General features: G+C 65.5%; 39 protein-coding genes and 2 tRNA genes (1 of these 41 cut by a window edge). 30 read left to right on the top strand and 11 right to left on the bottom strand.

The genetic code is table 11. The annotated features are described in order from the left end of the window. Together ubiA and JJT62_RS16230 are read right to left on the bottom strand one after the other, a co-directional pair. Window positions 1-581 carry the 5' portion of a 4-hydroxybenzoate octaprenyltransferase gene (ubiA, locus tag JJT62_RS16235; protein ID WP_202073829.1) on the bottom strand. Its footprint begins 373 nt before the window's first position, so only the first 581 of its 954 coding nucleotides appear in the window; its start codon is at window positions 579-581; its stop codon lies off the left edge, out of view. Continuing rightward, window positions 578-1,027 carry a hypothetical protein gene (locus tag JJT62_RS16230; RefSeq protein WP_202073828.1) on the bottom strand — a complete coding sequence of 150 codons (450 nt, stop codon included), beginning with the start codon at window positions 1,025-1,027 and terminating at the stop codon, window positions 578-580. Before JJT62_RS16230 ends, ubiA begins: the two co-directional genes overlap by 4 nt. 147 nt (window positions 1,028-1,174) lie before the next feature. On the opposite strand from JJT62_RS16230, the gene JJT62_RS16225 reads away from it, so the two are divergent. Continuing rightward, complete coding sequence (locus tag JJT62_RS16225) at window positions 1,175-1,927, top strand: 16S rRNA (uracil(1498)-N(3))-methyltransferase (RefSeq protein ID WP_202073827.1); 753 nt, start codon at window positions 1,175-1,177, stop codon at window positions 1,925-1,927. 240 nt (window positions 1,928-2,167) lie between these two features. Then, window positions 2,168-2,482 (top strand): hypothetical protein, encoded by a 315-nt coding sequence (locus JJT62_RS16220; protein WP_202073826.1) that lies wholly within the window; start codon window positions 2,168-2,170, stop codon window positions 2,480-2,482. 40 nt (window positions 2,483-2,522) lie between these two features. Here the strand turns inward: JJT62_RS16220 and JJT62_RS16215 are convergent, their stop codons facing one another. Continuing rightward, window positions 2,523-3,911, bottom strand: a complete 1,389-nt coding sequence (locus tag JJT62_RS16215) for a glutamate--cysteine ligase (protein ID WP_202073825.1) — start codon at window positions 3,909-3,911, stop codon at window positions 2,523-2,525. Window positions 3,912-4,198: 287 nt separating this feature from the next. On the opposite strand from JJT62_RS16215, the gene JJT62_RS16210 reads away from it, so the two are divergent. From JJT62_RS16210 to JJT62_RS16175, 8 genes are all read left to right on the top strand, one after another. Continuing rightward, window positions 4,199-4,366, top strand: a complete 168-nt coding sequence (locus JJT62_RS16210) for a Flp family type IVb pilin (RefSeq protein ID WP_202073824.1) — start codon at window positions 4,199-4,201, stop codon at window positions 4,364-4,366. A gap of 367 nt (window positions 4,367-4,733) precedes the next feature. After that, window positions 4,734-5,702: a 4-hydroxy-3-methylbut-2-enyl diphosphate reductase gene (gene ispH / locus JJT62_RS16205; protein ID WP_202073823.1), complete on the top strand. Its 969-nt coding sequence runs from the start codon at window positions 4,734-4,736 to the stop codon at window positions 5,700-5,702. 25 nt (window positions 5,703-5,727) lie between these two features. Beyond that, a complete protein-coding gene (gene thrB / locus JJT62_RS16200; RefSeq protein ID WP_202073822.1) occupies window positions 5,728-6,675 on the top strand; it encodes a homoserine kinase in 948 nt (315 codons plus the stop codon). Further along, entirely contained in the window at window positions 6,672-7,130 is a 459-nt protein-coding gene (gene rnhA / locus JJT62_RS16195) for a ribonuclease HI (RefSeq protein ID WP_202073821.1), read from the top strand. The genes thrB and rnhA overlap by 4 nt, the downstream gene beginning before the upstream one ends. Window positions 7,131-7,374: 244 nt before the next feature. Beyond that, complete coding sequence (locus JJT62_RS16190) at window positions 7,375-8,148, top strand: pentapeptide repeat-containing protein (RefSeq protein ID WP_202073820.1); 774 nt, start codon at window positions 7,375-7,377, stop codon at window positions 8,146-8,148. Continuing rightward, the gene (locus JJT62_RS16185; RefSeq protein ID WP_202073819.1) at window positions 8,145-9,059 is read left to right on the top strand and encodes an ROK family protein; all 915 of its coding nucleotides are present in this window, start codon (window positions 8,145-8,147) and stop codon (window positions 9,057-9,059) included. Before JJT62_RS16190 ends, JJT62_RS16185 begins: the two co-directional genes overlap by 4 nt. 117 nt (window positions 9,060-9,176) lie before the next feature. Further along, entirely contained in the window at window positions 9,177-9,968 is a 792-nt protein-coding gene (locus tag JJT62_RS16180; RefSeq protein WP_202073818.1) for an NAD kinase, read from the top strand. Window positions 9,969-10,037: 69 nt separating this feature from the next. Then, a tRNA-Met gene (locus JJT62_RS16175) sits at window positions 10,038-10,114 on the top strand. A gap of 275 nt (window positions 10,115-10,389) precedes the next feature. On the opposite strand, the gene JJT62_RS16170 is transcribed toward JJT62_RS16175, so the two are convergent. Both JJT62_RS16170 and JJT62_RS16165 read right to left on the bottom strand, forming a co-directional pair. Further along, entirely contained in the window at window positions 10,390-11,634 is a 1,245-nt protein-coding gene (locus JJT62_RS16170) for an SWIM zinc finger family protein (protein WP_202073817.1), read from the bottom strand. Between the two features lie 4 nt (window positions 11,635-11,638). Then, window positions 11,639-14,314, bottom strand: a complete 2,676-nt coding sequence (locus tag JJT62_RS16165; RefSeq protein WP_202073816.1) for a DEAD/DEAH box helicase — start codon at window positions 14,312-14,314, stop codon at window positions 11,639-11,641. Between the two features lie 279 nt (window positions 14,315-14,593). Between JJT62_RS16165 and JJT62_RS16160 the strand changes: the two genes are divergently transcribed. The 5 genes from JJT62_RS16160 (at window position 14,594) to JJT62_RS16140 (ending at window position 24,334) form a co-directional block, all read left to right on the top strand. Beyond that, a complete protein-coding gene (locus tag JJT62_RS16160) occupies window positions 14,594-20,203 on the top strand; it encodes a DUF3320 domain-containing protein (protein WP_202073815.1) in 5,610 nt (1,869 codons plus the stop codon). Between the two features lie 432 nt (window positions 20,204-20,635). Next, the gene (glyA, locus tag JJT62_RS16155) at window positions 20,636-21,913 is read left to right on the top strand and encodes a serine hydroxymethyltransferase (RefSeq protein ID WP_202073814.1); all 1,278 of its coding nucleotides are present in this window, start codon (window positions 20,636-20,638) and stop codon (window positions 21,911-21,913) included. Window positions 21,914-22,125: 212 nt separating this feature from the next. Further along, window positions 22,126-22,608 carry a transcriptional regulator NrdR gene (gene nrdR, locus JJT62_RS16150; RefSeq protein WP_202073813.1) on the top strand — a complete coding sequence of 161 codons (483 nt, stop codon included), beginning with the start codon at window positions 22,126-22,128 and terminating at the stop codon, window positions 22,606-22,608. Further along, the gene (gene ribD / locus JJT62_RS16145) at window positions 22,605-23,729 is read left to right on the top strand and encodes a bifunctional diaminohydroxyphosphoribosylaminopyrimidine deaminase/5-amino-6-(5-phosphoribosylamino)uracil reductase RibD (RefSeq protein WP_202073812.1); all 1,125 of its coding nucleotides are present in this window, start codon (window positions 22,605-22,607) and stop codon (window positions 23,727-23,729) included. The genes nrdR and ribD overlap by 4 nt, the downstream gene beginning before the upstream one ends. Beyond that, entirely contained in the window at window positions 23,729-24,334 is a 606-nt protein-coding gene (locus tag JJT62_RS16140; RefSeq protein ID WP_202073811.1) for a riboflavin synthase, read from the top strand. Before ribD ends, JJT62_RS16140 begins: the two co-directional genes overlap by 1 nt. 239 nt (window positions 24,335-24,573) lie before the next feature. Here the strand turns inward: JJT62_RS16140 and rnr are convergent, their stop codons facing one another. Beyond that, window positions 24,574-26,856 carry a ribonuclease R gene (gene rnr / locus JJT62_RS16135; RefSeq protein ID WP_202073810.1) on the bottom strand — a complete coding sequence of 761 codons (2,283 nt, stop codon included), beginning with the start codon at window positions 26,854-26,856 and terminating at the stop codon, window positions 24,574-24,576. A 338-nt stretch (window positions 26,857-27,194) separates the two neighbouring features. On the opposite strand from rnr, the gene JJT62_RS16130 reads away from it, so the two are divergent. Next, on the top strand, window positions 27,195-28,457 hold the full coding sequence (locus JJT62_RS16130) for a GAF domain-containing sensor histidine kinase (RefSeq protein ID WP_202073809.1): 1,263 nt from the start codon (window positions 27,195-27,197) through the stop codon (window positions 28,455-28,457). A gap of 65 nt (window positions 28,458-28,522) precedes the next feature. After that, window positions 28,523-28,729: a hypothetical protein gene (locus JJT62_RS16125; protein ID WP_202073808.1), complete on the top strand. Its 207-nt coding sequence runs from the start codon at window positions 28,523-28,525 to the stop codon at window positions 28,727-28,729. Window positions 28,730-28,864: 135 nt separating this feature from the next. On the opposite strand, the gene topA is transcribed toward JJT62_RS16125, so the two are convergent. After that, window positions 28,865-31,738, bottom strand: a complete 2,874-nt coding sequence (topA, locus tag JJT62_RS16120) for a type I DNA topoisomerase (RefSeq protein WP_202073807.1) — start codon at window positions 31,736-31,738, stop codon at window positions 28,865-28,867. Window positions 31,739-32,061: 323 nt separating this feature from the next. Here topA and JJT62_RS16115 point away from each other — a divergent pair, with 323 nt between their 5' ends. From JJT62_RS16115 to JJT62_RS16105, 3 genes are all read left to right on the top strand, one after another. Then, a complete protein-coding gene (locus tag JJT62_RS16115; RefSeq protein ID WP_370568571.1) occupies window positions 32,062-32,547 on the top strand; it encodes a cupin domain-containing protein in 486 nt (161 codons plus the stop codon). A 16-nt stretch (window positions 32,548-32,563) separates the two neighbouring features. Next, window positions 32,564-33,277: an MgtC/SapB family protein gene (locus JJT62_RS16110; protein WP_202073805.1), complete on the top strand. Its 714-nt coding sequence runs from the start codon at window positions 32,564-32,566 to the stop codon at window positions 33,275-33,277. Between the two features lie 88 nt (window positions 33,278-33,365). Continuing rightward, window positions 33,366-33,439: transfer RNA gene (locus tag JJT62_RS16105), tRNA-Cys, on the top strand. Window positions 33,440-34,557: 1,118 nt separating this feature from the next. On the opposite strand, the gene JJT62_RS16100 is transcribed toward JJT62_RS16105, so the two are convergent. Then, on the bottom strand, window positions 34,558-35,880 hold the full coding sequence (locus JJT62_RS16100) for a methyl-accepting chemotaxis protein (protein ID WP_202073804.1): 1,323 nt from the start codon (window positions 35,878-35,880) through the stop codon (window positions 34,558-34,560). A gap of 130 nt (window positions 35,881-36,010) precedes the next feature. On the opposite strand from JJT62_RS16100, the gene gshB reads away from it, so the two are divergent. From gshB to JJT62_RS16070, 6 genes are all read left to right on the top strand, one after another. Then, window positions 36,011-36,964 carry a glutathione synthase gene (gene gshB / locus JJT62_RS16095; RefSeq protein ID WP_202073803.1) on the top strand — a complete coding sequence of 318 codons (954 nt, stop codon included), beginning with the start codon at window positions 36,011-36,013 and terminating at the stop codon, window positions 36,962-36,964. 5 nt (window positions 36,965-36,969) lie between these two features. Then, window positions 36,970-39,777, top strand: coding sequence for a [protein-PII] uridylyltransferase (locus JJT62_RS16090; RefSeq protein WP_202073802.1), 2,808 nt, complete (start codon window positions 36,970-36,972; stop codon window positions 39,775-39,777). Between the two features lie 218 nt (window positions 39,778-39,995). Then, complete coding sequence (gene grpE, locus JJT62_RS16085; RefSeq protein ID WP_202073801.1) at window positions 39,996-40,604, top strand: nucleotide exchange factor GrpE; 609 nt, start codon at window positions 39,996-39,998, stop codon at window positions 40,602-40,604. 8 nt (window positions 40,605-40,612) lie between these two features. Continuing rightward, window positions 40,613-41,626 carry a magnesium/cobalt transporter CorA gene (gene corA / locus JJT62_RS16080; RefSeq protein WP_202073800.1) on the top strand — a complete coding sequence of 338 codons (1,014 nt, stop codon included), beginning with the start codon at window positions 40,613-40,615 and terminating at the stop codon, window positions 41,624-41,626. Window positions 41,627-41,892: 266 nt separating this feature from the next. Further along, window positions 41,893-43,401, top strand: coding sequence for a Do family serine endopeptidase (locus JJT62_RS16075; protein ID WP_202073799.1), 1,509 nt, complete (start codon window positions 41,893-41,895; stop codon window positions 43,399-43,401). 213 nt (window positions 43,402-43,614) lie between these two features. Beyond that, window positions 43,615-44,298, top strand: a complete 684-nt coding sequence (locus JJT62_RS16070; RefSeq protein ID WP_202073798.1) for a response regulator transcription factor — start codon at window positions 43,615-43,617, stop codon at window positions 44,296-44,298. 66 nt (window positions 44,299-44,364) lie between these two features. Here the strand turns inward: JJT62_RS16070 and JJT62_RS16065 are convergent, their stop codons facing one another. Then, window positions 44,365-44,838: a hypothetical protein gene (locus JJT62_RS16065; RefSeq protein ID WP_202073797.1), complete on the bottom strand. Its 474-nt coding sequence runs from the start codon at window positions 44,836-44,838 to the stop codon at window positions 44,365-44,367. 158 nt (window positions 44,839-44,996) lie between these two features. Between JJT62_RS16065 and JJT62_RS16060 the strand changes: the two genes are divergently transcribed. After that, the gene (locus JJT62_RS16060; RefSeq protein ID WP_210340700.1) at window positions 44,997-46,403 is read left to right on the top strand and encodes a HAMP domain-containing sensor histidine kinase; all 1,407 of its coding nucleotides are present in this window, start codon (window positions 44,997-44,999) and stop codon (window positions 46,401-46,403) included. Here the strand turns inward: JJT62_RS16060 and JJT62_RS16055 are convergent. Together JJT62_RS16055 and pepN are read right to left on the bottom strand one after the other, a co-directional pair. Then, window positions 46,307-48,736, bottom strand: a complete 2,430-nt coding sequence (locus JJT62_RS16055) for a PAS domain-containing sensor histidine kinase (RefSeq protein ID WP_202073796.1) — start codon at window positions 48,734-48,736, stop codon at window positions 46,307-46,309. The genes JJT62_RS16060 and JJT62_RS16055 overlap by 97 nt on opposite strands. A 123-nt stretch (window positions 48,737-48,859) precedes the next feature. Beyond that, on the bottom strand, window positions 48,860-51,508 hold the full coding sequence (pepN, locus tag JJT62_RS16050) for an aminopeptidase N (protein WP_202073795.1): 2,649 nt from the start codon (window positions 51,506-51,508) through the stop codon (window positions 48,860-48,862). A gap of 249 nt (window positions 51,509-51,757) precedes the next feature. Here pepN and JJT62_RS16045 point away from each other — a divergent pair, with 249 nt between their 5' ends. From JJT62_RS16045 to JJT62_RS16035, 3 genes are read left to right on the top strand one after another with little or no spacing between them, the layout of a single operon-like run. Beyond that, window positions 51,758-52,879, top strand: coding sequence for an efflux RND transporter periplasmic adaptor subunit (locus tag JJT62_RS16045; protein ID WP_202073794.1), 1,122 nt, complete (start codon window positions 51,758-51,760; stop codon window positions 52,877-52,879). A gap of 4 nt (window positions 52,880-52,883) precedes the next feature. Beyond that, window positions 52,884-56,000, top strand: coding sequence for an efflux RND transporter permease subunit (locus tag JJT62_RS16040; protein WP_202073793.1), 3,117 nt, complete (start codon window positions 52,884-52,886; stop codon window positions 55,998-56,000). After that, on the top strand, window positions 55,997-57,298 hold the full coding sequence (locus JJT62_RS16035; RefSeq protein ID WP_202073792.1) for a TolC family protein: 1,302 nt from the start codon (window positions 55,997-55,999) through the stop codon (window positions 57,296-57,298). Before JJT62_RS16040 ends, JJT62_RS16035 begins: the two co-directional genes overlap by 4 nt. The last annotated feature ends 373 nt before the right edge of the window (window positions 57,299-57,671 follow it).

Here is a 57,671-nt window from a genome sequence, read left to right as displayed (position 1 = left end):
AGCGCCGGCAGGCCGATAGCGGCCGTCTGCGCCGTCCAGCCGAGCATGGCTCCATAGGCAAAGGCGAAGCCGAGGATCGCCTGGGGCCAGGAGGTGAAGCGCTTGGCGAAGGGATAGACCGCCACGATCAGCACCGACAGAAACCCGAGCGCGATGGTGTAGCCATTGAAGGAAAGCAGCACGGCAAGGCCGATGAGACATTGCGCGACGATGAACCACAGCGCCGCGCGCGGCGAGACGCGCCCGCTGGCGAGGGGGCGATTGCGCGTGCGCTCGACCTGGGCGTCGATCTTGCGGTCGACATAGTCGTTATAGGTCGAGCCGGCGCCGCGCATGACCACGGCGCCGATAAAGAACAGCGTCAGATGCCAGAGATTGGGCGCGCGATGCAGCGCCGCCGAGGCGAGCGCGCTGCCTTCCCAGCAGGGGAGCAGCAGCAGCCACCAGCCGATGGGCCGGTCGAGCCGCGCGAGCTGGACAAAGGGCCGCAGCCATTCCGGCGCGAAGCGCCAGAGCGGGTGGTTGGTCTGTGCGTCGGGGAGGGCGGCTCCCGCGCCGCCGTCTTGCTGCGCGAGGCTCACAGCGGACCAGAAGGCAGCTTGGGCGGCGCGCCCATGCCGCCGTTAGCCGCTTGCTCGCGCTGCTGTTGCATCATCTGCTTCATTTTCGCGGCTGCGGAGCAGGCCTGGGAGGCGAAATTCTTCGTTTTCGCGCCGGCCTGCTTGAATCCCTCGACGACATTATCCGGAATGTTGCACCATTCCTTGTTCTTGGTCATGTAGCCGAGCATCTCGCTCTCGACGGCGGCGAGCTTTTTGGCGGCCGGGCAGGCGGCGTTAGGGTCCATCTTGCCCTTGCCGGCCTTGCCGAGATTGTTGAGCACCTGGATTTGCGCCATGCGGCGCTCCGTCAGCTTCTGGAAATCCTCCTGGCAGGACTGCGCATCGGCGGCGCCCGCGCTGGCGAGCAGCGCCAGGACGGATAGGCTCGCGACCGAGCGCAAGAAAGAGGAGGCGCTGATCTTCATTTGTTTGGATCCGCTTTCAATAGCTTCATTCTGTTAACAGCAGGCTTGCCGTTCGCGCAAGTTTTGGTCAACCTGTCCGCGAACAAAGCGGCGCCTTCATGGCGGCGGCATTGCGGCGGACACCGCGCGCCTAGTCGGGACACCATCTTGTCACATTACGATTTTTCAGCGCAACGGCTCTTCGTGGAGGCGGATCTGGCGCCGGGCGCGGACGTCGTTCCGCCGCCGGAGGCGCTCAATTACCTCTTGAACGTGCTGCGGCTTCGCGAGGGCGACGCCATTCTTCTGTTCAACGGGCGGGACGGCGAGTTCCTCGCGCATCTTTCTGCGGTGACGCGGCGCGCTGCGACATTGCGGGTGGAGAAGCTTTTACGGCCGCAGACGCCGCTCGCCGATCTCGACTATTGCTTTGCGCCCCTGAAGCAGGCGCGCCTCGATTACATGGCGCAGAAGGCCACGGAAATGGGCGCGGGGCGTCTTGTTCCCGTCATCACCAATCGCACGCAGGTTCGCCGCGTCAATTCGGCGCGGCTGCGGGCGAATGCGGTAGAGGCCGCGGAGCAATGCGGCGTGCTTGCCGTCCCGGAAGCTTCGGAGGCGGTCGATCTCGCTGATTTTTTGGTCAGCTTTCCGGAGAAAAGACTGCTCGTGTTCTGTGACGAGGACGCGCCGATCGCCAATCCCGTCACAGCGCTTTCGGGGCGGTCGGGGGAGGGCGTCAGCGTCCTCATCGGTCCTGAAGGCGGGTTCGACGAACAGGAGCGCGCCGCCATCGCGCGCCTCTCGAATGTCGCGCGACTCTCTCTTGGGCCGAGGGTGCTGCGCGCCGACACGGCGGCGGTTGCGGCGCTGGCGATCGTTCAGGCCGCAATCGGCGATTGGGATGGTAAAGCTCTGTAACGAATCATTAATCGATCGCGTGCCGTATACGAAAAATAAATTTCGTCGTGTTGTTTTTCCACAACAGTGAAAGCACGCAGAAGGCCGGGACACGATCCCGCCACGATGTTTGGGTCTAGTGCCGGAATCGCGGAAACGAGCCGCGCGCAACTGCGCGTAGATTCTTTTCTGCTCGAGATTTCTGGGCTCGCGATTGAGACGACGCTTTGTCGTCCAATCTGAAGAGAGGCTGATCGCCTGATGATGTTCGCCAATGTCCGCCCCCTTGCGCCGCTCGGCCTTATCGTGGGTCTCGCAATTGGCGCGTCGCTCGACGCGGTTCCGGCCAATGCCGAGTCGTCGAATAATTGTGCGCGCTATGGCGCGAACTATGTCGCGGTCTCGGGTTCGAGCGGGTGCGTGAAGATCGGCGGGCATGTGCGCGTCGACATTCCACGCGCCCCCGCCGCCGCAGCCGCCCCGATGGGTTATGCGGCTTTGGGCGACGGCGTGCAGCGCGCGTCTCATCTTCAGCCAATGGCGCCGTTCGGTCTCAACGACCTCTTCCCGCGCTGACGGGAAGATCATCCCGCGCTTGGCCGCGGGATTTTTTAGCTCACAGTGGGATAACGCAGTCCCTGAAGGCGCCGTCGACGGAGCCGCCCCAAGCGCCATGAAAGGCCTCGAGGCGCAGTTGCGCCAAGGTGCGGCCTTCCGACACGATCTTCTGGAGCGGCGCCAGATAGATCGTTTCGTCAGCGCCTTCCGCATTCACGCGCGCGCGTCGCTTGAGGCCCGCCTCCGCTAGGGCGAGCACGTCGCGTCCGATCTCCCGCAAGCTGCGGCCGTCGATCGTCGCGTCGAGCGCGAGACTGGGAACATCCTCGCGTAGTTGCTGCCGGGCCGCGGCGCTCCATTCCTTGGTGAGCTGGCGCGCCTGGTCGAGCGCGGCGCTGTCGTAGAAAAGTCCGGCGAAGAGCGCGGGCAGGGCGGTCATATGGGCGCGCGGGCCGCCGTCGGCGCCGCGCATTTCGAGATAGGTCTTGATCCGGACCTCGGGGAAGATCGTCGAAAGATGATTCGCCCAATCGGACATGACGGCGCGTTCGCCGGGCAGTTGCGGCAGACGGCCATCGAGCAGGTCGCGGAAGCTCGCGCCCGCGACATCGTGATAGACGTCGCCCCGCTTGACGAAATACATCGGCACGTCCAGCGCGTAATCGACGTAGCGCTCGAAGCCGAACCCCTCCTCGAAGGCGAAAGGCAGCATGCCGGTTCGATCCGCGTCGGTGTCGAGCCAGATATTCGAGCGCTCGGATAGCCGCCCGGTCGGCTTGCCGTCCAGGAACGGCGAATTGGCGAAAAGCGCGGTGACGAGCGGTTGCAGCGCGAGCCCCACCCTCACTTTCTCGACCATGTCCTTTTCGCTGACGAAGTCGAGATTGGCCTGGATCGTCGCGGTGCGAAACATCATGTCGAGGCCGCGCGCGCCGACCTTCGGCATATAGGCGGCCATGATCTTGTAGCGCTGCTTGGGCATGACCGGCGTCTCGGCGCGCGACCATTTCGGGCTGGCGCCGAGATCGAGAAATTGGACGCCCAAGGAATGCGCGACGCCGGCCAGCGCCGAAAGATGCGCGCCGAGCTCGGCGTCCGTCGCGTGGATGTCGAGCAGGGGAGCGCCCGAAAGCTCGAATTGCCCGCCCGGTTCTATCGAGATCGCGCCGCCGCCGTCCGTCTGGGCGAGCCCGATGAGCGCGTCTCGGTCCATGATCGGCTCCCAGCCGGTCGCTTCCTGGACGCCTTCGAGCAGGCGGCCGACGCCGCAGCGTCCGCCGTCACAGCCATAGGGAACCGGCGCAAGCAGATCGGAGTAGAAGGCGATTTTTTCGTGTTCCGTGCCGACGAGCAGCGGCGCGCCGGCGCTTTTGCAACCGGCCGCGAGCCATTCAACGAGCGCGTCCCGGGACGCAATCGGCGTCGAGTCAGTTACGTCGCGAGCCATTTTTGACTTAATTTTCCGTCTGATAGAGGTCGTGGCGACCAAAAGAGCGCGCGGTGAAGGAAGGCAGGGCCGCGCCAAGTTTCAGGATACGCGAGAGGCTGGCGTGGCGCCAAGCGGTCGGCGCAGATGGATGCCGTAAAAGCCGATTGGATGCAAGAGCGGGCCGCGGCGCCGCTGGCGCCAGGATTGCTGATCGGGCCGGGCGGCGGCGGGGCTCCTAGATTGGGAGCGTCGCAATTAAGCGTTTGGAGAGTTTTCCTGCTTAATCTTTTGCCAAAGGAGGCCCGATGCGCAGCTTGTTTCATCGATTTATTGCAGGCGAGGGCGGGGCTACCGCTATTGAATATGCGGTGATTGCTTCTCTTGTTTCCATCATCATTATCGGCGGGGCGACGGCCATCGGCACGAAAATGTCGACCTTGTACTACGACAAGGCCGCCGCCGGACTCAAATAGCTCGGATGACGCCTGGCGCGCCGCGCCGGGACAAAACGCAGCGGGCGCCTATTGTCGGCGTCGCCGTTTCCCAAAATCCTGCAGGCAGACTTCCCAAACGGGGGATTCGCCGGCCCGGCGGGCGCTCGCGTCCCGGCCGCAGCTTTTTGACTCTGCGCGCTTTCTGATCGCTCGCACGACTCCATGCGCGCGGAAAGCGCGCGAGCAGCCTCCCGCCCAGCGCCTTGGCGGCCGGCTTGACAGACTCGGACCGGCGCCACATTGCTTCGCCCCAATCGACGCCAAATATGGGCGGACGTCCAGACGGGCGAGACGCCACTCGAGCCGCCGGCGCAGCCGCGCGGCGCCCATTGCCGAAGGCGCCCAAATGAATGCTCAGCCACGCGGAATGAAACCGCCGCTCAAGATTTTCCTGTGCTCGCCCCGCGGCTTCTGCGCGGGCGTCGTGCGCGCTATCGACGCCGTCGAGCGCGCCCTCGCCAAATATGGCCCGCCGGTCTATGTGCGTCACGAGATCGTACATAATCGTTACGTGGTGGAGTCGCTGAAATCCAAGGGCGCGGTGTTCGTCGAGGAGCTCGACGAAATCCCGCAGACCGACGCGCCCGTGATTTTCTCCGCCCATGGCGTGGCCAAATCCGTCTCCGCCGAAGCGCAGGAGCGCAAGTTTTTGGCCATCGACGCCACCTGTCCGCTCGTCACCAAGGTGCATCGCGAGGCGGAAATCCACTGGAAGCGCGGGCGGCGCGTGCTGCTCGTCGGCCACTCGGGCCATCCGGAGGTCGTCGGCACGATGGGGCAGCTCCCCGAGGGCGCGGTGGTGCTCGTCGAATCCGTCGAGGATATCGACGCTTTGAGCCTTCCGGACGAGAATAATCTGGCCTATGTGACCCAGACCACCCTGTCGCTCGACGACTCTCAGGAAATCGTCAATGCGCTGACGAAGCGCTTTCCCAAGATCGTCGGTCCGCACAAGGAAGACATCTGCTACGCGACGACCAACCGTCAGGCGGCGGTCAAGCAGGTCGCGCCCACTGTCGATGCGGTGATCGTCGTCGGCTCGCCGAATTCCTCGAATTCGCAGCGCCTGCGCGAAGTGGCGGAGCGGGCCGGCGCCCCCGCCCAGCTCGTGCAGGGCAGGCGCGAGATCGACTGGTCGATCTTCAGCAATATCGCCTCACTGGGCATCACCGCCGGCGCCTCTGCGCCGGAAGTTCTCGTCGAGGAAATCATGGACGCTTTCGCCGAGCGCTATGACATTACCGTGGAAACCGTCTCGACGGCCGACGAGAGCGTCTCCTTCCCGTTGCCGAAGGAGCTGCGGGCGCTCGCCTGACAGGCGGCGCTCCGGAAAGAACCCAATGGCCGTTTACACGCAGGTTGACGACGCGGAGCTGCTCGCTTTCCTCGCGACCTATGACATCGGCGACCTCCTCTCCTGCAAGGGCATCGCCGAGGGGGTCGAGAACTCCAACTATTATCTGCACACCAGCGCCGGAAGCTTCATCCTCACCCTCTATGAGAGGCGCGTGGCGGAGGCGGACCTGCCGTTTTTTCTCGGGCTGATGGAGCATCTCGCGCGGCGCGGCGTCACCTGCCCGCTGCCGGTGCCCAACCGGGCCGGCAAGCCGCTCGGGCGCCTCGCGGGGCGGCCGGCGGTCATTGTCACTTTCCTGGACGGCTATTCGGTGCATCACCCCGAGGTCGCGCATTGCGCGGCGCTCGGCGCGGCGCTGGCGCAGTTGCATCTCGCCAGCGCGGATTTTCCGCTGCGCCGCCCGAATGCGCTCTCGGTCGAGGCCTGGCGCCCGCTTTTCGCGCCCGCCGCCGCGCGCGCCGACGAAGTTGAGCCGGGGCTGCGGGAGACGGTCGAAGCCGAGCTCGATTATCTGGAGCAGAACTGGCCGCGCGATCTACCGAGCGGCGTGATCCACGCCGATCTTTTCCCGGACAACGCCTTCTTCTTGGGCGGTAAGATCTCCGGGGTGATCGACTTCTATTTCGCCTGCAACGACGCCTACGCCTACGATCTTGCGATCTGCCTGAACGCCTGGTGCTTCGACGAGGCGCATCGCTTCGACATCGAGAAGGGCGCCGCGCTTCTCTCTGCCTACCGCCGCGTTCGGCCCCTGGATGGCGCGGAGCTCGACGCTTTTCCCACTCTCGCGCGCGGGGCGGCGATGCGTTTCCTTCTCACGCGCTATGTCGATTGGCTGGACGTGCCGAAGGGCGCGCTCGTGCGTCCCAAGGACCCGCGCGAGTATCTGGCCAAGCTTCGTTTCCATCAGACGGCCGGCGCCTTTCTATGACGCGCCGCGTGGCGATCTGGACGGACGGGGCTTGCTCCGGCAATCCCGGCCCCGGCGGCTGGGGCGCGATCTTGCGCTTTGGCGAGGTCGAAAAGGAAATCTGTGGCGGCGAGCCGCAAACGACGAACAACCGCATGGAGCTGATGGCCGCGATCATGGCGCTGGAGGCGCTGACGCGACCCTGCGCAATCGATCTCTACACCGACTCTCAATATGTGCGTGGCGGCGTCACCTCCTGGATCAAGAACTGGAAAACGCGCGGCTGGAAGACCGCGGACCGCAAGCCGGTGAAGAATGTCGAGCTCTGGCAGCGGCTCGAAGCCGCCGAGGAGCGTCACGACGTCGCCTGGCATTGGGTGCGCGGCCATGCGGGGGACGAGATGAACGAGCGCGCCGACGCCCTCGCGCGCGCCGGCATGGCGCCTTTCCTGCGCCAGAGGCGCGCGCCCGGGTGAGCCGGGCTTGCACGGCGCCCGCGCAAGCCTATCTCTTGATTAATCCCGGGTTTTCTCTTCTCCGGACCCTAGGGGCATGGCCGTGGCCGCGCCCCTTTTTTTCGGGCCTTCGGACCGCGAGCCTTCAGGCTCGCTTTGAGAATAGCGAGCCTGAAGGCTCGCGGTCCGCGCCGCCAGATTTCGCTGCGGGCCATCCTGCTGTAAATTTATCGCCGGAGGCGCGTCGCTGCGCCGGGGAGCGAAGATGAACAGGCATTTTCTCGCGCGCGCCGCCCTTGCGGCGCTCCTCATCGCAACGCCGCTTCATGCGCAGGATATGCTTCAAGGCGTCGATCTTTCGCAGCCGGCCTATTCGCAATCCGAGATGACGCGCGCCGAGGTCGAAGCGGCGCTCGACGCTCGGAACATGGATTTCTCGGGAAAGAGCCTCAACGGCCTCGACCTCTCCCGTCTCGATCTTTCGGGCGCCAATTTCCGCGCGGCGCGCCTCAACAAGGTTCGGCTGTCCAGCGCGAAGCTCGATGGCGCCGTTCTCGACCAGGCCTGGCTGATCGAGGCCGATCTTACCGGGGCCTCGCTGAAGGGCGCGCAGGCCTTCGCAGCGCAGATGCAGCGGATGAACGCCGATGGCGCCGATTTCTCCGGCGCGCGCCTCGCTGGCGATCTAACCGGCGCCTCGCTGCGCGGCGCGAGGTTCGATCACGCAGATCTCTCCGCGGATATGAAGAACCAGTCCATGGGGCTGATGCGCGCGGTCTTGCGTTCGGCGCATCTCGAAAACGCCTTGCTGCGGAAAGCCAATCTGATGAGCGCCGATTTGCGTTTCGCCCATGCCGCCGGCGCCGACTTCAGCGACGCAAATCTCGCGAACGCCGACGCCTCGGGGGCCGATTTCACCGGGGCGATTTTCGCCGGCGCCAATACCAAGGACCTCGATCTCGACTCCGCGCAAATCGACGCGGCGACGGAAGGCGCGCTTCAAAAGGCGCAGCATCTCGACCGCGCGCGCCGCCAATGACCGATGGCCCCATCCGCATCGGCGTCGATCTTGGCGGAACCAAGATCGAAGCAATCGCGCTCGATGCGGCCGGCGCCATTCTCGCCCGCCGCCGCGTGGCGACGCCGGCGCATGATTATGACGCGATCATCCGCGCCGTCGCGACGCTCGTTCTCGACATCGAAACTGAGACCGGCCGGCGCGGCCTGGTGGGGGTCGGGGCCCCCGGTTCGATCTCGACGCATACGGGGCTCGCGAAAGGCTCCAACACGCAATGCGTCAACGGCAAGCCGCTCGACGTCGATCTGTCGCGGGCGCTCGACCGGCCTGTGCGCGTCGAGAATGACGCCAATTGCTTTGCGCTCTCGGAGGCGATCGACGGCGCGGGGCAGGGCGCGCGCGTGGTCTTCGGCGTCATCATCGGCACAGGCGTTGGCGGCGGCGTCGTCGTGGACGGCAAGATCATCGCCGGCCGTAATCACATCGGCGGAGAATGGGGCCACACGCCGCTCCCCTGGATGCAGCCCGACGAATATCCCGGCGCCCATTGTTTCTGCGGACATGACGGCTGCATCGAGACTTTTCTGTCCGGGCCGGGCCTCGCGCGCGACTATGAGCGCCGCGCCGGCGCCTCGGCGACAGGCCAGGAGATCGTCGCGCGCGCCGAGCGCGGGCAGGCGGCGGCCATCGCCGCGCTCGACGCCTATCAAGACCGTCTTGCCCGCGCCCTCGCCATGGTGATCGATATTCTGGACCCGGATGTGATCGCGCTCGGCGGCGGCGTTTCGAATATTGCGCGCATCTATGACGGGCTCACTGCGCGCGTCGCGGGCCATGCCTTCACCGACGCGCTGGATACGAAGATTCTGCGCAATGTTCATGGCGACTCCGGCGGCGTGCGCGGCGCGGCCTGGTTGTGGCGGGAGGCGTGAGGAGACGCTGGGGCATTGCCACTGAGCGACAAAAAACCTATTGCCTCGGACGTCGCGCCGCTGGGCGCGGATAGGCGCAGTCGTCACGCTTTCGAGCAATCAGGAAAGTCAGCAGACATGGGCGCCGGCGGCGATACCCCCAACCCCTTTAAGAAACTGGCTTTTCTCTCGTCCGGCACGCCGCAGGCCGAGGAGGCGCGCGTGCGGCTCGTCGAGAAATATGGCGACATTCCGCCGGAGGAGGCCGACTGCATCGTAGCGCTCGGCGGCGACGGCCTGATGCTGCGAACGCTGCACAACTACATGGATTCCGGCAAGCCGATCTATGGCATGAACCGCGGCTCGGTCGGATTTCTCATGAACCAATACCGCGAAACCAACCTGCGCAAGCGCCTCGCGGAGTCCAAGGCGTCGATCATCCACCCGCTGCTGATGAACGCCACCAATGTGCGGGGCGATGAGTTCTCCGCCCATGCGATTAATGAAGTCTCGTTGCTGAGGCAGACCTCGCAGGTCGCGAAGCTGCGCATCCTCATCAACGACCAGGAGCGCATGCCGGAGCTGATCACCGACGGCGTGCTGCTGTCGACGCCGGCGGGCTCGTCGGCCTATAATCTCTCCGCCAACGGGCCGATCCTGCCCCTCGACTCGCCCTTATTGGCGCTCACGCCGATCTCCCCCTTTCGCCCACGCCGTTGGCGCGGGGCGCTGCTGCCGGACGCGGCCAAGGTCCGGATCGAAGTGCTCGAGCCGGAAAAGCGTCCCGTTTCCGTGGTGGCCGACCACGACGAGTTCCGCGACCTGGCGTTCGTGACCATAGAGATGGATCACGACGCCGATCTCGTGCTGCTCCACGACCCGGGCCATTCCCTCGAAGAGCGCATTTTGCGGGAGCAATTCGGCTATTAGCGGTCTTGACTTGGACTGCTGGCGCGACCTATATCGCTGGCATCTCAAGACTGCTCCGAAACAGTCTGGGGCGGAGTAGCTCAGTTGGCCAGAGCAGGGGAATCATAATCCCTGTGTCGGGGGTTCGAATCCCTCCTCCGCTACCACTCTCCGCCGATCTGTCCTGAAATCAAATGCTTGCGTCTGAGTAGCGAGACCGAGCCTCGACTGCTGATTTGGCCGTCGCGGAGGCGGCCGCCACCGAACCGGCGCCTGCGCCTTTCCTCCTCGGGCAAAGGCGGACAGCGACGCGGGGCATGCTCTCTATCGAAAGCAAGCTTTGCACGAGCCGCCATACCGCTTCGAATTTCTTCTGAAAGGACGATCGCGAGCTGGTGGATCGCGATGTCTTCGCCCCTGAGGAGCGATCAAATTCGCTGGTCTACCGCTCTTTACCGGATGCGCGTCGCCTTCTCGAATCTCCCTCGGCCCCTGCTGGCTTTGTCGACTCGGTCTTCCGCGCCGTTGAATTTGCCTTGGGCGTGTTTCTTTTCCCGGGCGACGCGACCGGCTTCAGGTCGGTGACGCGCGTCCTTTTCGTTCCCGAGATTTCCTGAGCCGCGGCGACGGCGTCGGAGGGCATGGAGGGCGACTTCTCGCTCCGCTTTTGCCCTGTCTTGCCCTTATTGGTCTGCAATCGCGACTTTGCATCGGCCGTAGCGATAGGCGTCCGAGACGTCGAGGCATTTGCTGCGGACTTCGTGGATGCGCGCTTTGTAGAAGCCGGGGACGCTTGCTTTGCCGGGAGAGTTGCGGTCGTCGCCGGGCTTGTGTTCGCCGCGCTCGGCGATTTGGCCTTGCGACTTTTCGACTCCGGCGCTTTCGAAGCCGCCATTGTCGGACCAGCCGCCTTCCGCGTCGCGCCGGGCGCGGCTATCGTCGCCGCCTCTCGGGGCGAGGGCGCGGCCTCGATCGGCATGGGCGACATGTCGATGCCGAACAGCGCGGCGACATCGTCCTGCGCGAGGATGCGTTGGCTCGCATCCGGGCGAGAGGAGGTCGCCCCGGCGTCGGCGTTCGAGACCAGATCGGCGCTGTCGACGCCGCGCAGAAGGAACAGCAGCTCGGGCTGCGCGTCCAGGCGCGCTCCGACGCCATAGAGCGTCGCCGCGACATGCTTGCACATATCTGCCCCATCTGGGCAGGAGCACGACATTTTGATCTCGCGCGGGGCTGGGAATAGGCCGTCGCTCTCGCGGCAGACCCGCTCCATGACATTTTTCGAAATCTTGCCTTTCAGCAATTCGATCAGCGAGGCGATCGAGCCGGCGCAGTCGCGGCAGATCGCTTTCCAGCGCCCAGGCGTCGCCGATGTCACGGCGATATCGATTTCATAAATCTCCGAGCCGCTGACCAGCGCGGTGACTTTTCCCTTTGCGATTTGAAGATCGACGACGGAGCCGTTGCGCACATAGGTTCGCCCGCGCGGCAGGCGGGTTTCGAAATCGGAATAGCGCTCGAGATTGTCGCACCAGGCTTTGCCCCAAAAGCTCTGCGCGATCTTCCGGCCGTCGAGAACGACGGGCGTGATGACCCGCCCCTTCTTCTTCAGCTTTGCGACCTCCTTCGCCGCCTGCGCCCGGCGCTGGGCGACGGGGACATAGGGAGGGTAGCTCCAGAAGGACATGGCTTCACGTTTCCTTCATCGCGGCGTCGAGATCGAGCCTGACCAGCGCCAGAATATCGCGATCATTCATTCCCGCGAGGTCGATCTCCTGTCCGCCCCCGAGGACGTCCTGCGCCAATTGCCGCTTCGACTCGATCAGCGCGTCGATTCGTTCTTCGATCGTGCCACGACAGACGAATTTATGCACGAGGACGTTGCGCTTCTGGCCGATACGAAAAGCACGGTCGGTCGCCTGGTTTTCCACGGACGGATTCCACCAGCGGTCGAAATGCGCGACATGCGAGGCTGCGGTCAGAGTGAGGCCCGAGCCGCCCGCTTTCAACGACAGGATGAAGAAAGGGACAGTCTCGTCCTCTTGGAATTTTTTCACGAGCTCCTTGCGCTTTCCTACCGCCGTCCCGCCATGGAGCGCGAGGCCGGATCGGCCGAAGACGGAGGCGAGCAAATGTTCCAGGGGTGGGATGATCTCCTTGAACTGTGTGAAGACCAGCAGCTTTTCCTGACGACCGGCGATAGTCTCGGCGATCTCCGCGAGCCGCGCGAACTTGCCGCTCTGCGCCGGGTCGTAGGCGCCGTCGGCGAGCCATTGCGAGGGGTGATTGCAAATCTGCTTGAGCCGCATCAACATGGATAGAACGAGGCCGCGCCGGGCGATGTCGTCATCCGCCTGTTCGAGGCGCTTCTCGAGCTCGGCGACCGCCGCCTCGTAGAGAATCGCCTGGGTCTTGCTCAGCGCGCAATAGGCCGCGACTTCGGTCTTGTCGGGAAGATCGGCGATGACGCTTCTGTCGGTCTTGAGGCGGCGCAGAATATAGGGCGCCGCGAGTTTCTTCAGCGGCGCATAGGAGGGGGGATCGCTCGAGGCGAGGCGCTTGACGAAATCGGCGAAGGCCTTGGACGTTCCGAGCAGTCCGGGATTGATGAAATCGAAGATCGACCACAGATCGCGAAGATTATTCTCGATCGGCGTGCCGGTGAGCGCGATGCGCGCCTGCCCGCGCAGCACCTTTACCGCGCGCGTCTGCTTGGCGTTGGGGTTCTTGATCGCCTGGGCTTCGTCGAGCACGACCAGGCGCCATTTGGTTTCCGCGAAGGCGTTTATGCGCAGCAGCGTGGCGTAGCTCGTCACGATGAGATCGGCGGCCGAGAAGCTCTCCGCGGTCGCGCGCTTCAGCTCCGCGGCTGGCATGAAAGCCGGGTGGACGACGACGACTCGCAGGCTCGGCGCGAAGCGGGCGGCCTCTGACGCCCAATTGGCGAGCAGCGACGCCGGCGCGACGAGAATGCTCGGACCGCCCCCGGGCGCGCGCTGCTTCGCCGTGAGAAGCAGCGCGAGGAGCTGAATGGTCTTGCCGAGGCCCATGTCGTCGGCGAGACAGGCGCCGAGCTGGAGGCGCGTGAGAAAGGCCAGCCATTGCACGCCGGCCTTTTGATAGGGGCGCAGCTCGGCCTTCAGGGCGGCGCCTGGATCGGCCTCGGCGGCGGCCTGCGGATCGCGACAGGCGCGCAGCGTCTCGGCGAGCCAGGGCCCCGCGTCGATATGGCCCCATTTCGTATCCGCCGGCGCACCGGCCTTTGCGCCGATATCGGCGCCGGCGACGAGGCGCATCGCCTGTGCGAAATTCAGGCCTTCCGCATCGGCGAGCTTTTCCACCGCTTCGAAACGCTCGAGCGTCGTCTTCAGACGCTCGCTGTCGATCTCGATCCATTTGCCGCGCAGCAGCGCGAGACCGTCGGTCGCCGCGAGCAGACTCCCGATCTCCTCCGCCGTCAGCGTCTCGCCGTCGAGCGTGACGCGCAAGTCGAAGTCGAGCATTTGCTCGACGCCCACCCGCGACGGCGCGTTGGAGCCAATCGTCGCTTCGACCTCGGGACGGCTCGGACGATTCATGCGCCAGCTCGCCGGCATGCGCACCACCAGCCCCGAGGCCTCCATCGTCTCGACGCTCTCGAGAAAGCGCAGGGCGTCTTTCGGCGTCCAGCGTAGCGGGTGGAAAATTTCGCCGCCGTCGACGATCTCCTTCAGCCAGTCCAGCCGCTCGGCCGCATGGCTGACGGGCTCCAGCAGCTCGAGCAGCTTGCGCTTGTCGTCGGCGAAGTCGCGCAGGGCCTGCGCGAGCGGCGCATGACGCAAGGCCCCGTGCTCGGCGAGCGAGGCCGCATAGGTCGCCATGAAGGCGAAGGGAAAATCGGGATCGCGCCGGTTCTCCGCGAGGTTGAGATGCACGCGCCCGACCAGTCGCCAGCGCCGATCCTCGGCTGTCATGAAATCCCGCAGCGACGCGCCGCTTGCGGCGAGCTCGGCGCGGAGCGCCTCCGCCATCCTGCCCCAAAGCGTTCTGAGGTTTTCGACGCTCAGATATTCGCCCCCTGGCATGGGCGGCGCGGCGACGACCAGCTCGGCGAGCGCCTGCGCCGACGGCGGCTCCTCGGCGGCCTCGGACGACGCGCAGAGCAGTCGCCCGAAGTGCATCGCGTAGGCGCGCCAATAAGCCAGGCTCGGAGGCAGATCGGCCCCCGGCCCGGCGAGGCCCAGATGCAGCAGACCATGGCCGTCGCCGCGAGCAAAATGTGCTTCGAGGCGAGCCGCAACCTCGTCGTCGACTTGCGACTCGCCCTCCCGCCTCTCGAGGCGCAGCGCGCCATGCGGCGTCAGAACGGGCATGAGTGTAGCTGGCATGAGCGATCAGTCGTCTTTAGAAGGTGAGCGATTCACATTATCAGGAGATCGTCGAGGGCGCCGCCTCGGAAGCGATGCCGCCGTTGTTCGCTTGCTTTTCAAAGACGCCTTCGACGCGCCGGCCGGCTGCGAAAAAATCATCATAAGACGTCGGCGCGCGGACTTTGGCTTGGCTGATCGCGTTTTGCCGAATATCGTCGCCGGCCAGCGCGTAGCGGCTGGCGTGGTCGTTGCTCTGAATAGAATTTGTTTCATCCTGAATGAGGGACGCGTATTTAGATGGACGCCATTGTTCATCCCGAAGACGAAAATGTCTCGGTATTTCAAAGTAATCTGCCGATCGCCGAAAAGCTCGATCGCGCGCGTATGGAATTGCTGGACCTCTCGGCGCGAAATCGGCTGCTCAACATGCCGCGTTCCGCCAAGGCGGGGCGGTCGCTCGAAATCGTGGATGAGAAGAGCGCCGAAGTCTTTCGCCTGCTGATACGCGAGGGCAAGGCCTTCACCTTCGTCGCCGGGAAGGCGGCGCGCGTGGGCGATGGCGAGCCGGAGAGCGAAAGCGAGGAAATCTCCGACCTCGCCCAGCCAGAAGACGATGTCGCGGACGAGCGCGGCGTGTTCAGCCGACATTCGGACACGCGGCTTCAAACCCGGCTGACGCCGAAGGGGCTTCAGAAGCGGCTGCTCGAGCTCTATTACGACGCGCGCACGCTCGAGGAGGAGCAGGGCGTCAACATCCTCTATCTCACGCTCGGCGCGCTGAAGTGGATCGACCCGGCGAATGCTGCCAATATTCGTTTCGCGCCGCTGCTGCTTGCGCCCGTCGCTCTCGAACGCGGCAATGCGGGCGAGAAGTTCAAGCTCCGCGCGCGGCCGGAGGAATTCGCGTCTAATCTGTCGCTCGAAGCCTATCTCGAACGCATCCACGGCATACGATTGCCCGACTTCGAAGCGTCCGAGAGTTTCGACCCGATCGCCTATATGGACGGCGTGGCGGAAGCCGTCGCCGAAAAGCCGGGCTGGGCGGTTCAACATGACGACATGGCGCTCGGCTTCTTCTCCTTCGCCAAGTTCCTCATGTATCGCGATCTCGATCCCGAGACTTGGCCGGATCATGCGCGGATCAGCGATCGGCCGCTGATCCGCAGTCTGCTCATCGACGGCTTCGACGGCTCGGAGGGCATGATCCACGAGGACGCCAAGATCGATCCGTTCATTCCGCCCGCCGAAATGCTGCACATCGTCGACAGCGACAGCAGCCAGGCGCTCGCCATTCACGAGGTGCGTCACGGGCGCGACATGGTGATCCAAGGGCCGCCCGGAACCGGCAAGAGCCAGACGATCGCCAATATCATCGCTTCCGCCGTGGCGGACGGAAAAACGGTGCTCTTCGTCGCGGAGAAAATGGCGGCGCTGGACGTGGTGAAGCGCCGGCTCGACGCAAATGGGGTCGGAGACGCCTGTCTGGAGCTGCATAGCAACAAGGCCAACAAGCGCGCCGTCCTCGAAGAATTGCGCCGCACCTGGGAGCTCGGGGCGCCGAGGGGGCCGGACGCAGGCTCATTGTGCGCACGTTTGACCGAGACGCGAGACGGGCTGAATGCGCATGCCGCGAGAATGCACCAGCCACATGCCGCGGCCGGGTTGACGCCCTATCAGGCGATCGGACAACTCGTCCGCCTGCGGCTCGCAGGCGAAAAGCCGAACGACATTGCGCTGCAAGCTCCTGCGGAATGGACGGCCGACGAATTTTTGGAACGCCACGCGGTGCTTTCCGAGCTGGTCGAGCGCGTCGAGGCGATCGGCAAGCCCGACGATCACATCTGGCGCGGCGTCGGGCTCGCCGCCGTCACGCCCTTGGAAGTTGAGCGCCTGACCACGCGTTTCGCCGCGCTCAGCGAAAGGCTGGATGCGCTCGAAGCGTCGCAGGTCGGCCTCGCGTCTATTCTCGAGTGCGCGCCTGCGACGACGCTCGACGAGATTTCTCCTGCGATCGAACTCGCTCGACGCATCGCCGCCGCGCCGGACCTCTCCGGCGACGCGCTCGGCGCGAGCGTCTGGGGCAACGGTCGCGACTCTATTCGGAGTTTGCTGATGAGCGGCGCGCGTTATGCGAGCCTCAGGGCCGACTTGGCGAGCGTCTTCCACGACGAGGCGTGGGAAATGGAGGTTGCGCCTCTTCGCGAGACTCTGGCGCTGCTGCCGCCCGCCTTTTCTTCGGCGGCTTTCGAGCGCCTCGGAACGCTGGTCGCCGTTCTCCCGCGCCTCGCCGTCGAGGCGAAGGCGTTGGCGGACACGATGGCCCTCGCGACGCCGCTCACGCTCGCCGACGTCCGGCGTCTCATGCAGATCGGCGAGCGTGTCGTAGCGGCGCCCGCGGCGAGCGCCGAAGCTTTTGCGAATGATCTATGGAGCGATAACGTCGAGCGCGCGGCCGATCTCGCCGACGCCATTCGCGCGCTCGAGCAGGCGCGGGCGGAGATCGGCTCCGGCCTGTCGGATGCGGCTTGGACGATGGATTTGTCGGACGCGCGGACGACGCTCGCTTATCATGGCGACGGACTCTTCAAAATTCTGAGCGGCGAGTGGCGACGCGCCAACGCCTTGGCTCGCTCGGTCCTTCGCAATCCGGATCAGCCCTTGGCGGATACGCTCGCGCAGCTCGATGCGCTCACGCGGGGCCAAGGCGCCAAGCGGCTCATCGAGAGCGACGACGACTTCGGACGGAAGGTTTTCGCCTCCGACTGGAGGAGCGACCGTTCCGCTTCGGCGCCATTGTCAGCGCTTGTCGAATGGATGCGGTCGCTGAAGGGGCTCGGCGACGAGCCGAGACGCGTCGCGGCGAATAGTCCCGACCGCGAAATGATTGCGTCCTGCATGGAGCGGACCGCAAAGCTTCTCGTCGAGGCGGCGCCGGTCCTCAGAGCGCTCTGGAACGACTTGGAGGAGCGCGACCTATTGTTCGGCGTGGCGCCGACGGCTGACAGGGCCGAGATCGCTCCCGTGCTTGACGCTGCGAGACGCTTCCACGCCGCCGACCGCGCCGTGGCGGCGATCGAGAAAGCCTCGCTCACCATTCTGGCTGTTCGGCTGGATATGTTGGCTCGCCTCGCAGAAGGGCGCACATGCGCCGAGGCGCTGACCTCGGGCGAGACGCTCGGCCGCTCGGCCTTCGGCATAGCGTGGCGCGGCAATGCATCCGAGTGGACTACGCTGGCGAGCGCCGCCAAGTGGATCGACGGCAACGGCGACATCCGGCTGTTGGCGAGTCGGATCGAGGATCGGCGCGCGCTCGCCGATCGCGCCGATGCGATCCAAGGGGATCGGTCGTCGCTCGTCGCCGATCTCGACGCCGCGCTCGCTGCGATGTCCTTCGACCTCCAAAGAGGTCTCGGGACGACGACCATCGGCTCCGTGTCGCTCGAAAGTTTGCGACAGCGGCTCGGCGACTGGGCTGCCGGCGGCGAACAATTGTCCAAATGGGTCGCCTATCGAGATCGCGCGGACCGAGGCCGGGCGCTCGGCTGCGCAGAGGTCGTCGGGCGACTGGAGGATGGCAGGTTGAATGCAGGCGAGGTCATCTCGGCGTTCGAGATGGCCTATTACGAAGCCGTCCACGCGGACCAAGTGCGTCTGGAGCCGGAGCTCGGTCGGTTCGATGGAACGCTGCATGGCCGCAAGGTGCGCGAGTTCGCCGATCTCGACCGTCAGCGGATGGCGATGGCCGGCCTCGAGGTCGTGCGTGCGCATCACAAGCAGATTCCTCCTCGGGACGGCGGCTCCGTCGGTCCAGTGGGCGCGCTGCGCGCCGAAATTCAGAAGAAGCGCGGCCATATGCCGATCCGCAAGCTCATGGAGAAGGCCGGGCCGGCGGTGCAGGCGCTCAAGCCGGTCTTCATGATGAGCCCGCTCTCAGTGGCGCAGTTTCTCGTTCCGGGCGTGGTCGATTTCGACCTATTGGTGATGGACGAGGCGAGCCAGATCCAGCCGGTCGACGCGCTCGGCGCCATCGCGCGCGCAAAGCAAGTCGTGGTGGTCGGCGATCCGAAACAACTGCCGCCGACGGCCTTTTTCTCGAAAATGACCGGCGCCGCCGACGATGAGGACGAGGATGACGGCGGCCGGGTCGCAGACATAGAGAGCATCCTCGGTCTATTCACGGCGCGTGGCCTGCCGACGCGGATGCTCCGATGGCACTATCGCAGCCGGCACCAGTCGCTGATCGCAGTCAGCAACCGCCAATTCTACGAGGGCAAGCTCTTCATCGTTCCGAGCCCCTATACATCCGAAGCCGGCATGGGACTGCGCTTCCATCACATAGAGCAAGGCCTGTTCGAAGCTGGCGCCTCCCGCACCAATCAGGTCGAAGCCAAGATCGTCGCGCAGGCGATCGCAGCTCACGCGCGCGAGCATTCGACTCTATCGCTCGGCGTCGTCGCTTTCTCGGTCGCGCAGCGACGCGCGATCCTCGATCAGTTGGAGCTCATACGCCGTACATTGCCGGCGGAGACGGAGGCGTTCTTTCAGACTCATCATGCGGAGCCGTTTTTCGTCAAAAACCTCGAAAACGTGCAAGGCGACGAGCGCGACGTGATCTTCATCTCCGTCGGATACGGGCCGACGACCGCAGGGGGCCGCGTTCCGATGCGTTTCGGACCGCTTGGCGCCGAAGGCGGCGAGCGTCGCCTGAATGTGCTGATTTCTCGCGCCAAGCAGCGCTGCGAAGTTTTCGCCTCGATGACCGACGAGGATATCGAACCGGATTTCGCGTCGACCCGGAAGGGCGTTTTCGCCTTTCGTCTGTTCCTGCATTACGCGCGGACAGGACGGCTGACCTTGGCGGAGAGCACCGGCCGCGACCATGACAGCGTGTTCGAGGAGCAGGTCGCCAAGGCTCTTCAGGCGCGCGGCTATCAGGTTCATCGTCAGGTCGGTCTCGCAGGTTTCTTCATCGATCTCGCCGTCGCCGACGAGGCGCGGCCGGGCCGCTATCTGCTCGGAATCGAGTGCGACGGCGCCGCCTACCACGACTCCCGCTCGGCGCGCGACCGCGACCGGCTACGGCAGTCGGTGCTCGAAAATCACGGCTGGACCATTCATCGCGTGTGGAGCGCCGATTGGTTTCAACGTCCGGCCGAGCAGCTCGATCTCATCATCGCCAAAATACAATCGGCCAAAGAGGAGCATGACGCTGCGGCGGTGAGAACGGCTCGCGCGGCGCCGGTCGACATCGTCACCATCGAGCGGGAGGACGTCACGGAGATCGGCCTTGTTCCCGTTGGCGAAGAGTCCCAGAGTTCGAGCGACGCTTATATCGAAGCGGTGTTGAGCCGGCCCTCGAATTGGGCCGGTGAATTGCACGAAGCGCCGATCGGCATTCTAGTCACGCTCGTCGAGGAGGCGGTGCGGATCGAAGATCCTGTCCATTCCGACGAAGTCGTCAGCCGTATTCGGGACGCTTTCGGTCTCAAGAGAGCGGGAAATCGTATTCAGCAAGCAGTCGAAGCCGCGATTGGCGTCGCCGTTACGACGGGTCGGGTCGAAAACGTGGGCGATTTCCTGTCAATTCCCAATTCGCCCGTCCGCGTTCGAGACCGAAGCGCCGCGGCCTCGCAGACACTGCGACGAGCGGACATGCTGCCGCCTTCGGAAATCCGCTCAGCCGTGGTCGATGTCGTGCGCCGCAGTTTAGGTGCGACTTCCGATCAAATCGTGCAAGCGGTTTCCAGGATGTTCGGCATCAGATCGACCGGCGCCAACGTGCGGGACGTCATCCAAAAACAGATCGACGAGGCGGTCGAAGGAGGAATACTGACGACACAGGCGGGCGTCCTCATGTGTGTCGTGGACGATGACTCGTCGAATGAGGAATTGGTTCGAGAGCGATAGTGCATATCGCGCGTCGCGCCTGCTGTATGCCTAGAATTAGAAAGATCGCTCCTCGCCATCGGAGTCCCGTGAAACTCGGGCCCGTTCTTCGGGGCGCCGTTGCGTATCGGCGGCGTCGCGACGAGCGTGTCGTCACTCATGGCACATTCGATGGCTGGCCCGTCCGAGACGGCGTCGAACAATCGCTTCCAGGCATCCGCCTTCGCCCAGTCGCGAAACCGCGTAAAAGGGTGAAAATCTCGGCCCAGGGCAGGAATTCCCCCGCGCCCAACCTGTCCCCAGCCCTCCATCCCCGCTCTTCCCGTCTCGCGCGGGCCGTGATAGAGCGAACGCCTCAACAATGCGCGACATGGAGGGCCCGGGTTCGCCGCTCGAGACGGGGAGGCCGGTTTTTTCGCTATCTCTCGCGCCCCTTAGGCTAGAGGACATTCAATGAGCCAGTCCGGTTTCTTCACCACCTCCCTTGCGCAGTCCGATCCGGAGCTCGCCAAGGCGATCGAGCTCGAGCTCGGCCGTCAGCGCCACGAGATCGAGCTCATCGCGTCGGAGAACATCGTCTCCAAGGCGGTGATGGAGGCCCAGGGCTCGGTTCTCACCAACAAATATGCCGAGGGCTATCCGGGCAAGCGCTATTACGGCGGCTGCCAGTATGTCGACATCGCCGAGAATCTGGCGATCGAGCGCGCCAAGCAGCTCTTCGGCTGCGGCTTCGCCAATGTGCAGCCGAACTCCGGCTCGCAGGCCAACCAGTCGGTCTTCCTCGCACTGGCGCAGCCGGGCGACGTCTTCATGGGCCTCGACCTCGCGGCCGGCGGCCATCTCACCCATGGTTCGCCCGTGAACCTCTCGGGCAAGTGGTTCAAGCCGGTCCCCTACACCGTCCGCAAGGACGACCAGCGCATCGACATGGAGCAGGTCGCCGCGCTCGCCCGCGAGCATAAGCCGAAGCTCATCATCGCCGGCGGCTCGGGCTATTCGCGCATCTGGGACTTCGAAGCGTTCCGCAAGATCGCTGACGAAGTCGGCGCTTACTTCATGGTCGATATGGCCCATTTCGCCGGCCTCGTCGCTGCGGGCCTGCATCCCTCGCCGTTCCCGCACGCCCATGTCGTCACCACCACGACGCATAAGACGCTGCGCGGCCCGCGCGGCGGCATGGTGCTGACGAACGACGAAGATATCGCCAAGAAGATCAACTCGGCCGTGTTCCCCGGCCTGCAGGGCGGCCCGCTGATGCATGTCATCGCCGGCAAGGCGGCGGCCTTCGGCGAAGCGCTGAAGCCGGAGTTCAAGGCCTATCAGCAGCAGGTGAAGGACAACGCCCAGGTTCTGGCCAAGACGCTCGTCGACGCCGGCCTCGCCATCGTCTCGGGCGGCACCGACAACCATCTGATGCTGGTCGACCTACGCCCGAAGAAGATCACCGGCAAAGCGGCGGAAGCCGCGCTCGGCCGCGCCCACATCACCTGCAACAAGAACGGCATCCCCTTCGACCCGGAGAAGCCCTTCGTCACCTCCGGCATTCGTCTCGGCTCGCCGGCGGCGACCTCACGCGGCTTCGGCGTCGCGGAGTTCAAGGAAGTCGGCGGCCTGATCGTCGAGGTCCTGGACGGACTGTCGTCGAAGGGCGAAGAGGCCAATGCGGCGACGGAAGCGGCGGTGAAGGAAAAGGTTCACGCGCTGACCGCCAAGTTCCCGATTTACGCCTGATTTGATGATGCTTGCACCCCTCCCTTTAGGGGGAGGGGCGCGCCAAAGGCGCGGGATTGAGTGAGTCCCCGCGCTTTTTCGTCGTTGCGAGCGTAGCGAAGCAATCCAGGGCGGCGGTCGCGGCTCTGGATTGCTTCGTCGCTTCGCTCCTCGCAATGACGGTAAAAAAGCCGGGTGATGACCACCCGTCCCCGCCTTGTCGAGGGCATAAGATGCGCTGTCCCTATTGCGGCTCCTTCGACACGCAGGTGAAGGACTCGCGGCCTGCCGAGGATTCGTCCTGCATCCGGCGCCGGCGCGTCTGCCCGACCTGTGGCGGCCGTTTCACGACTTTCGAGCGCGTGCAGTTGCGCGAGATCATCGTCGTCAAGAAATCCGGCAAGCGCGCGCCATTCGATCGCGACAAGCTCACCCGCTCGGTCGAGATCGCCCTGCGCAAGCGTCCGGTGGAGCCCGATCGCGTCGAGCAGATGATTTCCGGCATTGTCCGCCAGCTCGAGAGCCTCGGCGAGGCGGAGATCGAGAGCCAGCGCATCGGCGAGCTGGTCATCGAGGGCTTGCGCTTGCTCGACGCCGTCGCTTATGTGCGCTTCGCCTCCGTCTACCGCGACTTCCGCGAGGCGCGCGATTTCAACGCGCTGATCGACGAATTGGAAAGCGGGGCCGAAACGGCCGACGCGGCCGAAGACGAATGAGCCTCCACGAAAAGATCCTGCTCGCCCCGACAGACGGCGCCTATATGGCGGCGGCGCTGGCGCTCGGACGCCGCAACATGGGCCGCACCGCCCCCAATCCGGCTGTCGGCGCCCTGGTAGTGAAGGACGGCGTGATCGTCGCGCGGGGCTATACGGCCGAGGGCGGCCGTCCCCATGCCGAGACCATCGCGCTCGCCGCCGCCGGCGCCGAAGCGCGCGGGGCGACGCTGTATGTCACGCTGGAGCCCTGTTCGCATCACGGCCGTACGCCGCCCTGCGTCGACGCCATTATCGCGGCGGGGATTGCGCGAGTGGTGACGGCGATCGAAGACCCGGACCCGCGCGTCGCGGGCAGGGGCCATGCGCTGCTGCGCGAGGCGGGGATCGAGGTCGTTGTCGGCCCCGAGAAGGCGGCCGCGCGCTGCGACCATCTCGGCCATATTCTGCGCGTCACCAAACATCGGCCGATGGTGACGCTGAAGCTCGCGCAGACGGCGGACGGCTACGCCGCCGGCGCGGCGCATGACCCGCGCCTGCATATCACCGGTCCCATCGCCGACGCCTTCACCCATGTGCAGCGCTCGCTCCATGACGCGATCATGGTCGGCTCCGGCACGGCGCGTGAGGACGATCCGCTGATGACCGTACGCCTGCCTGGCCTCGACGGCGCCAAGCGGCTGCGCGTGGTGCTGGATCGCAGATTGACCCTCTCGCCGCGTTCCCGGCTCGCCGCGACGGCGCGAGAGACGCCCGTGCTCGTGATTGCCGGCGAGGATGTGAGCGAAGACGCAGCGCGCGCCTTCATGGAAGCCACTGGCGCCGATGTCGCGCGCATTCCGACGCTCGACGGTCGGCTCGATCTGCTCGCCGCCTTGCGCCTGCTGGCCGATCGCGGGATCACGCGCGTTTTCAGCGAAGGCGGCCCGCTTGTCGCTGAAAGCCTGCTGTCGGCGGGCTTCGCCGACGAGGTCATCATCCACACGGGCTTCAAGCCGCTGGGACGTCCCGGCCGCCCGGCGCTCACGCCCGCCGCAGGCGCGGCGCTGGAGAGCCGCTACCGCATGATCGAGAGCCGTATGCTCGGCGCGGACCAGATGACGCGCTATGCGAGGATGGACTGATGTTTACAGGCATTGTCACGGACGTTGGCGAAGTCGTCTCGGTCGAGCCGCGCGGCGATCTCAGGCGCCTGCGCATCGCCTGCGCCTATGACGCCGAGACGATCGCGCTCGGCGCCTCCATCGCCAATTCCGGCGTCTGCCTCACCGTCGTGGCCGTGGCGCGGGAAGGCGGGCGCACGGTGTTCGACGTCGACGCCGCCGCCGAGACGCTGGCGAAAACGACGGTCGGGAACTGGAAGGCGGGAACGCGCGTCAATCTCGAACGCGCGCTGAAGATCGGCGACGAGCTCGGCGGCCATATCGTCACCGGCCATGTCGACGGCGTGGCGCGGATTGTCTCTCGCGATGATTTCGACGGCATGGCGCGCTTCTGGATCGAGACGCCGCATGCGCTGTCGCGCTTTGTCGCGCAAAAGGGCTCCGTCGCGCTCGACGGCGTGTCGCTGACAGTGAATGAGGTCGAGGGCGACCGGTTTTCGATCCTGCTCATTCCGCATACGCTCGCCGTCACGGCTTTTGGCGGACGCGGGGCAGGGGATGCGCTCAATATCGAAGTCGATTTGATGGCGCGTTATGCGGCGCGGCTGAGCGAGGCCGCCCGGTAATTATACGAGATCCGGTTGATTGGTTCACTGTCATTCCCGACGCTCGCGCAGCGAGCGATCGGAAATCCAGAGCAAAACCAGCTCATCTGTGGCTCTGGATTCCCGGTCGGGCTTTCAGCCCGCTGGGAATGACACGTCCCCATGCGCGCTATTCAAACGGAAATTGCATTATTCTCGTCTCTGCGCCCCGTGATTGCTTCGTCGATTGCGCTCCTCGCAATGACGCGGCGCGGCGCCACTCACCGTTTTGAGCGTCCGCCGCGCGGCCCCGGCTTGAAAGATTTCGGGTTGCGCGGCGGCGTTCGCCGCTCGCCGCCACCCACCACCTCGAAGCGCAATGCGCCCGCGATGGGCGCGGCCTCGACGAGCCGCACTTCGATGATGTCGGCGAGCCGAAAGCTCATTCCTGAGCGCGATGTGAGCGAATGGCTCGCTTCGTCATAGGAATAATATTCGCGCCCCAGCGTCGCGGCCGGCACGAAGCCGTCGGCGCCGGTTTCGATCAACCGCACGAAGAGCCCGGACTTGGTGACGCCCGAGATGCGCGCGCCGAAACGCGCGCCGATCTGGTCTACGAGATAATGCGCAATTAGCCGATCCACTGTTTCGCGCTCGGCCGCCATGGCGCGCCGCTCGGCCGCCGAAATGCGCGCGGCGATTTCCGCGAGTTCCCCGACCGGCATTTCCGGCAGGGCGCCGTCGCCGAGCTTCAAGGCGCGGATGAGCGCGCGATGCACGATCAGATCGGCGTAGCGGCGGATGGGCGAGGTGAAATGCGCATAGCGGCGCAAGTTCAGGCCGAAGTGGCCGTAGTTCTCATGCGTATATTCGGCCTGCGCCTGCGTGCGCAGAATGATCTCATTGACGATGTTCTCGTGCTCGAGCCCTTTCACGCGCGCCAGGATCACGTTGAAATGCTCGGGCTTGAGCACCTGGCCCTTGGCGAGCTTGACGCCGATGGTGGCGAGGAACTCGGAGAGCGCCGTGACTTTCTCTTTCGAGGGCTCGTCATGGGCGCGATAGATGAGCTGCTGGCGATGCTCCTCCAATGTCTCCGCGGCGGCGACATTGGCGAGGATCATGAATTCCTCGATCAGCCGATGCGCGTCGAGACGCGGCGGAATGATGACGCGATCGAAAGCGCCGTCGGGCTTCAAGAGGATTTTGCGCTCGGGCAGATCGAGATCGAGCGGCGCGCGCAAATTGCGCGCATGTTGCAACGCTTCATGCGCGGCGTAGAGCGACCGTAGCACGCCGTCGAGCAGCGGCTGCGTCTTCTCGTCGGGCCTGCCGTCGATGGCCGCCTGCGCCTGTTGGTAGGAGAGCTTTGCGCGCGAACGCATCATCACGCGATGGAAACTATGGCCGATCTTGCGCCCTTTGCTCGTCACGCGCATGCGCACGGCCATGGCGGGCCGGTCCTCGTTCTCGCGCAGCGAGCAGAGATCGTTGGAGATGCGCTCCGGCAGCATGGGCACGACGCGGTCGGGGAAATAGACCGAGTTGCCGCGCTCCACGGCGTCTTTGTCGAGCGGCGAATGCGGCTTCACGTAATAGGCGACGTCCGCGATGGCGACGGTGAGGACGAAGCCGCCCTCATTGTCGGGCGATACATCCGGCGCGGCGTGCACGGCGTCGTCATGATCTTTCGCGTCGGGCGGATCAATGGTGACGAGCGCCAAATCGCGCCAATCCTCGCGGCCGTGCATGGTCGCAGGTCGCGCGCGTTCAGCTTCCGCGATCGCTTCAGTGCGGAAGACGTCGGGAATGTCATGGGCGCGCAGCGCGATGAGGCTCACGGCCTTTTCGCTCGTCACCGAGCCGAGCGTCTCACGCACGCGGGCGCGCGGCGCGCCGAAGCGCGTCTTGCCGGCGACATCGACCGCAACGAGATCGCCGTCCTTGCCCTCGCCGATGTCGGCCGAGGCGACCGAAAGCTCGCCGCGGCCCGCCTGTTTCTTGTCGATCGGCAGGATGCGGCCATTGCCGTTGGGCTCGATCTTCAACACGCCGATCACGCGGTTGCGCGCGCGGGAGAGGAGCTTCACGACGCGCCCCGTGTAGGGCGGCTCGCCGGCTTCGGCGTCGTGGTCGGGCTCGGCGCGCACCAGCGCGCGGTCACCGACACCCGCCACCGGCGCGCCGGAAAGCTTTTTGCCGAAGCCGGCGCCGCGTCCGGAGTGGATGAGGATGCGCGGGGCGGGGCCGAGTTCGTCTTCGTCCCACTCGACAGGCGTTGCGATCAGCTCGCCGTCTCGGTCGCGCCCGGTAATGTCGACCAGCACGACGGGCGGCAGCGCGCCCTTTTTGTTGACGCGGCGGCCGCGCTTCTCGATCGCGCCTTCGTCGGCGAGCGTCGCAATCATGCGTTTCAAGGCGACGCGGTCTTCGCCCTTGAGGCCGAAGGCGCGGGCGATCTCGCGCACGCCGATCTTACGGGCGCCTGTGGCTTCGCGTTCGCGCTGAAGGAAGGCGAGAAGGTCTTCGCGGGAGGGCTGCTGGGGTGTCTTCTTAGTTGTCAAGATATGGCTCAGATGGGGACATCGCGCGGCAATGCAATCCCTGCCCACAATATTTGCAAATACGTCCTTGCGCCATCCATGGTCGAGATTTGTCAGACGGGCGCCGTCGCGACTTTCTGGCGCGAGAGAATCGTGCAACTGGGTTGTATCTTGCACGCTAAACAACGTAAAAGTTTAGGTAATTTTACGTATTGCCCGATATGGGCGCAATGTCATAAGTCATCCCACCAAGCTAAAAGGCGGGCGCCGCCTCGATTAACTTTCTTGAAAAAAGGCGGAATCAAGGAGCGAACGATAGGCTGCCTATCACCAAAGCGCGTGCGTTGAAGGTAGTGTAGATGAGGCAGCAAGTGTTCGACGCCTTGATCGGCAATCATTGCGAGTCCGAGGAGACGCTTGGAGCGGGCGCGCGCCGCAACGCATTTCTGTCGCAAGCGGCAGGACTGCTTCTGCAGGTAGACAATCCCAAAGACGCGATCGACGAGATTTGCAGAAATGCAATGCACGATCTGGATTGTCAGTTTTTCTTCAATTTCCTTTTCGACGAGCAAACGAAGGGACTGCGGCTGAACGCCTTCGCCGGGCTGCCCGAGGAGGAGGCGCACAAGTTTCTGGACCTCGACTACAAGACGCTCCTGCTCGGTTGCGCAACCCGCGACTGCGAATGTGACAACGCCTGCACGGCGCGCGATCTGCGTGACGAGTTGGCTAATGCCTATGGCCTGACCGCCTATTATTGCTTCCCCCTCACAAGTTACGGCCGGATCATCGGCACGCTCTCCTTCGGCTCGCGGACGCGTCCGGGGTTCGACGATTCCGCGACGATGCTGATGGAAACCTTGAGCCATTACGTATCGATCGCGGTCGCCCGGTCGCATATGGAACATGCGCTGCGCGAATGCGACCGGCGCAAGGACGAGTTCATCGCGACGCTTGCGCATGAGCTGCGCAATCCGCTGGCGGCCATCCACCACGGCTTTCACGCGATGGCCAGGATCGGCGACAATGCCATTCCGATCCTGCAGCCGATCATCGAACGCCAGCTCGCGCATATGGTCCGCCTCGTCGATGATCTGCTGGACATCGGGCGGATCGCCACCGGCAAGATCGAAGTGAAGATGGAAGCCGTCGATCTCGTCGCGGTCGTCAACCGATCGATCGAGGCCTGCGAGTTCGCCCTGGCGTCGCGTAATCACAAGCTGGCTTTGTTCCTTCCGTCAGAAGCTCTCCTGGTGAACGGCGATCCCGTGCGGTTGGTGCAGGCCATCGCCAATTTGATCGACAATGCGGCGAAATACACGTCGGCGGACGGCGAGATCGATGTCGAGGCGATGGTGGAGGGCTTGGAAGCTCTGGTGATCGTGCGCGACAATGGGGTTGGGATTCCGGCGGACAGGCTGGAGTCGATTTTCAGCATGTTCGAGCAGATCGAGGGCTATAGCGGCGGCCTCGGCATCGGCTTGAACCTGTCGCGGCGCATCATCGAAATGCATGGCGGGACGTTGCAGGCGAGGAGCGAAGGGCTCGGTTGCGGGAGCGAATTTTCCCTTCGCCTGCCGCTGTCCGACGGAACAATCACAGCCCATGCGCCGAACGCGTGATCGCGCCCGCCCGCGGCAAATTATGGTAGCATCGGAGGCGCTGCTCGCTCGAAGGAGTGATTTAAATGCGTTCTATTCTTGCCCTTGTTCTTGCTTGCGCCATCGGCGCCCCTGCGGCGCAGGCCCTGCCGACGACCGGCTCCAAAGCTCTCGAGATGTCTAAGACGGAGACGATCGCGCAGGTTGCGAAGAAGACCCGCGCGCAGCCGCGCCGCCAAAAGAGCGGCGCATCGAGTGGAATCCATCCTTTGGTCGGTAGCGGCGGATACTGAACGCGATCATCGCGACAGGTCTGTCATTCCCGACGCTCGCGTGAGCGAGCGATCGGAGCAAAGGCGGCTATCGTGGCTCTGGATTCCCGATCGGGCCTTCGGCCCGTCGGGAATGACAGCCGCTCCGCCGGCGCCCTAAGCCGTCTTGCGTTTCGTCGTCGCGGTCTTCTTGACCGGCGCCTTTTTCGTCGCCGCTTTCTTCACCGGCTTGGCGTCGTCGAAGGGCGTCTCGTCGCTGTCCTCGATGACCTTTTTCGCCTTGGCGGGCGCCTTCTTGGCCGGGGCTTTCTTCTTCGGCGCGCCGCCCTTTTCCTCGATGAGCTTGATCGCGTCGTCGAGCGTCACATCCTCGGCGGACATGCTCTTGGGCAGAGTGGCGTTCACCTTGCCGAGATTGACGTAAGGTCCGAAGCGCCCGGCGCGCACGGTGATGGCTCCGCCGTCCGGATGTTCGCCGAGCGCGCGTCCGCCGGCCGATCCGCCCCCGCCGCCCGCCGATTTTGCGGCGATCATTTCCAGCGCCTGCGCCAGCGTCACGCTCGCCGGATCGACGCCCTTGGGGATGGTGGCGTTGACCTTCTTCCAATTCACATAAGGCCCGAAGCGGCCGGATTTCACCGTCACGGCGCCGCCTTCCGGGTGGTCGCCGAGCGTGCGGCCGGGCTCCGAGGCGCGCGAGAAGCGCGAGCCGCCGCCGCCGGATTCCTTCTGCACAATGAGGTCAATGGCGCGATTGGCGCCGATGGTCAGCACGTCGTCGTCCCGGCCGACATTGGCGTAGGTCTTGCCGTGCTGAACATAGGGCCCGAAGCGGCCGATATTGGCGACGATCGGCTCGCCCGTCGTCGGGTGCTTGGCGACCTCGCGCGGCAGCGAGAGCAAAGCGAGCGCCTGCTGCAAGGTGAGCTCGTCGGGCTTTATATTCTTCGGCACGGAAGCGCGCTTGGGCTTCTCGCCGCCGTCCTCCTGCTCGCCCTCCTGCACATAGGCGCCGAAGCGGCCGTCGCGCAGCGTGATCTCGGCGCCGGTCTCCGGGTCCTGGCCCAGCACCTTCACGCCGGGGCGGGCGTCCGCGGCGGCGTCGCCGGTGGGCGGCGAGAGCGTGCGCGTGTAGCGGCATTCCGGATAATTCGAGCAGCCGATGAAGGCGCCGAATTTGCCGACCTTGAGCGACAATTGCCCAGCGCTGCAAGCAGGGCAGAGGCGTGGATCGGAGCCGTCTTCCTTGGCCGGGAAGATATGCGGGCCCAGCAGCTCGTTGAGGCTGTCGAGCACCTGCGTCGTGCGCAGATCCTTCGTTTCGTTCACCGCCGCCGAGAAATCGCGCCAGAAATCGCGCAGCACCTGTTTCCAGTCGATCTCATTATTGGAGACGAGATCGAGCTTCTCTTCGAGCGAGGCCGTGAAGTCGAACTCCACGTAACGCGAGAAGAAGCTTTCCAGAAAGGCGACGACGAGCCGGCCCTTGTCCTCGGGCACGAGACGCTTCTTGTCGAGCCGCACATAGTCGCGGTCGCGCAACGTCGCCAGCGTCGAGGCATAGGTCGAGGGGCGCCCGATGCCGAGCTCCTCCATGCGCTTGACGAGCGTCGCTTCCGTGTAGCGCGGCGGCGGCTCGGTGAAATGCTGGGTGGCGTCGATCTTCTCGCGCGTCACCGGCTCGCCTTGCTTCATCGCCGGCAGGCGGCCGCCTTCTTCATCGCCGTCGTCGTCGCGGCCTTCCTGATACAGCTCCAGAAAACCGGGGAAGCGCACGACTTGCCCGGTGGCGCGCAAGTCCAGCGTGCGGGCGCCGGCTTTGGCGTCGATGTCGACCGTCGTGCGCTCCAGCTCGGCGGACTCCATCTGGCTGGCGATGGTGCGGGTCCAGATCAGCTCATAGAGCTTGGCCTGATCTGGCTCGAGATGTTTGGCGACGTGTTTGGGCAGGCGCGAAGCGTCGGTCGGGCGGATCGCTTCATGGGCTTCCTGCGCGTTCTTGGCCTTCGCCGTATATTTGCGCGGGGCGTTGGGCACGAAGCGGTCGCCATATTCCTTGGCGATGACCTTGCGCACGCTCGCCACGGCCTCGGGCGCCATGTCGACGCCGTCGGTTCGCATATAGGTAATGAGGCCGACGGTCTCGCCGCCGACGTCGACGCCCTCATAGAGCCGCTGCGCGATGCGCATGGTGATCGCCGGGGCGAGGCCGAGCTTGCGCGAGGCCTCCTGCTGCAGCGTCGAGGTGGTGAAGGGCGCGTAAGGATGGCGCTTGACCGGCTTCGCCTCGACCGAGCGCACCGTATAAGTCGCCGCGAGCAGGGCCTTTTTGAAGTCTTCGGCCTCCTCGCCCTTGCCGATGTCGAGGCGGGTGATCTTCTTGCCGTCCGCGCCCACGAGCCGCGCGGTGAAGGGCTCGCCCGCCTTGGTTTTCAGATGCGCGACGAGCGACCAATATTCCTGCGAGACGAATTTCTCGATCTCCAGCTCGCGGTCGCAGACGAGGCGCAGCGCCACCGATTGCACGCGGCCGGCGGAACGCGCGCCAGGGAGCTTGCGCCACAGCACCGGCGAGAGGGTGAAGCCGACGAGATAGTCGAGCGCGCGGCGGGCGAGATAGGCGTCGACCAGCGCCTGGTCGATCTGGCGCGGATGCGCCATGGCGTCGCGCACCGCATCCTTGGTGATGGCGTTGAAGACGACGCGCTCGATCTTCTTGTCCTTGAGCGCCTTCTTCTTGTTCAGAATCTCGATCAGATGCCAGGAGATGGCCTCGCCTTCGCGATCCGGGTCGGTTGCGAGAATGACTTTGTCGGCGTCTTTCACCGCCTGGGCGATCTCGGTGACGCGCTTCGAGCCCTTGGCGTCCATCTCCCAGACCATGGCGAAATCGGCCTCGGGGTCGACCGAGCCGTCCTTGGCGGGCAAGTCGCGGACGTGGCCCATGCTGGCGATGACGTGGAAATCGCGGCCCAGATATTTATTGATGGTCTTGGCTTTGGCCGGCGACTCGACGATGACGACGTTCATTTCAGCGCGATCCCACAAGGCGCCGCTCTGGCGCACGGGGCGCGAAGATGGGCAGAATGAGCGGCGCCTGTCAAATTGGGGGCGGATAGAGCGGGGCAACCAGGTGAAAGCGGGGCGTGAGCCGATCCCTCCCCTTTACGGGGAGGGTGGCCCCGCGTAAGCGGGGTCGGGTGGGGGAAAGCCCCATCACTGCCGTTGCGGCGCGGACCCCACCCGGCGGCCTCTGGCCGCCGACCTCCCCGTAAAGGGGAGGTATGGGGCTAACGACGCCAGATCGCTATTCATCCCATTGCCTTGGCGAAAAGCGGGAAAAGGGAGAGAGGGTGAGGCGCGACGAAGAAAAGCTTCCGGCCGCGGTCGAGGCGGCGGCGGTCGCCCCGCGCAGCCGCCCCTCCGCCTATCCGGAGCCTTTCGCCGCGCGAATGGCCGGGCGCGAGAAGCGCGCGCTCGGCGACCTCTTCGGATTGGGCAATTTCGGCGTCAATCTCACCCGGCTTGCGCCCGGCGCGCAGTCGGCGCTCATGCACCGGCACAGCCGGCAGGATGAATTCATTTATATTCTGGAAGGTGCGCCGACGCTGGTGACCGAATCAGGCGAGACAGCGCTTTCTCCCGGCATGTGCGCCGGATTCCCGGCCGGCGGCCTCGCCCATCATCTCGTCAATCGAACCGACACAGACGCGGTCTATCTCGAAATCGGCGACCGGACCGCAGGGGACGGCGCGGACTATCCCGAGGACGACCTCGAAGCGCGCCTTGGCCTCGACGGGCGCTGGCAATTCTTCCACAAGGACGGCCGTCCCTATTAGATAGAAATGTGAGCCTATGGCCGGGATCATCGACTTCAACGGCGTCGAATTCGTCAACACCTTCGTCTCTCTCTTCGTCGCGCTGCTTTTAGGCACGCTGATCGGCGCGGAGCGGCAATATCGCCAGCGCAACGCGGGGCTCCGCACCAACGCGCTCGTGGCCTTGGGCGCCTCGGCCTTTGTCGATCTCGGCATGCGGCTCATGGGCAATCAGGGCGCGACCCAGGTGCTGGCCTATGTGGCCTCGGGCGTAGGCTTTTTGGGCGCGGGCGTGATCCTGAAAGAGGGGATGAACATCCGCGGCCTCAATACGGCGGCGACGGTCTGGTGCTCGGCGGTGACAGGCGCCTTCGCCGGCGCCGACCATCCGGCCGAGGCGGCGCTGATGTGCGGATTCGTGCTGGCCGGGAACACCTTCCTGCGGCCGCTCGTCAATCTCATCGAGCGCGCGCCGATTGATGAGAGCCGGACCGAGTCGATCTTCGAGATGCGCGTGACGACCGACGAGGGAAGCCGCGACGCGCTGCGGGAGTTGCTCGACGAGCGGCTGGAGGCGGCGAAATATCCGGCCCGCGAAATTCGGGAAATGGAGCGGGAGGATGGCGTGGAAATCGTCGCCACGCTCGCGGCGACCAGCGTCGAGGCCGAGGAGCTCGACGCCATCGCCGAGGAGCTCGGCCGGCTGACCAATGTCGCCCACGCCGCCTGGTCCTCGCGCGCCTCAGACTGATCCTTCGCTTTTACGTCACATCCCCTTGCTCGCGGCGCCGCCCTCCTGTAAGAGCGGCTCACTCGAAGCGCTGAGCGCTTTGCCGGATGGCCTCGTGGCGGAGTGGCTACGCAGAGGACTGCAAATCCTTGTACGGGGGTTCGATTCCCTCCGAGGCCTCCAAATGCCCGCAAAATCAAGCAATTACTGTTTCCGTTTGAATAGCTCGGATTGGGGCTTGTCATTCCCGACGGGCCGAAGGCCCGATCGGGAATCCAGAGCCACAAAAGCGCTGGTTTGGCTCTGGATTCCCGATCGCTCGCTGCGCGAGCGTCGGGAATGATACCGAACCAATCAAGCGGATCTCGTATTATTCATGCCTCCACAAAGCTGCGCAGCGCCACGACTCCCGCCGCCGTTTCCGACGCGAGGCGATACAGGAAGCCGGGACGCCCCGGCCCCGTTCGGCCGGTAGCGTGAAAAATAAGCGCATCGGAACCAGAGCGTCCCGGCTGCGGTCTTTATTCGCGCGCACCTTTCCGGGCCGAAGTAGCGCCATCTCGTGGCGGTTCCTCCGTCCGGCGCAGCCGCCAGACGGCGCCTGCTTCTTTCCCGGGAGGTTTGAACCTCCCGAGCGCGTCGCAAGGGCCTCGACATGCGCCGCCTCCGGCCCGCCGGCGCTTTCCCTTTCGGTACTCGGGCCGCGTGTCGCGGGCGCGAAAACTATGCCCAGCCTTTGCGTGGATTTCTCCACGCAATCTCCCCACGAAGGAGAGACCCGGCGGGCGGCGCCGGAGTCCCGCACGGAACGAGGGTCGCGTCCCGCGCTTAACCGACCCCGCCGGCGCCGCCGACCCTGACGGCGCCCCTGCAAGTTGACGAGGCGGGGGAAGGATAAGGCGGTTTTTGGGGGTGGGGATAAATTAGGGAGTAAATTCCCGATGACGGCCACGCTCTACTCCTCTTCCCGCGCGCGGGGAGAGGTCGGGTAATACGAGATCCGCTTGATTGGTTCGGTGTCATTCCCGACGCTCGCGCAGCGGGCGATCGGGAATCCAGAGCCAAACCAGCGCTTTTGTGGCTCTGGATTCCCGATCGGGCCTTCGGCCCGTCGGGAATGACAAGCCCCAATCCGAGCTATTCAAACGGAAACGTATGAGGGGCTTGGGGGATGAGTGGAAACGAAAAATGCCGCAAGGCGCTCGGGCCCATAATGCACGTCCGGGCTCCGGCCCCGGCCCCTCACCCAGCCTCTCCCCGCAAGCGGGGAGAGGGGCTTGGACGCGGGAATGCGTAGCGCCTCAGCTCGCGAGGCTTTTCGCCAGCTCGTCCGTATGCGCGTGCATGGCGCGCGCCATTTGATCGATTTCGCGCGCCATCGACACCATGGATTCGACGCCCGCGCCGGTCTGCGTCATGGCGCTCGCCATCTGATCGGCGTGGGCGGACATGGCCTCCGCGCTGGTCGCCGCCGAGCGGACGCTGCGGGCGATTTCCTTGGTCGCCGTATCCTGCTCGTGCACAGCCTGGGTGATGATCGCGGAAATATGCTCCACTTCCGCGATCTTCGCCTTGATCTTGTCCATCGACGCCACCGACATATTGGTGGCCGCCTGGATTTCGGCGATCTGGTCGGCGATGTCTTGCGTCGCCTTGCCGGTCTGGGTGGCGAGGCTTTTGACCTCCTGCGCCACCACGGCGAAACCGCGCCCCGCTTCGCCCGCGCGGGCCGCCTCGATCGTGGCGTTCAGCGCGAGGAGATTGGTCTGCGCAGCGATTTTCGAAATGAGATTGACGACGTCGCCGACGCGATTGGCTGCCGCGCAGAGACGCAGCATCTCGGCGGAGGAGCCGTTGGTCTCGACCACCGCCTGACGCACGACGGCCGTCGACTCCACCGCCTGCTTGCTGATCTCGCCGATGGCCGCGAGAAGCTGGTCGGAGGCGGTCGCGACCGAGCCCACGTCGGCGGCGGCCTGGGTGGAGGCGGTGCGGGCGAAATCGCTGTCGGCGCGGGCGCGGCGTTCGTGCACGATCATTTCCTCGGATGCGGCGGCCATGCGCTTGGTCATGTCGCCGAGCATTGCGGTGGTGGCGGAGAGTTCGACGGAATAATGCTCGACCTTGTCGCGGATCGCGGCCTCGCGGCGCAGGCGCTCCTCGCGGTCGTCTCTCGCCTTGATTTCGGCCGCCATCTCGTTGTTGGCGCGGACGGCGTCGCGCAGCACGACGAGCGCCCGGGAAATGTCGCCGATTTCGTCGGCGCGGGCCGTGTCGTCGACGTCGAGGCTCGTGTCGCCGGCGGCGAGGTCAGTCATTTGCCGGGCGATGTTCTTGATGGGCACGGCGACTGTTTTATGCATGGTGGGCACCGAGACGCCGACGATCAGAACGCCCGCGAAGAGCGTGCCGATGAACAGCTCGATCGAAAGGGCGTTTGCCGAATCATGCGCGGCTTTGGCGAGGGCCGCCATCTGGGCGTGGTCCGCCGTGCTTGCCGCCGCCGCCGTCAGATCGCGCACATTCGCCGCGCCGAAATAGGCGGCCGCGCCCATGATGAGCAGCAGAGCGAGGAAAAGGAACTGGCGAAGGACGAGGCCGGCGCCAATGGAAAGATTGCGCATGTGCTCGATAGTCCTGCTAATGGTCCCCGACAGCCGTGCAAATTGATCGGGATCAGTTTAATCCGCAGACTTTCACAGTCGGTTAACGGTGGCGGCATAGGCGCGTATAAAGCCTTGGCGGGAGCGAGAAATGCTGGAAATCGCAGTGCAGATGGACCCCCTCGAGCGGATCAATTTCGCCGGGGACTCGACCTTCGCTCTCATGCTGGAGGCCAAGCGGCGCGGGCATCGGCTCTGGTTTTACACGCCGGACAAGCTGTCCCTCGAAGGCGGGACGCTCACCGCGCGGGCCCACCCGATCGAGGTCTTCGACGACCCTTCCCGCTACTATGCGCTGGGCGAGGCGACCGAGCTCGACCTCGCCAGGATGGACGTCGTCCTGCTGCGCCAGGACCCGCCCTTCGATCTCGCCTATATCACCTCGACGCATTTCCTCGAGCGCATCCAGTCGCGCGTGCTGGTGGTGAACGACCCCGGCCATGTGCGCAACGCCCCGGAAAAGGTCTTCGTGATGGAGTTCGCCGACCTCATGCCGCCGACGCTCATCACGCGCGACCGCGCGGCGATCGAGCGGTTCCGGGCGACGCATGGCGACATCGTCATGAAGCCGCTTTACGGCCACGGCGGCGCGGCGGTCTTCAAAGTCACGCCGCGCGATCCCAATTTCGGCTCGCTCTTCGACATGTTCAGCGCGAGCTTCCGCGAGCCCTGGGTGGTTCAGCAGTTCCTGCCGGAGGTCGCCAAAGGCGACAAGCGCATCATCTTCGTCGACGGCGAGGCGATGGGCGCGATCAACCGCGTGCCGGCGCAGGACGACATTCGCTCCAATATGGTGCGCGGCGGCGCGGCGGCGGCGACCGAGCTCGATCCGCGCGAGCAGGAGATTTGCGCAAGGCTCGGGCCGGCGCTCAAGGCGCGCGGGCTGGTTTTTGTGGGCATCGACGTGATCGACGGCCGACTGACCGAAATCAACGTGACCTCGCCGACGGGGCTGCGCGCGCTCAAAAGAGTCGGCGGCCCGGATCTTGCCCCGCCGCTCTTCGACGCGATCGAGCGGCGGCTGAAGGCGCTGCGCGCAGGATGAGCGTGATGGACCAGGCATTGACGCCAAGCATTTTCGACAGATTCGAACCGGCTTCGGGCTTTCTCGGGCTGCGCGCCGCGCTCGCGGCCCCGATCGCGCAAATCTGCAAGGTCGAGAAGGGCCATGCGCGCCGGACCGCGGTCGTCGATCTCTTCCGTTCGATCCTCGCCGAGGGGCGCGCCCGCGCCCGCGCCGGGCTGGAAGCCAGGGGCTCGGGACTGGCGTGCGCGCGGCTGATCTCGCAGCTCGAGGACGAGCTGATCGGCGCGATCTATGATTACGTCGTCGCCTATGTCTATCCCGCCGATAATCCGACCTTCGCCGAGCGGCTGACCATCGTCGCCGTCGGCGGCTATGGACGCGGCATGCTGGCGCCCGGCTCCGACATCGATCTTTTGTTTCTGCTGCCCTATAAGCAGACGCCATGGGGCGAGAGCGTCGTCGAAGCGATCCTCTACGTTCTGTGGGATCTGCGTCAGAAGGTCGGCCACGCCACGAGATCCGTTGCGGAATGCATGCGTCAGGCGCGGGCCGATATGACGATCCGCACCACGCTGCTGGAGGCGCGCTTCATCCTCGGCAGCGCCGAGCTGTTCACTGAATTGCAGGACGCCTTCGACCGCGAGGTGGCGCGCTCCGACGCGCGTGAATTCGTGGCGGCGAAGCTTGCAGAGCGCGACACGCGTGTGCGCCGCGCCGGCGCCTCGCGCTATCTGGTCGAGCCCAATGTGAAAGAGGGCAAGGGGGGCCTGCGCGACCTCAACACGCTCTTCTGGATTTCCAAATATGTCTATCGCGTGCGCGACGTGGAGGAGCTGGTCGCGGCGGGGCTCTTCACCTCGGCCGAGCTTTCCCTCTTCGAGCGTTGCGAGGAGTTTTTATGGCGCGTGCGCTGCCACCTGCATTTCGCCACCGGGCGCGCGGAGGAGCGGATTTCCTTCGATATTCAGCCGCTGATGGCGCAGCGTCTCGGCTACCACGACCGCGCCGGCCTCTCGCGCGTCGAGCGCTTCATGAAGCATTATTTTCTGGTCGCGAAGGACGTCGGCGATCTCACCGCCATCGTGTGCGCCGCGCTCGAAGAAAAACAGGCGAAGCCGCGCGCGATCTTTGAGCGCTTTATGCAGCCGTTCCGGCGCCGGCGCGCCCGGGCGCCGCATGGCGATTTCATCATCGCGCATGACCGCATCAGCGTCGCCGATGAGAATGTCTTTCATCGTGACCCGGTGAACATCATCCGGCTTTTCTGGATGGCCGATCATCATGGCCTGCCGCTGCACCCGGATGCGCTGCGCGCGGTGACGCTCTCACTACGCGAGATCGACGCCGATCTGCGCGCCGATAAGGAGGCCAACAGGCTCTTCCTCGAAATCCTGCTGTCGCGCAACATGACCGAGATCATTCTGCGCCGGATGAACGAGACGGGCGTGCTCGGGCGCTTCATTCCCGATTTCGGCCGCATCGTCGCGATGATGCAATTCAACATGTATCACCACTATACGGTCGACGAGCATCTGCTGCGCGCGGTCGGCGCGCTCTCCGATCTCGAGGCCGGGCGCCTGCCCGAGCATCAGCAGCTCGTGGGCGAAATTCTGCCCACGATCGTCAATCGCAAGGTGCTCTATCTTGGGCTCTTCCTTCACGACATCGCCAAGGGCCGCAAGGAGGATCACTCCATCGCCGGCAAGGAGGTGGCGCGCACGCTGTGCCCGCGTCTGGGCTTCACGCCGGGCGAGACGGAGACCGTGGCCTGGCTCGTCGAGCACCATCTTACAATGTCAACCTATGCGCAGAGCCGCGATCTCTCCGACCGTGTGACGATCGAGAGTTTTGCGGCGATCGTGCAGACCGTCGAGCGGCTCAAAATGCTTTTCGTGCTGACCGTGTGCGACATCAACGCTGTCGGCCCCGGCGTGCTCGACACCTGGAAATCACAGCTTCTGCGCGTTCTCTACTGGGAGACGGAGGTCGTGCTCGGCGGCGGCCATTCCTCCGCCGACCGCAAGAGCCGCGTGGCCGCCGCCGTCGCCGAGCTGCGCGCCGCGCTGCCCGACTGGAGCGACGAGAAATTCGAGACCTACGCCAAGCGGCATTATCCCGCTTATTGGCTCAAGGTCGACGTCGCCCGCAAACTGCGCCACGCCCATATGCTCGAAAAGCTCGCCGGCGCGACGACGCCGCTCGCGACCGCCGTGGAGCTCGATCGCACGCGCGGCGCGGTGGAGCTAACGGTCATCGCGCCGGATCATCGGCGGCTGTTGTCGATCATCGCAGGCGGCTGCGCGGCGAGCGGCGCCAATATCGTCGACGCGCATATCTTCACCACCGCCGACGGGCTGGCGCTCGACACGATCTTCTTCTCGCGCGCCTTCGATTTCGACGAAGACGAGCTGCGCCGCGCGCGCCGCATCGCCGACTTCATCGCCAAGGCGCTGAGCGGCGAGGTGATCGTCTCCGACGCCGTGCAAGCGCGCGCCAAGCAGCAGCAGCCGCTCGCCGCCTTCAATGTCGCGCCGGAGGTGGTGGTCGATAACAGCCTGTCGAATGTCTATACGGTCATCGAGGTCTCCGGCCTCGATCGCGAAGGGCTGCTGTTCGAGCTGACCAACGCTATCTCCCGGCTCAATCTCAACATCGCCTCGGCGCATATCGTGACCTTCGGCGAGCGGGCGGTGGACGCTTTCTATGTGACCGACCTCACCGGCGCGAAAATCGTCTCGCCGCAACGCCACGCCGCCATCAAGCGGGCGCTGCTCGAGGTTTTCGAGCCGCCGGCGGAGAAGCGGGCCGAGAAAGCGCAGAGCGTGGGGTAGGGCGCGCGCGCTATCAGGCAATCATCCGCCGTCATTGCGAGGAGCGGAGCGACGAAGCAATCCAGAGCCGCGACCGCTGCCCTGGATTGCTTCGCTTCGCTCGCAATGACGCGGCCTGCGCCGTTCCGTCACCGGCGCCGACTTGATTTTGGCGCCCCAAGCGCTGATATCGAGGCCTTTGAAGAACGCCCCTTATCCTTAAAAAGACGGACAAGAGCATGAGCGACCAGAGCAACGCCGGAAACAACGCCGAGACCCCGCGCAAGGGCGCGGAGGAGAATGCGGCGCATCCGTCCTCCCTGTCGCAGCCTTCGGCGGAAGCGCCCATCGGCGAGCCGGAGCCCTTCACCGAGCTGGAGAATCTCTATCAGGAGAACGCCAGCCTCAAGGACAAGCTCCTGCGCGCCATGGCGGAGGCCGAGAATGTCCGCCGCCGCGCCGAGAAAGAGGTGGCCGACGCCAAGCTTTACGGCGTGACCAGCCTCGCTCGCGAGATGCTGGCCTTCGTCGATAATCTGCGCCGCGCGGCGGAAAGCGTCCCGGCCGAGGCGCGCGCCGCTCTCGATCCCGTTGCGGCGACGCTGCTCGACGGCATCGGAGTCATCGAGCGCGACTTTCTGTCGCGCCTCGCCCGCTACGGGGTGAAGCCGATCGAGGCGCTGGGCGCCAAATTTGACCCCAATCTGCACGAGGCGCTCTACGAGATGCCCGATGAGACCAAGCCCGCCGGCACGGTCGCGCAGGTGATGGAGCAGGGCTATACGATCGGCGAACGCGTGCTGCGCCCGGCCAAGGTCGGCGTGACCCGCGGCGGCCCCAAGGCCTGACCCGCCCCATGGACGCCCCCGCGCGCGCGCAGATCGGGCCGGCGGGCGTCCGCCCCGGCGTCGTCAACGCCGTCGCCTATCACGAGGGCGTCAAGGTCGCCGACATCGACATAGAAGAGGCCGGCGACTGGGCCAGACGCGAGGGGCACATCGTCTGGATCGGGCTCTATGAGCCTGGCGTTGAGCTCTTGGAGCGCGTGCGGGCGCAGTTCTCGCTGCATCCGCTCGCCATCGAGGACGCCGCCAAGGCCCATCAATTCCCCAAGCTCGAGGAATTCGACGACAGCATCTTCATCGTGGCGCGCACCGCGCAGATGGAGAACGACCACATCGCTTTCGGCGAGACGCATCTCTTCGTCGGGCCTGGCTATGTGGTGAGCGTGCGCCATGGCCCCTCGCAGAGCTACGCCGCCGTGCGCCAGCGCTGCGAGGCGCGGGCGCGGCAGCTCTCCGAGGGCGAGGATTTCATCGTCTACACGCTGCTCGATTTCATCGTGGATAATTATTTTCCGGTCCTCGACCGCATTCATGAGCGGGTGGACGACATCGAAGATCGCATCCTGACGAACGCGATCGGCCAAAGCGAGATCGAGCAGCTCTATTCTCTGCGGCGCGACCTTTTGCGGCTGCGCAACGCCGTGGCGCCGCTGCAGGACGTCTGCCGGCGTCTGGAGCGCACCGACATCGTGCTGATCGACCCGATGATGCGTCCGCATTTCCGCGACGTGCGCGACCATCTGCGCCGCGCCGAAGAGCGCATCGACACGCTGCGCGAGACGCTCGCCTTCGCCTTCGAGGCGGGGCTGATGAACGCGCAGATGCAGCAGACCAATATCTCGCGCCGCCTCGCCGCCTGGGCCGCCATTCTCGCCGTGCCCACGGCGATCGCCGGCATTTACGGCATGAACTTCGAGCACATGCCCGAGCTGCAATGGCGGTATGGCTACTATGCGGTGCTCGGCGTCACCTTCACGATTTGCGCGACGCTTTACTGGCGCTTTCGCAGGGCAGGGTGGCTGTGAAGACTGTGTGATTCCGGCGTGCGGGCCGCGAGCCTTCAGGCTCGCCCCTTGCCAGCGAGCCTGAAGGCTCGCGGTCCAATTTTCCAGCATGAGCGCATCGGTTTCGTTTCGACGGCCGCCGCTCGCGAACTTTCCTGCCGCGCCTCCCCTTACGAAAGTTTCATCCGCCGGCCATTGGACGGCAAGAGGCAGGTCTCCATGTTGATGTCGCAGGCGGCGTTGGAGCCTCTCCCCAAGACGCCGCTGCGGAATGGAGTGTATTTGAAATGCATCAACCGATTTTCGCGCGCAGCCCTCGCCTGACGACCGATCGTCGCCGCGCCTCGCGCCTTGCGCTGACGGCGGCGAGCGCCGCAATCGCGCTCGGCGCAGCTTTCGGCGCGCCCGTCGGGACTGCTTTCGCCGAGGCGCCTTCCGTCACTGTCGCGCCGGCAAGCGGCCCCGCCTCCTTCGCCGACATCGTCGATCGGGTGAAGGGCGCCGTCGTCGCCATCAAGGTGAAGGCCTATGAGGAGTCCCGCAGCCCGTTCGAGGGCCAGGAGCTCTCGCCGGACGATCCGATGTATCGCTTCTTCAAGCGCTTCGGCGAGACCCCGCAAAAACGCATGACGCAGTCGCAGGGCTCTGGCTTCATCATCAGCGCCGACGGCTATGTCGTGACCAACAACCATGTGGTCGAACACGCCACCGACGTCGAGATTTCGCTCGAAGACGGCCGTAACTTGCCGGCCAAGGTCATCGGCACGGACAAGCGCACCGATCTCGCCTTGCTGAAGGTCAGCGACGGGAACAAGCTGCCCTATGTCGAATGGTCGAACACCCAGCCGCGCGTCGGCGATTGGGTAATCGCCGTCGGCAATCCCTTCGGCCTCGGCGGCTCGGTGACGGCGGGCATTGTTTCGGCGCGCGGCCGCGACATCGGCGCCGGCCCCTATGACGATTTCCTGCAAATCGACGCGCCGGTGAACCGCGGCAACTCGGGCGGCCCGGCTTTCGATACGCACGGCCAAATCGTGGGCGTGAATACGGCCATCTATTCGCCGTCCGGCGGCTCCGTCGGCATCGGCTTCGCGATCCCGACGGAGGTCGCCAAGGATGTGATCGCGGCGCTGAAGGAAAAGGGTTCCGTCTCGCGTGGCTGGATCGGCGTGAAGATCCAGCAGGTGACGCCGGAGATCGCCGACAGTCTCGGGCTGAAGACGCCCAAGGGCGCGCTGATCGCCCAGCCGCAGAAGGGCGCGCCGGCCGAAGCCGCCGGCTTGAAGGCTGGCGACGTGATCACCGCCGTCAATGGCGAGAAGATCGACAACCCGCGTGAACTCGCGCGCCGCATCGCCGCCATGGGGCCGAACAAGATCGTCGACATCACCTATGTCCGCAGCGGCGCGGAGAAGAACGCCAAGCTCACTCTCGGCAAGCTGCCCGAGGAGAAGGAGGCGCGCGCCGAGGAGGAAGACCTCGGCGGCGGCGCCGGCGGCGGGGCGCAGCTCTCGAGCCTCGGCATAGGGGTAGCGCCGGCCGCGCAGGTTCCCGGCGCCGGCGGCGAGGGTCTCGTCGTGGTCGACATCGATCCGAGCGGCGCCGCGGCCCAGAAGGGCTTGCGCCGGGGCGACGTGATCGTCGAGGCTGGCGGCCAGACGGTGAATTCGCGGGCCGATCTGACCGGCGCCATCGACGGCGCCCGCAAGGAAGGCCGCCGGTCGGTGCTGCTGCGGGTGAAATCGGCCGACGGCGCGAAATTCATCGCCGTTCCGCTGAAACAGAGCGCCGGCTGAACCAGCGGGCTCGGCGGGAGTTACGGTGAGAACGCACATATGAAACGAGCTTCTTGCGACGTGGACCACACCACTGCACCCGCCCGCAGGTGGTCCCCCGCAACGAAGAGCGACGGGTAGTCGCCAGCCCCCTCCTGGCTCCCGTCGTGGCGGGCCGGCGCAATTTTTCGCGCCGGCCTGCCTTTTTTGGCAAGGTCGAGTATCATGGGCGCAATGCGCATATTGATCATCGAAGACGACAAAGAGGCGAGCGATTATCTCGTCAAAGCGTTCCGCGAGCAGGGGCATGTCGCCGACCATGCCGCGGACGGGCTCGCAGGATACGCCGCCGCCCGCGAAGGCGACTATGACGTGCTGATCGTCGATCGCATGTTGCCCAAGATGGACGGCCTGTCGCTCATCTCCAGCCTGCGCGAGCAGAAGGTCGAGACGCCGGCGCTGATCCTCTCGGCCCTCGGACAGGTGGACGATCGCGTCAAGGGCCTGCGCGCCGGCGGCGACGACTATCTTCCCAAACCCTATGCCTTCTCGGAGCTTCTGGCGCGCATCGAGGCGCTGGCGCGCCGCCGCGTCGGGCCGCGCGGCGAGGAGACGCATTACCGCGTCGGCGATCTGGAGCTGGATCGGCTCTCACATAAGGTGATGGTCGGCGGGCAGGAGATCGTGCTTCAGCCTCGCGAATTCCGGCTGCTGGAATATCTGATGAAGCACGCCGGGCAGGTGGTGACGCGCACCATGCTGCTGGAAAATGTCTGGGACTATCACTTCGATCCGCAGACCAATGTGATCGACGTGCATATTTCGCGGCTGCGCGCCAAGATCGACAAGGGACGCGAAACCCCCTTGCTGCACACGATCCGCGGGGCGGGCTATATGATTAGAGATGGCATGCGCTGACGCGCTTTCCGTCGCGAGCGGAAAGCGCGCTCGGCAGGGTTTGAGGGAATCCCTCTCAGCCGGCTCTCACCACCAGCCGCCCCAGCCCCAGCCAGGGCCGCCGCCCCAGCCCCACCCGGGCCCCCAGCCGCCGCCCCAACCATAGCCCCAGGACGGGGCGGTCGCCGCGGCGATGCCGGCGCCCATCAGGCCCAGCGCGGCGCTCGCGAAGACGGCGCCAGCGGGATCGTAGTAGCCGCCATAGTAGCGCGGGTAACCGTAATAGGCCCTGCGGTAGTAATGCGGCCGGTAATAGCCCGAGTGCCGATAGTAGTGTGGGCGATAGTATCCCCAATGCCGGTAATAGTGCGGGCGATAATATCCCCAGTGGCGATGACCCCAACGGCGGTAGTAATGCGCTTCCACCGTCGGCGCGGCGAGGCTGACCACGCCTGGCGGCGCGATGGTCATTGGCCCTGCAAACGCTTCTGGCGGGATGGCGCCGATGGCGGTTGCGCCGCTCAGCGACGCAAGGATTGCGTTTCTTACGCTCTTTCGCATCTTCGTGAACCTTGGCTGGCCCCTTGGCCAATGAACGTCGAATCCGTGTGGTTGGTTCCCCAAAAGGCAATCGGGCGATCGTGCGACATATTGCGCCGGAACGCCTATATCTTCGCAGAGCCCCCGGGGGGCGCGGCGCTGGCTGATAGGAAGATCGCTTGTTTACTGGAAAACTCGGGAAGCTCTTTCGCACGACGGCCTTCAAGCTGTCGCTCGCCTATCTCATCCTGTTCTCCATCGGCGCCGGCCTCGTGCTGACGCGCGTCGGCGCGCGCGTGAAGGAGGTGCTCAACGAGCAGATCGAGCAGACCGTCGAAGCCGAGATCCGCGCGCTGTCGGAGCAATATGCGCAAGGCGGGCTGCGCCAGCTCACCACCGCGCTGGAGCGCCGCGTCCGCGCGCCCGGCGGTTCGCTCTATTTGCTGACGACGCATTCAGATGAGGTCATCGTCGGCAATATCGAGTCGCCGGCCACCGCGCCCACGGGCGGCCGGGAACTCGTCGAGACCCGCTACCAGCGTCGCGGCGAGCCGGGGGTCGAGCATCCGGCCCTGATGCGGCTCTTTCTCATCCCCGGCGGCTTCCGGCTGCTGATCGGCCACGACATCGAGGATCAAGAGGTGCTGCGCGACATTTTGCGCCAGGCGCTCGGCGTCTCGTTGTTCTGGCTCGCGCTCGTCGGCGCGCTCGGCGGCATGTTCGTCTCGCATCGCATGCTGGAGCGCGTCGATATGATGTCGGCTTCGGCGCGGCGCATCATGGCGGGCGATCTGAACGAACGTCTCGCCGTCTCGGGCGCCGGCGACGAGCTCGACCGTCTGGCCGAGAATTTCAACGCCATGCTGGAGCGCATATCGGAGCTGATGACGGGCCTGCGCGAAGTCTCCGACAACATTGCGCATGATCTCAAGACGCCGCTGACGCGGCTGCGCAACCGCGCCGAGGCGGCGCTGCGCGGCGCCTCCGGCAATGGCGAGCACCGCGAGGCGCTCACCAAGGTGATCGAGGAGTCGGATGCGCTCATTCGCGTCTTCAACGCGCTGCTGATGATCGCGCGCGCCGAGGCCGGCTGTTCGACCGACAATTTGACGACCTATGACGCCGACGCCGTCGTGAGCGACATCGTCGAAATGTACGAGCCCGTGGCGGAAGAGCAGGGCGCGCATCTGCAGTTTTCGACAGAGCCGGGCCTCGCCGTCACCGGCAGCCGCGAGCTTCTGGGGCAGGCGCTGGTGAATCTCGTCGACAATGCGCTGAAATATGGTGCGACGGGAGAAAACCAGCGCATCGACGTGCGCGCCAGGCGCGTCTGCGAACGCGTGGAGATCACTGTCGCAGATCATGGGCCCGGCATTGCGCCGGAAGACCGCGAAAGGGTCGTGGGGCGCTTCGTCCGGCTGGAGAATTCACGCTCGCGGCCGGGCTCGGGGCTTGGCCTGTCGATGGCCGCGGCCGTCGCCCGGCTGCATCACGGCGCCCTGCGGATCGAGGACAACGCCCCGGGGTTGCGCGTCGTGCTGTCGCTGCCGGCGGTGCGCGCGATCGTCTCGCGCGAGCGCGCATAAATCGCGCTTCTGGCCGCCGGCTTCTCGGCCGGCCGCGTCTTGATCGACGTGACGTTCTTGCCGGCGCAATAGGCGCAGGAGAGCCGCACCATCGCCACCGTGCCCCTGCCGAGCCGCGAACGGAAACGCAGCCCGCCGCCGTGGAGGTCGATCAACGCGCGCGCGATGGCGATGCCGAGCCCCGAGCCTTTCATGCCATTTTCCATGACCCCGGCGCTCTGCTCGAAGGGGCGCCCCAATCTCGGCATGACGGCGGGATCGACGCCACGTCCGTTGTCCTCGACGAAAAGAGCGATCGACGCGCCGTGATGGCGCGCGCGCAGGCGCACGACGCCGCCCGGCTCGGTGAATTTGACGCTGTTGGAGAGCAGAACATTGAGCGTCTTGATGATCGCCGCCTCGTCTCCGACGCAGCGGAGCCGTTCATCGACCTCGACGATGAGGGAAAGCTGCTTTTCCTCGGCGCGGGCGCGCCAATCGTTCACGGCGCGGCGCGCGGCGTCGGCGACGTCGACTTCGCGCTCGGCGAGGCGCACGAGGCCGGCCTCCAGCCGCGACATGTCCAGAATATCGGACAGCACCTCGTTGAGATAAGCGCCGCCCTGCCGGATGCTGCCGCAATATTCGGCGTATTTCGGCGAGCCGAGCGCGCCGAAGGGCTCGGCCAGCATCATTTCCGAAAAGCCGATGATGGCGTTGAGCGGCGTGCGCAGCTCATGGCTCATATTGGCGAGGAACTCGGATTTGGCGAGATAGGCGGCTTCGGCTTCGGCTTTCTGGTGGTGATATTTCTCGGCGAGCGTCGCGAGTTGTTGCGCCTGCATTTCGAGCGTCTGGCGCGAGCGCGTGAGATCGGTCACGCTCGCCGTGAGGCGGCGCTCGGACTCGATGAGCTTTTCCTGATTGCGCTTGAGCGCGGTGATGTCGGCGCCCACCGAAACATAGCCGCCGTCTCTGGTGCGCCGCTCGTTGATCTGCAGCCAGCGGCCATCGGCGAGCCGGGCTTCATATGTCCGCGCATCGGGCGAACGCGCTTCCGCCGCTGCGCTCTCCGTATGGGTGATCGGCGCCGTCGCGCGCGACATCATCTTTGCGTAGGTCACGCCAGGCGTCGCTGCTTCGGGCGCCAGGCCATGGAGATCGAGAAATTTGGAGTTGCAGACCACCAGCCGGTTCTGCGCGTCCCAGAGAACGAAAGCCTCGGAGATGGCGTCGATGGCGTCGCGCAGACGCATGTCGGCGGTCGCCGTATGTTCGGCGAGGGCCTTCTGCTCCGACACGTCCACGGCGATGCCGACGAGATGGTGGCCCGCATCCGCGGCGTCATTGATGAGCTGAGCGCGCGCCCGCAGCCAGACCCAATGGCCATCGGCGTGCCGCGCGCGGAACTCGTGGTCGACGCTGTTGCTGCGCGAGGCGGAAACCATTTGGGCGATCACCGAGAGATCGCCGTCGTCGGGATGCAGCAAAGCGTTGAGCTCGCCGAAGGAGAGACAACGCCGCTCGGCCGGCAGGCCGAGCATCTCGTACATCGAGTCCGACCAATAGATGCGCCCGCGCGCAATGTCCCAGTCCCACAGGCCGCAGCGCCCGCGCGACAGCGCCGCGTCGAGTCGGCGGCGCAGGCAGGCGTTGACTTGCTCGGCCGCGTGGCGGCGCCGCGACTGGCGCACATAGGCGTAGAGGACGGCGAGCAGCATCGCGGTCGTCAGGGCGAAGACAATGGCGTAATGCGCCGCGACGGTGCGCCATTCGCCGAGCACATTCTCCAGCGGATAGATCATCGCCACCTGGCCATAGGGGGCCGGGAGCTTTTGCACCGTGGCGAGGGCGGGCGCGCCGTCGGGCAAAGTAACGCGCATGACGCCCGCCTTGTCGGCGAATGCGGTCAGCGCCTGCTCGGCGCCGAGCACGTCGGTGAGCGTGACGCTCTTGCCGTCGATCGGCGGAAAGGCCGCCGCGACATGGCCGCTATCGTCAGTGACGAGAACGCGCCGCCCGCGCGCCATGGCGCGGCCGGGCAGGATCTTGTTCAAGGGCTGCGCGAGCAACTTCGCGTCGGCCTGGATCTGTTCATAAAGGTCGTGGCGCACGACGCGCGCAAAGACCTCGAGATCGGCGATCGCATCCTGGACAAGCTGATCCTGCATGGAGTGGACCAGCGTCACGGCGAAGGCGGCAAGCGACGCGAGGCAGATGACGGAGACAATGAAAGCCGCCCGCTTCAGCCAGGGGCTTTCTCTCGTCTCCTTCTCGCCATTGCCGTCGAAACGATAAGCGCCCCACACCGTTTCCGCGTGACTCATCGCACGAGCTGCGGTGACGCGCGCCATCCAATTCTCCGAAATCTGGCGATCCTGAAACCGAGCGATTGCGCGCTCGAATCACCTTCATTCGAATCCTTTGGGCGCAAATTGTCCAGATGCTTAATGAGCGGTTAACGCCTTTGGTAAGTTTCAAGCGAGCGCGCGCGTCGCAATGTCTTTCGTGTCGGCGGAAAGCCCTTCCTGCGCAACGATCCGGCGCAAACGCGCCTCGATCAAAGCGCGCCGCCGCGGCTCCATTGTTCGCCAGGAGCGCAGCGACGACAGAAGCCGCGCGGCGACCTGCGGGTTCTTTGGATCGAGCTCCAGAATGATCTTCGTGAGAAGATCGTAGCCGGAGCCGTCGAGCGCATGGAAGCGGGTGAGATTGGCGTTGGCGAACACGCCGATCAGCGAGCGCACGCGATTGGGATTGCTCAGCGAGAAGTCGGGATGCGACATGAGGTCGATGACGCGCTGCGTCGTTGCGGGTTCGGGGATCGTCGCCTGCAGCGCGAACCATTTGTCGATGACGAGCGCGTCGCCCTCGAACTGCGCGTAAAAGGCCGCGAAAGCTTTTTCGCGCGCGTCGCCGCCGAGAAGCGCAAGGAGCGCGAGCGCGGCGAGACGGTCGGTCATATTGCCGGCCGCGGCAAATTGACTCTCCGCCAGCGCCGAGCCCTTTGCGGGATCGCCGGCGGCGACGAGATCGAGCGCGACCGTTTTCAGCGAGCGGCGGCCGGCGCTGGCGGCGTCGGGGCTATAGGGGCCGGCCTCAGAGAGGCGCGCATAGATCGCTTCCGCCTCAGAGGCCAGCGCGCGGCCGATCTCCTCGCGCAGTCCGAAGCGTGCGGCGAAGAGTTCGTCGGGGTCGACGTTCGAGCCCGCTTCGCGCGCGAGATCGGTTTCCGAGGGGAGCGACAGCGCTTGGGCGGCGAAGGCGGGATCGGCGTCGGCGCCGCTCAGGATCGTGCGCAGCGCCGCGACGTAGCCCGGCGCAGCGGGGAGCGGCGCGCCGGCGCGGGCGGCGTCGACGCGCGCGAAGATCGCCCGCAGCGCCAGGCTCTGCGCCGCCTGCCAACGGTTGAAGGGATCGTCGTCGCAGGCGAGCAGCTTTTCGAGAGCGGCGCTCTCCGGCGCCGGCTCGAGCCGCACGGGCGCGGAGAAGCCCCGCAGCGCCGAGACGACCGGCTGCGAGGGAATGTTCTTGAAGGTGACGGTTCTGGCGGAGTTGGAGAGTTCGAACAATCCGCGCGCCAATTCGTCGGGACGCGCATCCGCGCTTTCGAGGTCGAGCTTTTCGCCGTTCTGGCCGAAGAGCGCGAGGGCGACGGGAATGACGGCCGGCTTTTTCTCCTGCTGGCCGGGCGTCGGCGCGATCTCCTGACGCAGCGTCAAAGCAAAGGTCTTCGCGTTTTGGTCATAGGCGCCTTCTGTCGAGAGCACGGGCGTGCCGGCCTGGCTGTACCAGAGCGCGAAATGCGAGAGGTCGCGACCGGAAGCCTCGGCGAAGCAGGACAGGAAATCCTCGACCGTCGCCGCCGTGCCGTCGAAGCGTTCGAAGTAAATATCCATGCCGCGGCGGAAAGACTCGTCTCCGATCAGCGTGCGCAGCATGCGGACGATCTCGGCGCCTTTCTCATAGACGGTCGCCGTGTAGAAGTTGTTGATCTCGTGATAGACCTCCGGCCGCACCGGATGCGCGAGCGGCCCCGCGTCTTCCGGGAATTGCGCCAGCCGCAGGCCTCGCACGTCGCCGATGCGCTCGACCGCGCGCGAGCGCATGTCGGCGGAAAATTCCTGATCGCGGAAGACGGTCAGCCCTTCCTTGAGGCAGAGCTGGAACCAGTCGCGGCAGGTGATGCGGTTGCCGGTCCAGTTGTGGAAGTATTCGTGCGCGATCACCGCCTCGATGCCGGCGTAATCGACGTCGGTCGCCGTCTCGGGCGAGGCGAGCACATATTTGTCGTTGAAGATGTTGAGGCCCTTGTTCTCCATCGCGCCCATATTGAAATCGGAGACGGCGACGATGTTGAAGACGTCGAGATCATATTCGCGGCCGAATTTCTCCTCGTCCCAATGCATCGAGCGCTTCAGGGCATCCATGGCGTATTCGGCGCGCGCCTCCTTGCCGTGCTCGACGTGAATGGCGAGCGCCACCTCGCGGCCGGACATGGTCTGGAAATGATCGCGCACCACGCCGAGGTCGCCGCCGACGAGCGCGAAGAGATAAGAGGGCTTGGGGAAGGGGTCATGCCAGACGGCGTAATGGCGGCCGCCGGCAAGATCTCCCGTCTCGCCGGGATTGCCGTTGGAAAGCAGGATCGGCGCCTCGCTCTTATCGGCGTCGATGCGGGTCGTATAGACGCTGAGCACGTCGGGGCGGTCGAGGAAATAAGTGATGCGGCGGAAGCCTTCCGCTTCGCATTGCGTGCAATAGGCCGAGCCCGAGCGATAAAGGCCCGAGAGCTGGGTATTGGCGGTCGGGTCCACCCGCGTCTCGATCTCGAGCGTGAAGGGCGCCTCGGGAACCGCCGTGAGGGTGAGCTGATCGGGCGTCGCCGTATAGTCCTGCGCGCCGAGCGGGCGCCCGTCGAGCTTGACGCTCACGAGGCTCAGCTCGTCGCCGTCGAGGACGAGCGGCGCGCCGGGCGCGCCCTTGGGATTGCGGCGCAGCGCGAGCCGCGAAACCACCTTGGTCTGCGTCCGGTGAAGGGAAATATCGAGCGCCACAGTGTCGATCAGAAAGTCGGCGGGGCGATAGTCTGCAAGGCGGACGGCGACATTGGAGGGGTGGCGCATGAAAACCTCTAGGCAGGGAATCGGAGCTTCGGACGAATATAGGCGGCTATGCAAGATTTGCGACCGGCCGCGCCCGCGCCAGGGCGGCGGGGTGACGAATTTTTAATTGGAAACTCACGGCAAAGATTTGGTAGGCCTTGAGCCGGCGGCCATTGGCGGGCAAAGTCGCCCCGAGCTTCCTCCGATCCGCCGACCGACGCCTTCGCTCGCTTGGCGCCGTTTTCGCTCTAAGCCGGTGCGTCTCTCCCCATGTGGCGAAAGCTTTTCCTGACTCTCGTTCTCGCGGCTGGCGGCGCGCCGGACGCTTTCGGCGCGCCGCCAGCCGCGGCGCCTCAGGAGATTCTCGTGCCGCTCAGCGAGGAGCAGATACGCGCCGCTGGCGTCGAGACGCAGCCGGTCGAAGCGGAAACCGGGGCCGGAGAGATCGTCGTGCCGGGCGTTGTGACCGTGCCGCCGCAGCAGCTCCGCGTGGTCGCCGCGCCGGCCGCGGGCCTTGTCGAGACCCTGCTCGTCGCGCCCGACGAGGATGTGAAGGAGGGCGATCCGATCGCGACGCTGCGCTCCTCGGAGCTGGTCGAGGCGCAGCGCGCCTTTCTGCACGCCGTCTCCGACGCCGATCTCGCCACCGAGAAGCTGCGCCGCGACGAGCAGCTCTTCAAGGAGCACATCATCGCCGAGCGGCGGCTCATCATCACCCGCGCCGAAGCCGTTCAGGCGCGCGCGACATTGGAGGAGCGGGGCCAGATCCTCACCCTTTCCGGCATGAGCGAGGCCGATGTCGCGCAATTGCGCAAGGACCGCAAGCTCGCGAGCGCGCTTCTGGTGCGCGCGCCGATCAGCGGAACCATCCTGCAGCGGCACGGCACGACGGGCGAGCGCGTGCAGGCCTCGGCGCCGCTCGTCACCATTGCGCGCCTCGACCCCATCTGGGTCAATCTGCAGGCGCCGCTCGGCCGCGTCGCGGCGCTCGGGAGCGTCGATCGCGTGCTTCTGCCGTCGATCGATCTCGCGGGACGTCTCATTCGCGTCGGCCACACCGTCGACCAGGCCACGCAATCGGTGACGGCGGTGGCGGAGTTCCACCCCGGGAAAAGCTCCTTGCGGCCGGGGCAGGCGCTGCAGGCGATCCTGCGCGTGAAAGGCGCCGACGCCTCGCAGTGGCGCGTGTCCGCCGACGCCGTGGCGAGCTATCTCAACCATAGCTGGGTCTTCGTGCGTTCTCCTCAGGGCTTCCGCGCCGTACCGGTGACGCTCGTCTCCGAGACGCCGCAGTTCGCCTCGGTGCAGGGAGAGCTCGCGGTCGGCCAGCGTGTGGCCGTGCATGGTCTTCTGACGCTCCTCGCCGAACTCGCGAAGACCGAGAGCCCATGACGACATGCTAGAGCAGTTGATCCACTTCTCGCTGCGTCAGCGGCTGATTACCTTCCTCTGCGCGCTCTTTGTCGCCGCCTGGGGCGCCGTGAGCTATCTGAGGCTCCCGATCGACGCTTTTCCCGACGTCGCGCCCGTGCAGGTTCTTGTCGCCATGCGCGCCCCGGGCCTGACGCCCGAAGAGCTGGAGGCGCGCGTCACCGCGCCGATCGAAATCGCCGCCAAGGGCATTCCCTCGCTGACGCATATGCGCTCGACGACGCGCTATTCGATCGCGCTGATCACCTTCGAATTCGCGGAGGGGACGGATATTTACTGGGCGCGCGCGCAGGTCAACGAGCGCCTCTCGCAAGTCCAGGATCAATTGCCCGCGGGCGCATCCGGCGGGCTGGCGCCCATCGTCACGCCGCTGGGCGAGATGGTGATGTTCACCATCGTCGGCGGCGATCTCACGCCGAAGGAGCAGAGAAGCCTCTTCGACTTCACCATCCGCCCGGCGATACGCGGCCTGCCCGGCGTCGCCGATCTCAATGTTCTCGGCGGCTATGTGCGCACCTTCGAGGTGGCGCCGTCGCCCTCGGCCATGGCGGCGCGCGGCGTCACGGTCGAGATGCTGGAATCGGCTCTCAAGGACAATAATAGAAACGACGGCGCCGGCCGCGTGCAGGACGGCGAGGAAGCGCTGCTGGTGCGCGCCGAGGGAAGGCTGCGCTCGCTGGAGGATATTCGCTCGGTCGTGATCGCGGCGCGCCCCACCGGCGTCGTTCGCGTCGGCGACGTGGCGGAAGTGCGCAACGGCGCCCTGCCGCGCAACGGCGTCGTCAGCCGCAACGGCCAGGAAGAGGCGGTCTGGGGGCTGGTTCTGGGCCTGCGCGGCGCCGACGCGCGCACGGTCGTTTCCGGGGTGAAGACGCGGCTCGCCGAGCTTGCGCCGACGCTGCCCAAGGGCGTGACGATCGAGATTTTCTACGATCGCAGCGAGCTGATCGGCAAAGCCGTCTGGACCGTTCAGAAGGTGCTGATCGAGGCCATTGTGCTGGTGGTGATCCTGCTGGTTCTGTTTCTCGGCAATCTCCGCGCGGCGCTCGTGGTTTCGGTGATCCTGCCGCTTGCGGCGCTCGCCACCTTCGGCGTCATGAGGTGGTGGGGGCTTTCGGCCAATATCATGTCGCTCGGCGGTCTCGCGATCGCCATCGGCCTTCTCGTCGACTGCGCGGTGGTTGTCGTGGAGAATGTCGAGCATCGGCTCGCGGACGCGCATGACGCAAGCTTCGCCGACCGCGTGTTCATGACCTTCGAGGCGACGCGCGAAGTGGCGCCGCCGCTTGTCTCGGGCGTCGTCATCATCGTCACGGTCTTCCTGCCGCTGCTGTCGCTCGAAGGGCTGGAGGGACGGCTTTTTGCGCCGGTCGCGCTCACCATCGCCTTTGCCCTGGGCTCGGCCTTGCTGCTTTCTCTCACCGTCGTTCCGGCGCTCAGCGCCACCCTGCTGCGGCCCGGCCACGGCGGGGAGCCGTGGCTCGTCCGCAAAATCGCCGCGATCTACGAGCCGCTTTTGCAGCGCGCGCTGGCGCGGCCGCTCGTCGTCGCGGCCATCGCTCTGGGCGGGCTTGCGATCGCCGGCGTGGCGGGGTCGAGAATCGGCCAGACCTTCATGCCGGTGATGAACGAGGGCACGCCTGTCATTACCATCCGCAAACATCCGACGATCAGCGTCGCCGTCGCGGCGGAAACCGACCGCCGCATTCAGCGCGAGATCATGACGAAAGTGCCGGAGGTGAAAGGCATGATGGCGCGCGCCGGCGCCGATGAGCTCGGCATCGATCCGGTCGGCCTCAACGAGACCGATAATTTCCTCACCCTTGCGCCGCAGAAGGAATGGCGCGGGCGCGGCATGGACTGGCTCCTGGACGAGATCAGAGCCGTGCTCGACGGCATCCCGGGCATTTCCTACGCTTTCTCGCAACCCATCGACATGCGCGTGCAGGAGATGATCATCGGCGCGCGCGGCGACGTGGTGGTGAAGATCTTCGGCGACGACATCAACGAATTGAACCGCCTCGCGCGCGACGTCGCGGCGCAGTTGAAGACGATCCCCGGCGCGCGCGACGTGTTCGCGCTGCAGAACGACGGGATGCGTTATCTGACGGCGCGCGTCGACAGGCTGGCGGCGGGGCGTTTCGGCCTCGACGCCAGCGATATTCAGGACGCCTTGCGCGTCTGGGTCGACGGGCAACAGGTCGGCATCGTGCTCGAAGGGCCCATTCGCACGCCGCTGGTCGTGCGCGGCTCCGAAACCTCGCGGCGCTCCTCCGTCGATTTCGCGCGCTTGCCGATGGTGTCGAACGACGGGAAGGTCGTCGAGCTGTCTCAGCTTGCCGACGTAAAGATCGAGAACGGCCCCATTCAGGTCATTCGCGAGGAAGGCCGACGCTTCGCGACGGTGCTCGCCAATGTCGAGGGCCGCGATCTCGTCGGCTTCGTCGACGACGCCAAAGCCGCGGTGGCGCATCATGTGACGACGCCAAGGGGCTACGCCTATCAATGGGGCGGCCAGTTCGAGAACCAGCAGCGCGCGTCGGCGCGCCTTGCGATCGTCGTGCCCATCGCGCTCGCTTTGATCTTCCTGCTGCTCTACTTCACCTTCAATTCCGCGCTGCAGGCGACGCTCGTCTTTTGCAACGTGCCTTTCGCGGCGATCGGCGGCATTCTCGCGCTCTGGCTCTCCGGAGAGTTTCTCTCCGTGCCGGCCTCGGTCGGCTTCATCGCGCTCATCGGCATTGCGGTGCTGAACGGCGTTGTGCTCATCTCCTACATCAACAAGCTGATGGCCGAGGGCGTGGGGACGACGCGCGACGCCGTGGTCGAGGGCGCGCGCCGCCGCATGCGTCCGGTGACTCTCACGGCGACGATCGCCGCTTTCGGCCTCATCCCCTTCCTCTTCGCGACGGGGCCGGGCGCCGAGATCCAGCGCCCGCTGGCGATCGTCGTTATCGGCGGCCTCATCACGGCGACCACGCTGACGCTCGTGCTGCTGCCGATCCTCTACGATCGGGCCATGAGCTGGCGCTTGCGCAGGAAGCGCAACAGCATCGCCGTGCAGAGAACGGCTTCGCTATGACCGGCGCGCCGCTTCTCGCCGCTTTGATACTCGGGCTCGCGGGCCCCGCCTTCGCCGCGCCGCAGCCGCGCGGCGAAGTGACGGCGAGAAACATCGACGGCGCCAGCCAAAAGAAGAGCAAGAAGCCGCTCGGCCATGCGCTGGTGCGCCATCTCGACATGGCGGTGGCGATCGACGCGCAGAGCAGGGCGCTGGCGGCGCAATTCGGCGCGGTCTCGGCGCGCTACGCCACGACGCGCTCGATCTCGCCCGGCTCGCCTTATATCGGCGGAACGCAGCGCAACGCCGTCGCCGGCAATCTGCGTAATTACAATGAGACGGAGATCGAGGCGGGCCTGCCGCTCTGGCTGCCCGGCCAGCGCGACGCGCTGGAGGCGACCGTCTCGAGCGGCGTCATCGAGATCGAGGAAAAGATCGGCCTGCGCCGGCTCGACGTCGCGGGGCTTTTGCGCGACGCCTGGTGGACGGCGCAGCGCACGGCGCGAGAGACGACCGTGGCGCGCAACCGCGTCGCAACGGCGCGCGAGATCGGCTCCGACATGACCCGGCGCGTGGAGCTCGGCGAAGCGGCGCAGGCCGACGCGCTGCTGGCGAAGAATGAATTGCTCGCCGCCGAGACGGAGCTCGCGCAGGCGGAAGGCGCCGAAAAAGTCGCGCGCGTAAACTATGCGGCGCTTACCGGCGGCGCGACGCCGGACGGCGCCCTTGAATCGATCAAACCCGCCGGCGACATCGAAGATCATCCGGCGCTACGCGCGCCGCTCGCCGCGCTGCGCCGCGCCGAGACCCAATTGCAGCTCGTCGAGGCGACGCCGATCGACAATCCGGATGTCGGCGTTTTCGGCCGTCAGGAGCATAATCGGCAATATTCGACCGACCCGTCGCAGTCGGTGACGGATCAGCGCACGGATGCAACGACCGTCGGCGTGCGCATTCGCATACCGCTCCCGACCGAAGGCCGGCAGGCGCCGCGCCAGGCCGAGGCGCTCGCCGAAATGACGCGGGCGCGGGCGGAATATGAGAAGGCCGAGCGCGTCGTTCTCGCCGACATAAAGGCGGCGCGCGCCAATCTCGCCGCCGCGCAGAAGGCCGCGGGCCTCGCCAACAAGCGACTCTCGGTCGCCAATGAGCAGTTCGAGCTCTCGCGCAAATCCTTCGCGCTCGGCGAGATCAGCGCCTTCGATCTCTACCGCGTGCGGCAATTGCAGTTAGATGCGCAGCGCGCGCAGGCCAGCGCCTCGGTGAATGTGGGCGCGGCGGCGTCGCGGGTAAATCAGGCGCAGGGTTACGCGCCGTGATCCGTCATTGTGAGCGAAACACGCCGGTCGCTTGATTGCGCTGATGTAGGCCGCAGGGACTCGCGGCTGAGCCATGCCCGTCATTGCGAGCGAAGCGAAGCAATCCAGAGCCGCGGTGGCCGCCCTGGATTGCTTCGTCGCTTCGCTCCTCGCAATGACGGTTATCCATGGGGATGTTGGTGGAGGGTGCGCGAGGTGGAGTGCGTCGCGCCAGATCAAGCGGGACGCTTGTTTGCGACGATGTAGATCGCTGGGAACACTCGGCTGAGCAAAATCCGTCATTGCGAGCGAAGCGAAGCAATCCAGAGCTGCGTCGCTGCCCTGGATTGCTTCGTCGCTTCGCTCCTCGCAATGACGGTTATCCATGGGGATG

It is taken from the genome of Methylocystis sp. Sn-Cys (assembly GCF_016745395.1).
Lineage (GTDB): Bacteria > Pseudomonadota > Alphaproteobacteria > Rhizobiales > Beijerinckiaceae > Methylocystis > Methylocystis iwaonis.
The sequence above is the reverse complement of the archived record's forward strand: the minus strand, read 5'-3'. Positions and strand labels throughout refer to the sequence as shown.

Excerpts from the sequence above, each read along its gene's own strand:
- JJT62_RS16230 (WP_202073828.1), bottom strand. The coding sequence starts at position 1,027 with ATGAAGATCAGCGCCTCCTCTTTCTTGCGCTCGGTCGCGAGCCTATCC.
- JJT62_RS16220 (WP_202073826.1), top strand. The coding sequence starts at position 2,168 with ATGATGTTCGCCAATGTCCGCCCCCTTGCGCCGCTCGGCCTTATCGTG.
- JJT62_RS16215 (WP_202073825.1), bottom strand. The coding sequence starts at position 3,911 with ATGGCTCGCGACGTAACTGACTCGACGCCGATTGCGTCCCGGGACGCG.
- JJT62_RS16210 (WP_202073824.1), top strand. The coding sequence starts at position 4,199 with ATGCGCAGCTTGTTTCATCGATTTATTGCAGGCGAGGGCGGGGCTACC.
- ispH (WP_202073823.1), top strand. The coding sequence starts at position 4,734 with ATGAATGCTCAGCCACGCGGAATGAAACCGCCGCTCAAGATTTTCCTG.
- thrB (WP_202073822.1), top strand. The coding sequence starts at position 5,728 with ATGGCCGTTTACACGCAGGTTGACGACGCGGAGCTGCTCGCTTTCCTC.
- rnhA (WP_202073821.1), top strand. The coding sequence starts at position 6,672 with ATGACGCGCCGCGTGGCGATCTGGACGGACGGGGCTTGCTCCGGCAAT.
- JJT62_RS16190 (WP_202073820.1), top strand. The coding sequence starts at position 7,375 with ATGAACAGGCATTTTCTCGCGCGCGCCGCCCTTGCGGCGCTCCTCATC.
- JJT62_RS16185 (WP_202073819.1), top strand. The coding sequence starts at position 8,145 with ATGACCGATGGCCCCATCCGCATCGGCGTCGATCTTGGCGGAACCAAG.
- JJT62_RS16180 (WP_202073818.1), top strand. The coding sequence starts at position 9,177 with ATGGGCGCCGGCGGCGATACCCCCAACCCCTTTAAGAAACTGGCTTTT.
- JJT62_RS16170 (WP_202073817.1), bottom strand. The coding sequence starts at position 11,634 with ATGTCCTTCTGGAGCTACCCTCCCTATGTCCCCGTCGCCCAGCGCCGG.
- JJT62_RS16165 (WP_202073816.1), bottom strand. The coding sequence starts at position 14,314 with ATGCCAGCTACACTCATGCCCGTTCTGACGCCGCATGGCGCGCTGCGC.
- JJT62_RS16160 (WP_202073815.1), top strand. The coding sequence starts at position 14,594 with ATGGACGCCATTGTTCATCCCGAAGACGAAAATGTCTCGGTATTTCAA.
- glyA (WP_202073814.1), top strand. The coding sequence starts at position 20,636 with ATGAGCCAGTCCGGTTTCTTCACCACCTCCCTTGCGCAGTCCGATCCG.
- nrdR (WP_202073813.1), top strand. The coding sequence starts at position 22,126 with ATGCGCTGTCCCTATTGCGGCTCCTTCGACACGCAGGTGAAGGACTCG.
- ribD (WP_202073812.1), top strand. The coding sequence starts at position 22,605 with ATGAGCCTCCACGAAAAGATCCTGCTCGCCCCGACAGACGGCGCCTAT.
- JJT62_RS16140 (WP_202073811.1), top strand. The coding sequence starts at position 23,729 with ATGTTTACAGGCATTGTCACGGACGTTGGCGAAGTCGTCTCGGTCGAG.
- JJT62_RS16130 (WP_202073809.1), top strand. The coding sequence starts at position 27,195 with ATGAGGCAGCAAGTGTTCGACGCCTTGATCGGCAATCATTGCGAGTCC.
- JJT62_RS16125 (WP_202073808.1), top strand. The coding sequence starts at position 28,523 with ATGCGTTCTATTCTTGCCCTTGTTCTTGCTTGCGCCATCGGCGCCCCT.
- topA (WP_202073807.1), bottom strand. The coding sequence starts at position 31,738 with ATGAACGTCGTCATCGTCGAGTCGCCGGCCAAAGCCAAGACCATCAAT.
- JJT62_RS16110 (WP_202073805.1), top strand. The coding sequence starts at position 32,564 with ATGGCCGGGATCATCGACTTCAACGGCGTCGAATTCGTCAACACCTTC.
- JJT62_RS16100 (WP_202073804.1), bottom strand. The coding sequence starts at position 35,880 with ATGCGCAATCTTTCCATTGGCGCCGGCCTCGTCCTTCGCCAGTTCCTT.
- gshB (WP_202073803.1), top strand. The coding sequence starts at position 36,011 with ATGCTGGAAATCGCAGTGCAGATGGACCCCCTCGAGCGGATCAATTTC.
- JJT62_RS16090 (WP_202073802.1), top strand. The coding sequence starts at position 36,970 with ATGGACCAGGCATTGACGCCAAGCATTTTCGACAGATTCGAACCGGCT.
- grpE (WP_202073801.1), top strand. The coding sequence starts at position 39,996 with ATGAGCGACCAGAGCAACGCCGGAAACAACGCCGAGACCCCGCGCAAG.
- corA (WP_202073800.1), top strand. The coding sequence starts at position 40,613 with ATGGACGCCCCCGCGCGCGCGCAGATCGGGCCGGCGGGCGTCCGCCCC.
- JJT62_RS16075 (WP_202073799.1), top strand. The coding sequence starts at position 41,893 with ATGCATCAACCGATTTTCGCGCGCAGCCCTCGCCTGACGACCGATCGT.
- JJT62_RS16070 (WP_202073798.1), top strand. The coding sequence starts at position 43,615 with ATGCGCATATTGATCATCGAAGACGACAAAGAGGCGAGCGATTATCTC.
- JJT62_RS16065 (WP_202073797.1), bottom strand. The coding sequence starts at position 44,838 with ATGCGAAAGAGCGTAAGAAACGCAATCCTTGCGTCGCTGAGCGGCGCA.
- JJT62_RS16055 (WP_202073796.1), bottom strand. The coding sequence starts at position 48,736 with ATGGCGCGCGTCACCGCAGCTCGTGCGATGAGTCACGCGGAAACGGTG.
- pepN (WP_202073795.1), bottom strand. The coding sequence starts at position 51,508 with ATGCGCCACCCCTCCAATGTCGCCGTCCGCCTTGCAGACTATCGCCCC.
- JJT62_RS16045 (WP_202073794.1), top strand. The coding sequence starts at position 51,758 with ATGTGGCGAAAGCTTTTCCTGACTCTCGTTCTCGCGGCTGGCGGCGCG.
- JJT62_RS16040 (WP_202073793.1), top strand. The coding sequence starts at position 52,884 with ATGCTAGAGCAGTTGATCCACTTCTCGCTGCGTCAGCGGCTGATTACC.
- JJT62_RS16035 (WP_202073792.1), top strand. The coding sequence starts at position 55,997 with ATGACCGGCGCGCCGCTTCTCGCCGCTTTGATACTCGGGCTCGCGGGC.